This window comes from Pseudomonas boreofloridensis, from assembly GCF_030580795.1.
GTDB classification, from domain to species: Bacteria; Pseudomonadota; Gammaproteobacteria; order Pseudomonadales; family Pseudomonadaceae; genus Aquipseudomonas; species Aquipseudomonas boreofloridensis.
The window spans coordinates 1-57671 of the sequence record NZ_JAUQOQ010000014.1 but is presented as its reverse complement, the minus strand read 5'-3'; the positions used below and the strand labels follow the sequence as shown (position 1 = coordinate 57671).

The 57671-nt window shown below is 64.4% G+C and carries 40 protein-coding genes and 1 pseudogene; 23 read left to right on the top strand and 18 right to left on the bottom strand.

What is annotated here, in order from left to right:
* Window positions 1-108: 108 nt before the first annotated feature.
* Entirely contained in the window at window positions 109-2328 is a 2220-nt protein-coding gene (locus Q6A47_RS16775; protein WP_116887361.1) for a primosomal protein N', read from the bottom strand.
* Window positions 2329-2495: 167 nt separating this feature from the next.
* Here Q6A47_RS16775 and rpmE point away from each other — a divergent pair, with 167 nt between their 5' ends.
* The gene (gene rpmE, locus Q6A47_RS16770) at window positions 2496-2711 is read left to right on the top strand and encodes a 50S ribosomal protein L31 (protein ID WP_029614303.1); all 216 of its coding nucleotides are present in this window, start codon (window positions 2496-2498) and stop codon (window positions 2709-2711) included.
* A gap of 324 nt (window positions 2712-3035) precedes the next feature.
* Window positions 3036-4304 (top strand): malic enzyme-like NAD(P)-binding protein, encoded by a 1269-nt coding sequence (locus Q6A47_RS16765; protein WP_029614302.1) that lies wholly within the window; start codon window positions 3036-3038, stop codon window positions 4302-4304.
* Between the two features lie 106 nt (window positions 4305-4410).
* Here Q6A47_RS16765 and Q6A47_RS16760 read toward each other — a convergent pair whose 3' ends face one another.
* Window positions 4411-6861, bottom strand: a complete 2451-nt coding sequence (locus Q6A47_RS16760) for a penicillin-binding protein 1A (RefSeq protein ID WP_369811539.1) — start codon at window positions 6859-6861, stop codon at window positions 4411-4413.
* A gap of 122 nt (window positions 6862-6983) precedes the next feature.
* Here Q6A47_RS16760 and pilM point away from each other — a divergent pair, with 122 nt between their 5' ends.
* From pilM to Q6A47_RS16705, 11 genes are all read left to right on the top strand, one after another.
* Window positions 6984-7913 (top strand): type IV pilus biogenesis protein PilM, encoded by a 930-nt coding sequence (gene pilM / locus Q6A47_RS16755; RefSeq protein ID WP_304484848.1) that lies wholly within the window; start codon window positions 6984-6986, stop codon window positions 7911-7913.
* Window positions 7910-8443, top strand: a complete 534-nt coding sequence (locus Q6A47_RS16750; protein ID WP_304484847.1) for a PilN domain-containing protein — start codon at window positions 7910-7912, stop codon at window positions 8441-8443. The genes pilM and Q6A47_RS16750 overlap by 4 nt, the downstream gene beginning before the upstream one ends.
* A gap of 14 nt (window positions 8444-8457) precedes the next feature.
* Complete coding sequence (locus Q6A47_RS16745; protein ID WP_304484846.1) at window positions 8458-9465, top strand: pilus assembly protein PilP; 1008 nt, start codon at window positions 8458-8460, stop codon at window positions 9463-9465.
* Entirely contained in the window at window positions 9431-10657 is a 1227-nt protein-coding gene (locus tag Q6A47_RS16740) for a type IV pilus secretin PilQ (RefSeq protein WP_304484887.1), read from the top strand. The genes Q6A47_RS16745 and Q6A47_RS16740 overlap by 35 nt, the downstream gene beginning before the upstream one ends.
* 4 nt (window positions 10658-10661) lie before the next feature.
* Window positions 10662-11180, top strand: a complete 519-nt coding sequence (gene aroK / locus Q6A47_RS16735; protein ID WP_039582580.1) for a shikimate kinase AroK — start codon at window positions 10662-10664, stop codon at window positions 11178-11180.
* 95 nt (window positions 11181-11275) lie between these two features.
* Complete coding sequence (gene aroB, locus Q6A47_RS16730; RefSeq protein ID WP_116887365.1) at window positions 11276-12391, top strand: 3-dehydroquinate synthase; 1116 nt, start codon at window positions 11276-11278, stop codon at window positions 12389-12391.
* Window positions 12388-14013, top strand: coding sequence for an AAA family ATPase (locus Q6A47_RS16725; RefSeq protein ID WP_029614299.1), 1626 nt, complete (start codon window positions 12388-12390; stop codon window positions 14011-14013). Before aroB ends, Q6A47_RS16725 begins: the two co-directional genes overlap by 4 nt.
* A gap of 371 nt (window positions 14014-14384) precedes the next feature.
* The gene (gene gltB / locus Q6A47_RS16720) at window positions 14385-18830 is read left to right on the top strand and encodes a glutamate synthase large subunit (RefSeq protein WP_039582583.1); all 4446 of its coding nucleotides are present in this window, start codon (window positions 14385-14387) and stop codon (window positions 18828-18830) included.
* Between the two features lie 122 nt (window positions 18831-18952).
* Window positions 18953-20371: an FAD-dependent oxidoreductase gene (locus tag Q6A47_RS16715; protein ID WP_029614298.1), complete on the top strand. Its 1419-nt coding sequence runs from the start codon at window positions 18953-18955 to the stop codon at window positions 20369-20371.
* 149 nt (window positions 20372-20520) lie between these two features.
* On the top strand, window positions 20521-21585 hold the full coding sequence (gene hemE / locus Q6A47_RS16710; RefSeq protein ID WP_116887366.1) for a uroporphyrinogen decarboxylase: 1065 nt from the start codon (window positions 20521-20523) through the stop codon (window positions 21583-21585).
* A gap of 117 nt (window positions 21586-21702) precedes the next feature.
* Window positions 21703-22050 (top strand): NirD/YgiW/YdeI family stress tolerance protein, encoded by a 348-nt coding sequence (locus Q6A47_RS16705; protein ID WP_039582589.1) that lies wholly within the window; start codon window positions 21703-21705, stop codon window positions 22048-22050.
* Window positions 22051-22119: 69 nt separating this feature from the next.
* Here the strand turns inward: Q6A47_RS16705 and Q6A47_RS16700 are convergent, their stop codons facing one another.
* Entirely contained in the window at window positions 22120-23364 is a 1245-nt protein-coding gene (locus tag Q6A47_RS16700; RefSeq protein WP_029614294.1) for an MFS transporter, read from the bottom strand.
* A 123-nt stretch (window positions 23365-23487) separates the two neighbouring features.
* Here Q6A47_RS16700 and Q6A47_RS16695 point away from each other — a divergent pair, with 123 nt between their 5' ends.
* Together Q6A47_RS16695 and Q6A47_RS16690 are read left to right on the top strand one after the other, a co-directional pair.
* A complete protein-coding gene (locus Q6A47_RS16695) occupies window positions 23488-24393 on the top strand; it encodes a LysR family transcriptional regulator (protein ID WP_039582592.1) in 906 nt (301 codons plus the stop codon).
* Window positions 24394-24446: 53 nt separating this feature from the next.
* Window positions 24447-25220 carry a ParA family protein gene (locus Q6A47_RS16690; RefSeq protein ID WP_029613852.1) on the top strand — a complete coding sequence of 258 codons (774 nt, stop codon included), beginning with the start codon at window positions 24447-24449 and terminating at the stop codon, window positions 25218-25220.
* On the opposite strand, the gene trxC is transcribed toward Q6A47_RS16690, so the two are convergent.
* From trxC to betI, 7 genes are all read right to left on the bottom strand, one after another.
* Window positions 25217-25651 (bottom strand): thioredoxin TrxC, encoded by a 435-nt coding sequence (gene trxC, locus Q6A47_RS16685; RefSeq protein WP_039582593.1) that lies wholly within the window; start codon window positions 25649-25651, stop codon window positions 25217-25219. The two genes, Q6A47_RS16690 and trxC, sit on opposite strands and share 4 nt — an antisense overlap.
* Window positions 25652-25697: 46 nt before the next feature.
* Window positions 25698-27158: a protein adenylyltransferase SelO gene (selO, locus tag Q6A47_RS16680; protein ID WP_304484845.1), complete on the bottom strand. Its 1461-nt coding sequence runs from the start codon at window positions 27156-27158 to the stop codon at window positions 25698-25700.
* 81 nt (window positions 27159-27239) lie between these two features.
* Window positions 27240-30548 carry a mechanosensitive channel MscK gene (gene mscK / locus Q6A47_RS16675; protein WP_029613850.1) on the bottom strand — a complete coding sequence of 1103 codons (3309 nt, stop codon included), beginning with the start codon at window positions 30546-30548 and terminating at the stop codon, window positions 27240-27242.
* A 35-nt stretch (window positions 30549-30583) separates the two neighbouring features.
* Complete coding sequence (locus Q6A47_RS16670) at window positions 30584-32326, bottom strand: potassium/proton antiporter (RefSeq protein ID WP_304484844.1); 1743 nt, start codon at window positions 32324-32326, stop codon at window positions 30584-30586.
* Window positions 32327-32595: 269 nt separating this feature from the next.
* Window positions 32596-34287 carry a choline dehydrogenase gene (gene betA / locus Q6A47_RS16665; protein WP_029613849.1) on the bottom strand — a complete coding sequence of 564 codons (1692 nt, stop codon included), beginning with the start codon at window positions 34285-34287 and terminating at the stop codon, window positions 32596-32598.
* A 247-nt stretch (window positions 34288-34534) separates the two neighbouring features.
* Window positions 34535-36007, bottom strand: coding sequence for a betaine-aldehyde dehydrogenase (betB, locus tag Q6A47_RS16660; protein WP_116887369.1), 1473 nt, complete (start codon window positions 36005-36007; stop codon window positions 34535-34537).
* Between the two features lie 30 nt (window positions 36008-36037).
* Window positions 36038-36697, bottom strand: a complete 660-nt coding sequence (gene betI, locus Q6A47_RS16655) for a transcriptional regulator BetI (RefSeq protein WP_029613847.1) — start codon at window positions 36695-36697, stop codon at window positions 36038-36040.
* A 536-nt stretch (window positions 36698-37233) separates the two neighbouring features.
* Here betI and Q6A47_RS16650 point away from each other — a divergent pair.
* Both Q6A47_RS16650 and Q6A47_RS16645 read left to right on the top strand, forming a co-directional pair.
* Window positions 37234-38768 (top strand): annotated as a pseudogene (locus tag Q6A47_RS16650) (BCCT family transporter); the annotation flags it as partial.
* Between the two features lie 55 nt (window positions 38769-38823).
* A complete protein-coding gene (locus tag Q6A47_RS16645; RefSeq protein ID WP_304484843.1) occupies window positions 38824-39180 on the top strand; it encodes a hypothetical protein in 357 nt (118 codons plus the stop codon).
* Window positions 39181-39184: 4 nt separating this feature from the next.
* Here Q6A47_RS16645 and Q6A47_RS16640 read toward each other — a convergent pair whose 3' ends face one another.
* The gene (locus Q6A47_RS16640; RefSeq protein WP_304484842.1) at window positions 39185-40654 is read right to left on the bottom strand and encodes a trypsin-like serine peptidase; all 1470 of its coding nucleotides are present in this window, start codon (window positions 40652-40654) and stop codon (window positions 39185-39187) included.
* A gap of 153 nt (window positions 40655-40807) precedes the next feature.
* On the opposite strand from Q6A47_RS16640, the gene Q6A47_RS16635 reads away from it, so the two are divergent.
* Entirely contained in the window at window positions 40808-45463 is a 4656-nt protein-coding gene (locus tag Q6A47_RS16635; protein ID WP_304484841.1) for a dermonecrotic toxin domain-containing protein, read from the top strand.
* 6 nt (window positions 45464-45469) lie between these two features.
* Here Q6A47_RS16635 and Q6A47_RS16630 read toward each other — a convergent pair whose 3' ends face one another.
* The 3 genes from Q6A47_RS16630 to Q6A47_RS16620 all read right to left on the bottom strand — a co-directional run bounded on the left by Q6A47_RS16630 (window position 45470) and on the right by Q6A47_RS16620 (window position 48955).
* Window positions 45470-46243, bottom strand: a complete 774-nt coding sequence (locus tag Q6A47_RS16630) for a divergent polysaccharide deacetylase family protein (protein WP_369811532.1) — start codon at window positions 46241-46243, stop codon at window positions 45470-45472.
* Entirely contained in the window at window positions 46243-47568 is a 1326-nt protein-coding gene (locus Q6A47_RS16625; protein ID WP_039582604.1) for a S41 family peptidase, read from the bottom strand. Before Q6A47_RS16625 ends, Q6A47_RS16630 begins: the two co-directional genes overlap by 1 nt.
* 85 nt (window positions 47569-47653) lie before the next feature.
* Window positions 47654-48955, bottom strand: a complete 1302-nt coding sequence (locus Q6A47_RS16620; protein ID WP_039582605.1) for a murein hydrolase activator EnvC family protein — start codon at window positions 48953-48955, stop codon at window positions 47654-47656.
* A gap of 308 nt (window positions 48956-49263) precedes the next feature.
* Between Q6A47_RS16620 and Q6A47_RS16615 the strand changes: the two genes are divergently transcribed.
* Entirely contained in the window at window positions 49264-49698 is a 435-nt protein-coding gene (locus Q6A47_RS16615; protein WP_155290554.1) for a sn-glycerol-3-phosphate transporter, read from the top strand.
* 65 nt (window positions 49699-49763) lie between these two features.
* On the opposite strand, the gene gpmI is transcribed toward Q6A47_RS16615, so the two are convergent.
* Window positions 49764-51299 (bottom strand): 2,3-bisphosphoglycerate-independent phosphoglycerate mutase, encoded by a 1536-nt coding sequence (gpmI, locus tag Q6A47_RS16610; RefSeq protein WP_039582607.1) that lies wholly within the window; start codon window positions 51297-51299, stop codon window positions 49764-49766.
* A gap of 206 nt (window positions 51300-51505) precedes the next feature.
* Here gpmI and Q6A47_RS16605 point away from each other — a divergent pair, with 206 nt between their 5' ends.
* The 3 genes from Q6A47_RS16605 to secB are packed head-to-tail and all read left to right on the top strand — an operon-like array spanning window position 51506 to window position 52699.
* Window positions 51506-51919 (top strand): rhodanese-like domain-containing protein, encoded by a 414-nt coding sequence (locus tag Q6A47_RS16605; protein WP_304484840.1) that lies wholly within the window; start codon window positions 51506-51508, stop codon window positions 51917-51919.
* 1 nt (window position 51920) lies between these two features.
* Window positions 51921-52175 (top strand): glutaredoxin 3, encoded by a 255-nt coding sequence (grxC, locus tag Q6A47_RS16600; protein ID WP_029613837.1) that lies wholly within the window; start codon window positions 51921-51923, stop codon window positions 52173-52175.
* Window positions 52176-52216: 41 nt separating this feature from the next.
* Window positions 52217-52699 carry a protein-export chaperone SecB gene (gene secB, locus Q6A47_RS16595; protein WP_039582608.1) on the top strand — a complete coding sequence of 161 codons (483 nt, stop codon included), beginning with the start codon at window positions 52217-52219 and terminating at the stop codon, window positions 52697-52699.
* 71 nt (window positions 52700-52770) lie between these two features.
* Here the strand turns inward: secB and Q6A47_RS16590 are convergent, their stop codons facing one another.
* Window positions 52771-53214 (bottom strand): hypothetical protein, encoded by a 444-nt coding sequence (locus Q6A47_RS16590; protein ID WP_029613836.1) that lies wholly within the window; start codon window positions 53212-53214, stop codon window positions 52771-52773.
* 78 nt (window positions 53215-53292) lie between these two features.
* A complete protein-coding gene (locus Q6A47_RS16585; RefSeq protein WP_304484839.1) occupies window positions 53293-55392 on the bottom strand; it encodes a TonB-dependent receptor in 2100 nt (699 codons plus the stop codon).
* A 470-nt stretch (window positions 55393-55862) separates the two neighbouring features.
* Here Q6A47_RS16585 and Q6A47_RS16580 point away from each other — a divergent pair, with 470 nt between their 5' ends.
* Window positions 55863-57182, top strand: coding sequence for an OprD family porin (locus Q6A47_RS16580; RefSeq protein ID WP_029613835.1), 1320 nt, complete (start codon window positions 55863-55865; stop codon window positions 57180-57182).
* Between the two features lie 85 nt (window positions 57183-57267).
* Here the strand turns inward: Q6A47_RS16580 and Q6A47_RS16575 are convergent.
* Window positions 57268-57671: suppressor of fused domain protein (locus tag Q6A47_RS16575; protein WP_304484838.1), on the bottom strand; the 404-nt coding region annotated here is incomplete at its 5' end.

Sequence of the window (57671 nt, the reverse complement as noted above, 5' to 3'; positions counted from 1 at the left end):
CAAGCACAGCGGCAAGTGATGAGCGGCAAGTGGCAAGCTGCAAGCGGCAAGAGGTGTGCGGTGACTGCGCGGGCCCGAACCTGTCGCTTGCAGCTTGCAGCTTGCAGCTCAATAAAGGTCGACGGGGTCGACGTCGAGCGACCAGCGTACTTGGCGGCCCGAGGGCAGTTGCTCGACTACCAGCAGCCAGGCGGCGATCAGCCGGTGCAGTGGGGCGCGGGCGCTGGCCTGGATCAGCAACTGGGCGCGGAAGCGGCCAGCGCGGCGCTCCATGGGGGCGGGCACCGGGCCCAGCAGCTCGATGCCTGGCAGCGCCATCTCGGTCTGCAGGCGTTCGGCGGCGGCGCAGGCTTCGTCGAGGAAGGCTTCGGCCTGGCCCGGCTTGTGCGCTTCGGCGCGCAGCAGCGCCAAGTGTGAGAACGGCGGCAGGCCGGCGGCGCGGCGTTCGCTCAAGGCCTGTTCGGCGAAGGCGAAATAGCCTTGCTCGGTGAGCTGTACCAATAGCGGGTGCTCGGCCAGATGGGTCTGCACGATCACCTTGCCCGGTTCCTCGGCGCGACCGGCGCGGCCAGCCACCTGCACGATCAACTGCGCCATGCGTTCGCTGGCGCGGAAGTCGCCGGAGAACAGGCCACCGTCGGCATCGAGAATCGCCACCAGCGTCACCCGGGGGAAATGGTGGCCTTTGGCGAGCATCTGGGTGCCGACCAGGATGCTCGGCTGGCCGCGCTGGATGGTGCTGAACAACTGCTGCATGGCGTCCTTGCGCGAGGTGCTGTCGCGGTCCACGCGCAGCACCGGGTAGTCGGGGAACAGCGTTTTCAGGCGCTCTTCGGCACGCTCGGTGCCGGCGCCGACTGGCCGCAGGTCGACATGCGCGCACTGGGGGCATTGCAGCGGCAGACGCTCGTCGTAGCCGCAGTGATGGCAGCGCAGCACGCCGGAGCGCTGGTGCACGGTCATGCGCGCATCGCAGCGCGGGCACTCCGACAGCCAGCCGCAGTCGTGGCACAGCAAGGTCGGGGCGAAGCCGCGGCGGTTGAGGAACACCAGCACCTGCTGGCCGGCCGCCAGGGTCTGGCCGATGGCCTGTTGCAAGGGCCCGCTGATGCCGCTGTCCAACGGCAGGCTGCGCACATCCAGACGCATGAAGCGCGGCGGCTTGGCACCGCCGGCGCGCTGGTTCATACGCAACAGGCCGTAGCGGCCGGTGTGGGCGTTGTGCAAGCTTTCCAGCGAGGGCGTGGCCGAGCCCAGCAGAATGGGAATGTTGTCCTGGTGCGCGCGCACCACTGCCAGGTCGCGGGCGTGATAGCGCAGGCCTTCCTGCTGTTTGTAGGAGCCGTCGTGCTCTTCGTCGATGATGATCAGGCCGGGTCGCTTCATGGGCGTGAACAGCGCCGAGCGGGTGCCGATGATGATGTCCGCCTCGCCGTCGCGGGCCGCCAGCCAGGCGTCCAGGCGCTCGCGATCGTTGACCGCCGAGTGCAGCAGCGCGATGCGCGCGTTGAAGCGCTGCTCGAAGCGCGCCAGGGTCTGCGGGCCGAGATTGATCTCGGGAATCAGGATCAAGGCCTGTTTCCCGGCCTCCAGGGTTTCGCGGATCAGTTGCAGGTAGACCTCGGTCTTGCCACTGCCGGTGACCCCGGCGAGCAGGAAGGCATGGTAGCTGCCAAAGCCCGAACGCACGGCTTCGAACGCCGCCCGCTGTTCATCGTTGAGTGGCAGCTCCGGCTGCGCCAGCCAATGCTCGTGGCGCGGCGGTGGCAGGTGGCGGCGCACCTCGACCTGCACCAGCTCCTTGGCCAGCAGCAGGTCGAGGCTGTCCTTGTTCAGCGCCAGCTTGCTCAGCAGGCTGTGGGCCACGCCATGGGGATGCTGGGCGAGGGTCTGCAGGGCCTCTTTCTGGCGCGGGGCGCGGGCGATGCGCGGGTCGTCGAGTCGCGCGCCCGGCGCGACGTGCCAAAAGCGCTCCTGCCGGGCTTCGGCCGCCTCGCCCTGGCGCAGCAGCACCGGCAGTGCCCAACTGAGGGTGTCGCCCAGACTGTGCTGATAATAGTGGGCGGTCCACAGGCACAGCTTGAACAGCTCAGGCGGCAGCGGCGACACCGGATCGAGCAGCTCGCTGGCCGGCTTGAGCTTGTCGGCGGGCACTTCGCTCTGCGCGCAGACTTCCACCAGCACGCCAATCATCTCGCGGCGTCCGAACGGCACGCGGATGCGCATGCCCGGGGTCAGTGTCTGGCGGGCCATGGCGGCCGGCGCCCGATAGTCGAACAGGCGACGCAAGGGCGAGGGCAGGGCAAGGCGCAGGATGACGTCGGGCACGCGGGAGGTCTTCGTGGGAAGGGGATGAGTCGGCGAGCCTAGCAGACGACAGCCGGTGCAAGCGACCACTTGCGCTGCCTCCGGGCTCTGGTATTATTTGCCGCCTAATTACGTGCGGTATTCAACAATAGGTGTTGGGTGGCGGCACGCAGCTCGAGGAAGTGACCATGAAAGCCGATATTCATCCGAACTACGAAGTAGTTGCAGTCACCTGCAGCTGCGGCAGCAAATTCGAAACCCGTTCGACCCTGGCCAAGCCGCTGGCGATCGACGTCTGCTCCCAGTGCCACCCGTTCTACACTGGCAAGCAGAAAGTCCTGGACACCGGTGGTCGCGTACAGAAGTTCGCCGACCGCTTCGGTATGTTCGGTACCAAGAAGTAATCATGCACCTGGCGAGGCCTCTGGCTTCGCGATGCTGCAAAAGAAGGCGCCCCTTGTGGGCGCCTTTTTTGTATCTGCCGTTTGGCAGGTAAGGCGGGGGTGAGGTGCAGGGTGTGGGAGCATGGGGAGAAGGTAGTCAGAGAAAATAGTTGTAGACACTATGTGCGTGGATTGTACACACTCGATTTCGCCAGCCCCGTCAGGTGTAGCGTAAAGTCGTAGGCCACCGGCCTTGACAGGTGTGACCGGGCAGTCTTGTCGCTCCCGGACTCTTTGCGTATCCTCGGCGGTCCGTCAGAACAGTAAACAAGCGGAATGCCCACCATGTCAGATTTGAAAACCGCCGCTCTCGAATACCACGCTCAACCTCGCCCGGGGAAACTGAGCGTGGAACTTTCCAAGCCAACCGCCACCGCCCGCGACCTCGCCCTGGCCTACAGCCCAGGCGTTGCCGAGCCGGTCCGCGAAATTGGCCGTGATCCAGAGCTGGCCTACAAATACACCGGCAAGGGCAACCTGGTCGCGGTGATTTCCGACGGCACCGCCATCCTGGGCCTGGGCGACCTTGGCCCGCTGGCCTCCAAGCCGGTCATGGAAGGCAAGGGCGTTCTGTTCAAGCGTTTCGCGGGCATCGACGTGTTCGACATCGAAGTTGAATCGGAAAGCCCACAGGCCTTCATCGACACCGTTCGCCGCATCTCCATCACCTTCGGCGGCATCAACCTCGAAGACATCAAGGCGCCTGAGTGCTTCGAGATCGAGCGCACGCTGATCGAGCAGTGCGACATTCCGGTCTTCCACGACGACCAGCATGGCACCGCCATCGTGACCGCTGCGGGCATGATCAACGCCCTGGAAATCGCAGGTAAAACCCTGGAAGACGCGAAGATCGTCTGCCTGGGCGCCGGCGCTGCGGCCATCTCCTGCATGAAGCTGCTGGTCAGCATGGGTGCCAAGGTCGAGAACATCTTCATGATCGACCGCAACGGCGTGATCCATGCCGGTCGCGACGACCTGAACCAGTACAAGGCCCAGTTCGCCCACGCCACCGACAAGCGCACCCTGGCCGATGCCCTGGACGGTGCTGACGTGTTCGTGGGTCTGTCCGGCCCGAACCTGCTGAGCGCCGAAGGCTTGAAGTCGATGGCGGCCAACCCGATCGTGTTCGCCTGCTCGAACCCGGATCCGGAAATCGCCCCTGAGCTGGCGCACGCCACCCGCAATGACGTGATCATGGCCACCGGTCGTTCTGACTACCCGAACCAGGTCAACAACGTGCTGGGCTTCCCGTTCATCTTCCGTGGCGCCCTGGACGTGCGCGCCAAGCGCATCAACGAAGAGATGAAGATCGCTGCCGCCGTCGCCCTGAAGGATCTGGCCAAGCTGCCTGTGCCGAAGGAAGTGTGCGAAGCCTACGGCGTCGAGGGTCTGGAGTTCGGCCGTGAGTACATCATTCCGAAGCCGCTGGACGCGCGCCTGATCACCGTCGTTTCTGACGCGGTGGCCAAGGCAGCCATCGAGTCGGGTGTGGCCACCCTGCCGTATCCGAAGCACTACCCGCTCAAGAGCGTGGATGACGTGTTCAACGGCTGATCGGCCGCCGCGTCATTGAAAAGCCCCGGCGCGTGAGCGTCGGGGCTTTTTTGTGGGCGTCCTGCAGAAGCGGCGCTGCGCCGCCTCGACAGAGGATGGGCGGCGCTTAGAACAGGTCCATCGGCGCCGATTCATCGGCCGGGAGCGGGCTGCCCGGTGCTACGCCATTGCCCAGTTCGTCACCGGAAGGTGGCGAGTCTTCAGCCTTGAACAGCTCGAAGTAGGCATTCGGCGTGCTTGGCGTCGCCGCACGGCCGCTCACCGGATCGACCCGCAGGCTGAGAATGCCCTCAGGCTCGGCTGGCGGATGCTCGGGCTTGCCCTTGAGCGCCGGGCCCATGAAGTCCATCCAGATCGGCAGCGCGACGGTGCCCCCATACTCGCGACGACCCAAGGTCTCCGGCTGATCGAAGCCGACCCAGACGGTGGTCATGTAGTCGGCGTTGTAACCGGAGAACCAAGCATCCTTGGATTCGTTGGTGGTACCGGTCTTGCCCGCCAGGTCGCTGCGGCCCAGGGCCAAGGCGCGTCGGCCAGTGCCGCGCTTGATCACGTCCTGCAGCATGCTGGTGAGGATATAGGTGGTACGACCGTCGATGATCCGCTCGGCCACCACCGGCGTCAGTGGCGGCGGGGCGATCTGGCCCAGCGCCGACGGCGCGGTACCCGGCTGCGCGAGAGTAGTGATCGGCGCTTCCGGTGCAGCGATGCCGGCCTGATCCTGCTGGCCTTGCGGTACCCGCGCCGGATTGGCGGTGAACAGGGTCTCGCCGCTACGGCTCTCGATACGCTCGATCAGGTACGGGTTGATCTTGTAGCCGCCGTTGGCGAAGGTGCTCCAGCCGGTGGCGATCTCCATCGGCGTGAGCGTTGCGGTGCCCAAGGCCAGCGACAGGTTGCGCGGCAGGTCCTGCTTGTTGAAACCGAACTTGGCGATGTAGTCGATGGTGCGATCGACGCCCATGGCTTGCAGCAGGCGGATCGACACCAGGTTGCGCGACTTGTACAGCGCCTCACGCATGCGGATCGGGCCGAGGAAGGTGTTGGTGTCGTTTTTCGGACGCCAGACCTTGTCGATGGACTCGTCGACGAACACGATCGGTGCGTCGTTCACCAGGCTGGCGGCGGTGTAGCCGTTGTCCAGCGCGGCGCTGTAGACGAACGGTTTGAAGCTCGAACCCGGCTGGCGTTTGGCCTGCATGGCGCGGTTGTAGTTGCTCTGCTCGAACGAGAAGCCGCCGACCAGCGCTTGAATCGCGCCGTCGGTCGGGTTCAGTGTCACCAGCGCGCTCTGCGCCCCCGGCACCTGGCTGAACTTGAGCGTGCCGTTATCCAGGCGCTGCACACGGATCAGGTCGCCGACCTGCGCCACGTCTGCCGGCGACTGCGGCGAGCGGCCCTGGGCGTTGCTGTTGATGAACGGCCGGGCCCACTTCATGGTGTCCCAGGCCACGTCTTCTTCCTGTCCGGCACGGGTCAGTACCTTCAGGCCAGTCTTGTCGACCTGGGTGACGATGGCCGGTTCCAGCCCGCCGAGGGTGCGCTGTTTGGTCAGGTCCTGCTGCCAGGCGTTGCGCGTCTTGCCCGGATAGCGCGCTTCGGGGCCACGGTAGCCGTGGCGCTCGTCGTAGGCGGTCAGGCCATTGAGCACCGCCTTGTTGGCGATCTCCTGGGTATCGCTGGGGACCGTGGTGGTGACGCGATAGCCTTCGGTGTAGGCCTCGCTGCCGTAGCGGCCAACCATTTCGGCCCGCGCCATTTCGGCGACGAACGGCGCATTCACCTCCGGCGCCGGCACGTGATAGCTGGCGTTCAGCGGCTCGGCGAGCGCGGCCTGATAGCTCGCCTGGTCGATCTTGCCGAGCTTGTACATGCGCCCCAGGATCCAGTCGCGGCGCTCTTTGGCGCGCACCGGGTTGGCCAGCGGGTTGAAACGTGACGGCGCCTTGGGCAGGCCGGCGATCATCGCCATTTGCGCCAGGCTGACGTCACGGATCGACTTGCCGTAATACACCTGCGCTGCCGCATCGATGCCATAGGCACGATTGCCCAGGTAGATCTTGTTCACGTACAGCTCGAGGATTTCATCCTTGGTCAGCTCGCGTTCGATCTGCAGGGCCAGGAGGATTTCGTTGGTCTTGCGCGAGAAGCTGCGTTCACTGGTGAGGAAGAAATTCTTGGCCACCTGCATGGTGATGGTGCTGCCGCCAGTCTGGATATGACCGGATTTCACCAGTTGGGTCGCAGCGCGCATCAGGCTGCTTGGATCGACGCCGTAATGGTTGAGGAAATTGTCGTCTTCAGCTGACAGAAGTGCCTGGATGAACTGCGGGGGAATTTCCGCGAATCGAATGGGAGAGCGCCGCATCTCGCCAAACTCGGCAATCAACTTGCCGTCGCTGCTGTACACCCTCAACGGTATCTGCAACTGGATGCTTCTGAGCGAGTCGACCGACGGCAGGCTGGGACTAAGATACAGAAACGCCCCGCTCAGACCGAGTACGAGCGCGCAGATGACGGCGACGAAAGACCACCAGAAGAACTTCAGCAGGCGAATCAAGGCTTTGGGGTGTCCAGGTTGATAAATGGAGTGCACGCAGGCCCGGCGGACGGGCAAAAACGCTGGGCATTATAAGCATTTCGCCCTTCCGGGTCATCGACCGGGCGGGGCAGGCGACGATGGGTTCGACCGGCAATGGGATGCCGGTCATCAAAAAGGGAATAGCGATGCTTGGACGCTTTGGCAGGGATGGCGGTTCAGTGTTGGGTGTGCAAATTACGTCCGATTCGGTGCGAATGCTGCAGTTGAGCGGCGCCCGAGGGCGACGCAGGGTGAGTTCCTGGGTTCATCAGGTGGTGGCACCTGCAACCCGGCTGAACGCTGATGGCGATTCGATAGCGCAGGCGCTGCGCGAGGCTGCTCGCCGTTGCGGCCGGGCCAGGAGAGTCGCCCTGGCCATGCCGGGGTCTCAGGTGATCTGCAAGGTGGTGCAGTTGCCGTCGGCCGTCCCTGAGGCTGAACGCGAGGCGCGGCTGCTGGCCGATGCCGAGCATCTGTTCCCTTTTCCTTTGGATGATCTGGCCATGGACTTCCAGGTGCTTGGCCCGACGGCCCAGGCTTCCCAGTCGCTCGACGTGCTCATAGGCGCGGCGCGCCAGAGCCTTGTCGAAACGCTGCTGCAGCCGTTCGAGGACGCGGGGCTTGAGGTCGTCGCCGTTGAAGTGGATAGCGTCGCGCTGGCTCGGTTGCAGCCGGGCGCGGATCGCCAGCCTTTGCTGCTGCTGGAGGCGGACGGGCTGGCATTGCATACCTGGGGTGATGCCCCGCTGGGCGTGCGTGTAGAGCAGCGCTTCGACAATGGCTGCACGCAGGCAGCTTACCTGCAGCGCATCGAGGACCTGCTCGCGAGCGCCGCGCTTGGAAAAAGCGCCGCGGGATTGATGGTCGGCGGTGCGGCGGCCACGTCGAACTGGCTACAGGTGCTGGAGCAGCATCTAGGCCGCGTTTGCCAACCAATTTGCTCCGCCTACGTGCGCAAGGATATGCCTGCTGCGGACCACGGCGCGATGGCCCTGCCCCTGGCATTGGCGTTGGGAGTGGACGCATGAGCCTGCGCCTGAATCTGTTGCCCTGGCGCGAACGCCAGCGCTTGGCCGTGCTGCGCAGGTTCCGGTGTGTGTTCCTGGGCAGTCTGTTCACGGCCTTCGTGGCGGTGATGCTGGTAGACCGCCTGGCTCATCAGCGCCTCGAACGGCAGGCGCAAGCCGGTGTGCTGCGCCAAGCCGAACTCCAGGTGCTGGACGAGCGGGTGCAACAGGTGCAGCGCCTGCATGCCGCGCGCGAGGATATGCGCGGACAGGTCCAGGCGCTCGCTGGGCTGCGCGCGGGGCAGGCCCAGATGCCGCAGTTGCTCGCTGAGGTGGAAGCGGCGATGTCCCAAGGCATGCAATTGACCCGTCTCGATCTTCAAGACGGGCGCCTGCAGGTCAACGGCCTGGCGCTGTCTTCAGCCGTGCTGGCTCAGTTCATGCGCGACTTGCAGCGATCACCGGTCGTTCACGACCTTGAGCTCAAGCAAGTCGTTGGGCGTGCTGCAGGGGACGCATTCCTGTTGATCGCTCGCGTTTCGCCATCTTGATCATGCGCTGGTCAGTGCTCTCACGCTGGCAGGACGATGCTGCGCGTTCGCCAGTGTCCCGCGCGGCCACTGTGGGGCTTGGGGTGCTGTTGGTGTTGGCCGGCGGCTACTGGCTGCGTGTTCACGACACGCGCGCTGCTTATCGCCAGGGCTCGTTGCTCGAAGCGCAGCAGATGCAGGCACTGCAAGCGCGACAGTCGCTGGCAGAGGGGCTGGTCCCGGCCGAAGCGGCGTTGATCCAGGAGCAGCACACACTGCAGGAGGCGCGCTGGCGCTTGTCGGGTGGGGCGAGCATGAGCGACTTGCTCGATCAACTGGCGCTGACGGGGCGCTCCCACGGCCTGCTGTTCGAGCAACTCGATATCGGGCAAGAGGTCCAGGCTGTCGGGTACCGCCAGATTCCGCTGCAGATGCAGGTCAGCGGCAGCTATGCCGGGTTGCGCGCCTGGCTTGACGAATGGCTGCAGCAGGTGCGGTTGCTGCAAGTGGTGCGTGCGCAACTGGAGCCTGCAACAAAACGGCCCGGGCTGCTGCATCTGCACCTGCAAGTGCACGCGTTGGAGGCCGGCGAGGAGTTGCCGGCGCCGGCCTCGCTTGCCGATGAGCCGGCACGGCAGCGCGTCACAGCGCCGCTGCTTGACCCGTTCGCCCCATGGTCTACACGGCGCAGGGCGCAAGAAGGCTTGATCGGGGTGCCGCTGGAGCAGTTGGAGATGGTCGGCAGCCTGTCGCGCGCGGGTAGCACGCACGCCTTGGTGCGCTGGGCCGGGCGGGTGTATCGGGTGGCTGAGGGGGATCACCTGGGGCGTGAAGAGGGCGAGGTGGTCAAGGTCGATCCGGATCAAGTCGAAATCAGGGAACGGTTGTTCAACGATGCAGCATGGCAGGAGCGCTCCAGCTATCTGACGTTGAGCCGTGGCAGCAGTGCAGGGAGCACGGATGATTGGACAAAACGCGGTGATCGGTCTGTGGGCGCTCTTGGCGTCGATGCAGGCACTGGCGACGACGGCCTACAAAGGTGAGCCGCTGTCGCTGAACTTCCAGGATGTGGAGGTGCGAGCGGTGCTGCAGGTGCTGGCCGACTATGCAGGGGTCAATCTGGTGGCCAGCGACACGGTCCAGGGCAACGTTACGCTGCGCTTGCAGGACGTACCCTGGGACCAGGCGCTGGACCTGGTGCTGCGCAGTCGCGGATTGGCCAGGCGCGAGCAGGGTAATGTACTGCTGATCGCCCCTGCCGCCGAGCTTGCCGAGCAAACGCGCGAGACGCAGGCTGACCGCCTGCTGGAGGCGCGGTCGCAGCCGCTGCAGCGCGCACTGCTGCCCGTTCACCATGCCGATGCGTCCGCGCTGGCACCGCTGTTGCTGGCCAGCCTGGCCCTCGATGACCCGGCGGATGCGCGCGCCACGCTGAGCGTGGATCCACGCACCAACACCCTCGTCGCCGTCCAGTCCGCCGCGCGGCTGGCCGAACTTCGGCAGTTGATCGCGCAGTTGGACGTGCCGGTGCGTCAGGTGATGATCGAGGCGCGCATCGTCGAGGCCAACGTCGACTATGAGAAGGTGCTCGGCGTGCGCTGGGGCGCCAAGCATGGCGGCTCGCCGGGACGCTCGGGCAGCGAACTGTTCGTCGACCTTGGCGCCTCGCCCGCCACGTCCGGCATCGGTCTAGGCTTGGTGGGCAGCGATGCGCTGCTCGACTTGCAGCTCAGCGCCATGGAAAAGAGCGGGAATGGCGAGATCATCTCGCAGCCCAAGGTGGTCACGGCCGACAAGGAAACCGCACGCATCCTCAAGGGCACCGAGGTGCCGTACCAGCAGTCGAGCAAGAGTGGCGCCACCTCGGTGTCGTTCCGCGAGGCCTCGCTTTCATTGGAGGTCACCCCGCAAATCACCCCTGACGGCAAAGTCATCATGGCGGTGCGCGTGACCAAGGACGAGCCCGACTACGCCAATGCCCTCAACGACGTGCCGCCGATTCGCAAGAACGAGGTCAACGCCAAGGTGCGCGTGGCCGACGGTCAGACCATTGTGATTGGTGGCGTGTATTCGACGTCGAACAGCAATGTGGTCGACAAGGTGCCATTTCTTGGCGATCTGCCGTATGTTGGACGGCTGTTTCGACGCGATGCATTACAAGAGAAAAAATCCGAGCTGCTGGTCTTCCTGACTCCGCGTATCATGAATGACCAGGCGATTGCTGTGAGTCGTTGATTCTGTGCGAAATTTGATACTTGTAGGGCCCATGGGTGCCGGAAAGAGCACCATCGGGCGCCTGTTGGCCAAAGAGCTGCGTCTGCTGTTCAAGGATTCCGACAAGGAAATCGAACTGCGCACCGGCGCCAACATCCCGTGGATCTTCGACAGGGAAGGCGAGCCGGGCTTTCGCGATCGCGAGCAGGCGATGATCGCCGAGTTGTGCGAACTCGACGGCGTGGTGGTCGCCACAGGCGGTGGCGCGGTGATGCGCGAGGCCAACCGTCGTGCCCTGCACCAAGGCGGCCGGGTCATCTACCTGCACGCCTCGGTCGAGCAGCAGGTGGGCCGTACCGCCCGTGATCGCAATCGCCCGTTGCTGCGCACGGCCAATCCTGAAGCCACGCTGCGCTCGCTGCTGGAGATGCGCGACCCGCTCTATCGCGAGATCGCCGACCTGGTGGTGGAAACCGACGAACGGCCACCGCGCATGGTGGTGATCGACATTCTCGAGCGCCTGCAGCAGTTGCCGCCCCGCTGAGCCGGGACTATTCTCGGCGACCAACGCCGGGTCGAGGTTGAACGTACGCGCAGGCCGCTCAGCCAAGGCCGCGCCCAAGCACATTGTGGGGATACATGCAGACACTGAAGGTCGATCTGGGCGAGCGCAGCTACCCGATCTACATTGGCGAGGGCCTGTTGGACCAGCCCGAGCTGCTGGCACCGCATATTGCCGGACGGCAGGTCGCCATCGTCTCCAACGAAACCGTCGCGCCGCTGTATCTCGAGCGCCTGAGCAAGACCCTTGGGGCTTGGTCGGTGCTGCCGGTGATACTGCCCGACGGCGAGGCCCACAAGAACTGGGAAACCCTGCAGTTGATCTTCGACGCCCTGCTCACCGCCCGGCATGATCGGCGCACCACGGTGGTGGCGCTCGGCGGCGGAGTGATCGGTGACATGGCCGGCTTCGCTGCAGCCTGTTATCAGCGCGGCGTCGATTTCATCCAGGTGCCGACTACGCTGCTGTCCCAGGTGGACTCTTCGGTGGGTGGCAAGACCGGCATCAACCATCCGCTGGGCAAAAATATGGTCGGTGCGTTCTACCAGCCCAATGCAGTGCTCATCGACACCACCAGCCTGCGCACCTTGCCGGCCCGCGAGCTGTCGGCCGGGCTTGCCGAGGTCATCAAGTACGGTCTGATCTGCGACGAGCCGTTCCTCGGCTGGCTGGAAGACAACATGGTCGCGCTGCGCCAACTCGACTCGACTGCCCTCACCGAAGCCATTCGCCGCTCCTGCGCGGCCAAAGCGGCGGTCGTCGGTGCCGACGAACGCGAATCGGGCGTGCGTGCCACCCTGAATCTCGGCCACACCTTCGGCCACGCCATCGAAACCCACATGGGTTACGGGGTATGGTTGCATGGCGAGGCCGTCGCTGCCGGGACCGTGATGGCCCTGGAGATGTCCATGCGCCTGGGCTGGATCGACCAGACGGCGCGTGATCGCGGAATTCGCCTGATGCAGGATGCAGGCCTGCCGGTGGTGCCTCCAGAGGAAATGACCCCGGCGCATTTCATGGAACATATGGCGGTCGACAAGAAGGTGCTCGACGGACGCCTGCGCCTGGTGCTGTTGCGCCAGTTGGGCGAAGCCGTGATCACCGACGACTATCCGAAAGAGATCCTTCAGGCCACGTTGGCGGCGGACTACCGCGCAATCGTGGCCCAGCGTGAGGTTGTGACAGCGCAATGACCAGTTTGCATGCCGATGAGGCGTTTCTCGACCACTACCAGTTGAGCCACGATCCGTTCGCGCCGCGTGTGCCCGGCTTCAAGTTCTTTCCTGCCCAGCGCAAGCCGGTGCTGGGTCAGTTGCATCATCTGGCACGCTACAGCCACCTGATGCTGGTGGTGACCGGTCCCCATGGCAGCGGCAAGACCTTGCTGCGCCAGGCACTGGTCGCCAGCACCAACAAGCAGTCGGTGCAGAGCGTGGTGGTATCGGCGCGCGGCGCCAGCGATGCCGCCGGTGTGCTCGGCCAAGTGGCCCAGGCGCTGGGAGTCGCGCAGCCGCAGGTACAGGCCATTCTTTCCCAGGTCGTGCAGTTGGCGCTGACCGGGCAAGAGGTGTATCTGCTGGTAGACGATGCGGAACAACTCGAAGAGTCAGCACTCCAAGCGTTGCTGGAACTGGCGGCCGGCGTTGCGGAAGGACGCCCGCATGTATTCCTGTTCGGCGAGCCTTCGCTGATTGCCGGGTTGGACGAGCTCAGTGCCGAGGAAGAACGCTTCCACATCATCGAGCTCGCCCCCTACAGCGAAGAGGAAACCCGCGAGTACCTGGAGCAACGCCTTGAAGGTGCTGGCCGGGGGCTGGACCTGTTCAGCGCCGAGCAGATCGCCGATATCCACGAAAACTCCGACGGTTGGCCGGGCAACATCAATCAGGTGGCCCGCGATACCTTGATCGAAGCCATGATCGCCACTCGCAGTACCGAGAAGCGACCATCCATGGGGTTCAAAATGCCTAAGAAACACGTGCTCGCACTGTCTGCTGTGGTTGTGGTCGCCGTTGCGGCGGCGGTCCTGATGCCCAAGAAAAGCGACAAGGCGCCAGCCGAGGCGCCTGCCGCCCAAGCTCAGTTGCCACTGGGTCAGGGCCAGTCGGGCAATGGCGGTCCGACGGTGGAGTTCTCCGGTTCGTCGCAACCGATGCCGCTGCCGCTGGTCGGTCAGTCGCAGCCGGTGATGCGTGAGCCGCTGGCCCAGGCGGCCGGTATGGGGGATGGTGAGGAGGGTGGTCCGGCGGGCAACACCGCACTGCAGCCGTCCGCGCCTTCGGCCGCGGTGCCGCCGACCGTCACCACCACTGCACCGCCACAAGGTGTCGCTGCAGGTCCGGCGCCGACGCCGGCCCAGCCGGTTGTCAGCGCACCGAGCCAGCCGGCTGCCGCCGCGCAGAAACCGGCTGCCACGCAGCCGGCGAAAACCGCCACCCCTGCCAGCAAGCCGGCTGCGGCGCCGACCCAGGTCGCCACGGCGAAGCCGGCGGCCAAAGCGGTCGAGAAGTCGACCGGCGGTGCGGGTAACAGCAGTTGGTACAGCGGCCAGAAGGCCGGCAACTACGTGGTCCAGGTATTCGGCACCAGCAATGAGTCGGCGGCCCAGTCGTTCGTCCGCGAGCAGGGCGGCGAGTACCGCTACTTCAAGAAAAACCTGCAGGGCAAACCCCTCTACGTGGTCACCTACGGCAATTTCGCCAGCCGCGACGCGGCAGCGGCTGCAATCAAGAACTTGCCAGCGAAGGTCCAGGCTGGTAAACCTTGGCCTCGTACCGTCGGCAGCGTTCAACAAGAGCTGGCCACGGCCCGCTGATCCTTCCGGGCGGCACCACCCCGCCGCCCAGTTGCTGAGCGAATCCCGGAATCTCGATAGCCTGCTGTGCACGAGCGCGGCAGGCTTTCGTGTCCCAGACTGCCGGCCACAAGCCTGATTGCAGTCACCGCTGAAACGCTTCAGACTCAAGTCCACCCGATTACACGGTGAGTGACGCAAAAACATTCAAAATTGCGACATAAACTTTCAACGATTCGTCGTTATTGTTTGTGGGCGGCTTCGTCGCTGTGCAACAATGGTTTCCCATTGCCCCCGCAAAAAAGCTGGCATTCGATCGGCGTGGATGGTAAGTGGTTGTACTAAAAAGAGATTTGCCTTGGTTGAGAGGCGAACCTGGTGAGAATGTGTCTATGAAAACAGGTCTGTACCATCCCGAAGAATTCAAGGACAACTGTGGTTTTGGCCTGATCGCCCATATGACGGGCGAGCCGAGCCACCACCTCCTGCAAACTGCCGTCGAGGCCCTGACCTGCATGACCCACCGCGGTGGGATCAACGCAGACGGCAAGACCGGTGACGGTTGTGGCCTGCTGATGCAGAAGCCCGATCAGTTCCTGCGCGCCGTGGCCCGGGAACACTTCGCCGTCGAGCTGCCCAAGCAGTACGCGGTCGGCATGGTGTTCTTCAATCAAGACCCGGTGAAAGCCGAGGCCGCGCGGGCCAACATGAACCGCGAGATCACCCAGGCTGGCCTGCAACTGATCGGTTGGCGCAAGGTGCCGATCGATACCCGCGTGCTCGGCCGCCTGGCCCTGGAGCGCCTGCCGCAGATCGAGCAGGTGTTCATCGGCGGCGAAGGCCTGACCGATCAGGAAATGGCCATCAAGCTGTTCAGTGCCCGTCGCCGCTCGTCCGTGGCCAATGCCCACGACGCCGACCACTACATCTGCAGCTTCTCGCACAAGACCATCATCTACAAAGGTCTGATGATGCCGGCGGACCTCACCGCCTTCTATCCAGACCTCGGCGACGAGCGCCTGAAGACCGCGATCTGCGTCTTCCACCAGCGTTTCTCCACCAACACCTTGCCCAAGTGGCCGCTGGCGCAGCCGTTCCGCTTCCTCGCCCACAACGGCGAAATCAACACCATCACCGGTAACCGCAACTGGGCCATGGCCCGGCGCACCAAGTTCGCCAACGACCTGATCCCGGATCTGGAAGAGCTCGGCCCGCTGGTCAACCGGGTCGGCTCCGACTCCTCGAGCATGGACAACATGCTCGAGCTGATGGTCACCGGTGGTATCGACCTGTTCCGCGGTGTGCGCATGCTGGTGCCGCCGGCCTGGCAGAACGTCGAGACCATGGACGCCGACCTGCGCGCCTTCTACGAATACAACTCCATGCACATGGAGCCGTGGGACGGTCCGGCCGGCATCGTCATGACCGAAGGCCGCCACGCGGTGTGCCTGCTCGACCGCAATGGCCTGCGCCCGGCGCGCTGGGTGACCACACGCAACGGCTACATCACCCTGGCCTCGGAAATCGGCGTGTGGAACTACCAGCCGGAGGACGTCATCGCCAAAGGTCGTGTCGGCCCGGGGCAGATCTTCGCCGTGGACACCGAGACCGGTCAGATCCTCGATACCGACGCCATCGACAACCGCCTCAAGTCGCGCCATCCCTACAAGCGCTGGCTGCGTCAGCACGCTACCCGTATCCAGGCGACCCTGAGCGACGACCAGGGCGTGGCCAGCTACGACGCCGACCAGCTCAAGCAGTACATGAAGATGTTCCAGGTCACCTTCGAGGAGCGTGACCAGGTGCTGCGTCCGCTCGGCGAGCAGGGCCAGGAAGCAGTCGGTTCGATGGGCGACGACACGCCGATGGCCGTGCTCTCCCAGCGCGTCCGCTCGCCGTACGACTTCTTCCGCCAGCAGTTCGCCCAGGTGACCAACCCGCCGATCGATCCGCTGCGCGAAGCGATCGTGATGTCCCTGGAAATCTGCCTGGGCGCCGAGCGCAACATCTTCCAGGAATCCCCCGAGCACGCCTCGCGGGTGATCCTCAGCTCGCCGGTGATCTCGCCAGCCAAGTGGCGCTCGCTGATGAACCTGGAGCGCGAGGGCTTCGACCGTCAGTTGATCGACCTCAACTACGAGCAGGGCCTGGGCTTGGAAGCGGCCATTCGCAACATCGCCGACCAGGCCGAGGAAGCGGTGCGCAGCGGCAAGACGCAACTGGTGCTGAGCGACCGTTTCATCGCCCCAGGCAAGTTGCCCGTGCATGCTTCGCTGGCTGTCGGGGCGGTTCACCACCGCCTGACCGAACAAGGCCTGCGCTGCGACAGCAACATCCTGGTGGAGACCGCCACCGCCCGTGACCCGCACCACTTCGCCGTACTGCTGGGCTTCGGTGCCTCGGCCGTCTACCCGTACCTGGCGTACGAAGTGCTGGCCGACCTGATTCGTACCGGCGAAGTGCTGGGCGATCTGGACGAAGTGTTCAAGTACTACCGCAAGGGCATTTCCAAAGGCCTGCTGAAGATCCTCTCGAAGATGGGCATCTCCACCGTCGCCTCGTACCGTGGCGCCCAGCTGTTCGAAGCCGTGGGGCTGTCGGACGAGGTGGTCGGCCTGAGCTTCAAGGGCGTGTCCAGCCGCATCAAAGGTGCGCGCTTCGAGGATTTGGAGAGCGACCAGAAGCTGCTGGCGGCCGAAGCCTGGAGCGCGCGCAAGCCGATCCAGCAAGGTGGCCTGCTCAAGTTCGTGCATGGCGGCGAGTACCACGCCTACAACCCGGACGTGGTCAACACCCTGCAGGCCGCCGTGCAGCAAGGCGATTACAGCAAGTTCAAGGAGTACACCGCGCTGGTCGACCAGCGTCCGGTGTCGATGCTGCGTGACTTGCTCAAGGTCAAGGTGGCCGATCAGGCCCTGGCGCTGGAGCAGGTGGAGCCGGTCGAGGCCATCCTCAAGCGCTTCGACTCCGCCGGCATCTCCCTCGGTGCGCTGTCGCCGGAGGCCCATGAGGCCCTGGCCGAGGCCATGAACCGCCTGGGCGCTCGCTCCAACTCCGGCGAGGGCGGCGAAGATCCGGCCCGCTATGGCACGCTCAAGAGCTCGAAGATCAAGCAGGTGGCCACCGGCCGCTTTGGCGTGACCCCGGAGTACCTGGTCAACGCCGAAGTGCTGCAGATCAAAGTGGCCCAAGGCGCCAAGCCGGGCGAGGGCGGCCAGTTGCCTGGCGGCAAGGTCAACGGCCTGATCGCCAAGCTGCGCTATGCCGTGCCCGGCGTCACCTTGATCTCGCCACCGCCGCACCACGACATCTACTCCATCGAAGACCTCGCGCAGTTGATCTACGACCTCAAGCAGGTCAATCCACAAGCGCTGGTGTCGGTGAAGCTGGTGGCCGAGGCGGGTGTCGGTACCATCGCGGCAGGCGTGGCCAAGGCCTATGCCGACCTGATCACCATCTCCGGTTACGACGGTGGCACCGGCGCCTCGCCGCTGACCTCGATCAAGTACGCGGGCGCACCGTGGGAACTGGGCCTGGCCGAGACCCACCAGACCCTGCGCGGCAACGACCTGCGCGGCAAGGTGCGGGTGCAGACCGACGGTGGCCTGAAAACCGGCCTGGACGTGATCAAGGCCGCCATTCTCGGCGCCGAGAGCTTCGGCTTCGGCACCGCGCCGATGATCGCCCTGGGCTGCAAGTACCTGCGCATCTGTCACCTGAACAACTGCGCCACCGGCGTGGCCACCCAGAACGACAAGCTGCGCAAGGACCACTACATCGGCACCGTCGACATGGTGATCAACTTCTTCACCTTCGTCGCCGAAGAGACCCGCGAGTGGCTGGCCAAGCTGGGCGTGAGCAGCCTCGGCGAGCTGATCGGGCGTACCGACCTGCTCGACGTGCTGCCAGGTGACACCGAGCGCCAACAGCACCTGGACCTCACGCCACTGCTGGGCAGCTCGCACATTCCGGCCGACAAGCCACAGTTCTGCGAAGTGGACCGCAACCCGCCGTTCGACAAAGGCGAGTTGGCCGAGCGCATGGTCGACATGGCCCTGCCGTCGATCCGTGACCAGGCCGGCGGCGAGTTCGCCCTCGACATCTGCAACTGCGACCGCTCCATCGGCGCGCGCATCTCCGGTGAGATCGCCAAGCTCTACGGCAACCAGGGCATGGCGGCCACGCCGGTCACCTTCCGCTTCAAGGGCACCGCAGGGCAGAGTTTCGGCGTGTGGAACGCCGGTGGCCTGAACATGCACCTGGAAGGCGATGCCAACGACTACGTCGGCAAAGGCATGACCGGTGGCAAGCTGACCATCGTACCGCCGGCGGGCAGTCCGTTCGAAACCCAGCACAGCGCCATCGTCGGCAACACCTGCCTGTACGGCGCCACTGGCGGCAAGCTGTTCGCCGCTGGCACCGCAGGCGAGCGCTTCGCGGTGCGTAACTCCGGCGCCCACGCTGTGGTCGAGGGCACGGGCGATCATTGCTGCGAATACATGACCGGTGGCTTTGTCTGCGTCCTGGGCAAGACCGGTTACAACTTCGGCTCCGGCATGACGGGCGGCTTCGCCTACGTGCTCGACCTGGACAACACCTTCGTCGACAAACTCAACCACGAGCTGGTGGAAATCCAGCGCATCAGTGGTGAGGCGATGGAGGCCTATCGCAGCCATCTGGCGCGTGTCCTGGGCGAATACGTGGACGAGACCGGCAGCGAGTGGGGGCGTGAGCTCTCCGAGAACCTGGACGACTATGTACGGCGCTTCTGGTTGGTCAAGCCCAAGGCGGCCAACCTCAAGCAACTGCTGTCCAGCACCCGCGCCAACCCGCAGTAAAGCAGCTGCAAGTGGCGAGCTCCCAGCTGCAAGCAGAAGCAGCACGGGGTTCGCCCGGCTTACGTGATCGTTTTGCGGCTTGCAGCTTCTGGCTCGCAGCTGCTGTTGAGAGGTTTTGAAAAATGGCTGAACGTCTGAGCAACGACTTCCAGTTCATCGAAGTGGGCCGCAAGGACCCGAAAAAGAAGCTGCTGCGCCAGCGCAAGAAGGAGTTCGTGGAAATCTACGAGCCCTTCAAGCCGCAGCAGTCCGTGGAGCAGGCACATCGCTGCCTGGGCTGCGGCAACCCGTATTGCGAGTGGAAGTGCCCGGTGCACAACTTCATCCCCAACTGGTTGAAGCTGGTGTCCGAGGGCAACATCCTGGCGGCGGCGGAGCTGTCGCACCAGACCAATACACTGCCGGAAGTCTGCGGCCGGGTCTGCCCGCAGGACCGTCTGTGCGAGGGCGCTTGCACCCTGAACGACGGTTTCGGTGCGGTGACCATCGGCTCGGTGGAGAAGTACATCACCGACACCGCTTTCGCCATGGGCTGGCGTCCGGACATGTCCAAGGTCAAGCCGACCGGCAAGCGCGTCGCCATCATCGGTGCCGGCCCGGCTGGGCTGGGCTGCGCCGATGTGCTGGTGCGTGCTGGCGTCACCCCGGTGGTGTTCGACAAGAACCCGGAAATCGGCGGTTTGCTGACCTTCGGCATTCCCGAGTTCAAGCTGGAAAAGAGCGTACTGAGCAACCGCCGCGAAGTGTTCACCGGCATGGGCATCGAGTTCCGCCTGAACACCGAAGTGGGCAAGGACATCACCCTGGAGCAGTTGCTCGCCGATTACGACGCCGTGTTCATGGGCATGGGTACCTACACCTACATGAAGGGCGGTTTCCCCGGCGAGGACCTGCCGGGCGTGCATGACGCGCTGGACTTCCTGATCGCCAACGTCAACCGTAACCTGGGCTTCGAGAAGTCGCCGGAAGACTTCGTCGACATGCAGGGCAAGCAGGTGGTGGTGCTCGGCGGTGGCGACACGGCGATGGACTGCAACCGCACCTCGATCCGCCAGGGCGCCAAGTCGGTGACCTGTGCCTACCGCCGCGACGAGGCCAACATGCCAGGCTCGCGCAAAGAGGTGAAGAACGCCAAGGAAGAAGGCGTGAAGTTCCTCTACAACCGCCAGCCCATCGCCATCGTCGGCGACGGCAAGGTCGAGGGCGTCAAGGTGGTCGAAACCCGCCTGGGCGAGCCGGATGCTCGCGGTCGCCGCAGTCCGGAGCCTATTCCCGGCTCCGAGCAGATCCTGCCGGCCGATGCCGTGGTGATCGCCTTCGGCTTCCGTCCGAGCCCGGCGCCGTGGTTCGAGCAGCATGGCATCCAGATGGACAGCCAGGGCCGCGTGGTGGCCCCGGAGAAGGCCGCCTTCAAGCACCAGACCAGCAACCCGAAGATCTTCGCCGGTGGCGACATGGTGCGCGGTTCGGACTTGGTGGTGACGGCCATCTTCGAAGGCCGCACGGCGGCCGAAGGCATCCTCGACTACCTGCAGGTGTGATCGAGCGCCGGGGTCGCCACTCGACCCCGGCGTTATCCCGCCCGACAATCCTTGACCCACGGCACCCAATAGACAAAAGCCATGGCCGCAGCCGTGCCTTTTGCGCTGGCGTCTGAGAAAATGCCCGCACTTTTTTGCTGGATGCCGACATGACTGCCCTGAAGAACGATCGTTTCCTGCGTGCATTGCTCAAGCAGCCTGTAGACGTCACCCCGGTGTGGATGATGCGCCAGGCCGGCCGCTACCTGCCGGAGTACCGCGCCAGCCGTGCCAACGCCGGCGACTTCATGAGCCTGTGCAAGAACCCGCAGTTCGCCTGCGAGGTGACGCTCCAGCCGCTGGACCGCTACCCGCTCGACGCCGCGATCCTGTTCTCCGACATCCTCACCATCCCCGACGCCATGGGCCAGGGCCTGTATTTCGAGACCGGCGAAGGTCCGCGCTTCAAGAAGGTCGTCAGCACGGCGGCCGATATCGAAGCCCTGCCCATTCCCGATGCGCACAAGGACTTGGGCTACGTGATGGATGCGGTCAGCACCATCCGCCGCGAACTGAACGGCCGCGTGCCGCTGATCGGTTTCTCCGGCAGCCCCTGGACCCTGGCCACCTACATGATCGAAGGCGGCTCGTCGAAAGACTTCCGCAAGACCAAGGCCATGCTCTACGACCAGCCCGAGGCCATGCACCTGCTGCTGGACAAGCTGGCCCAGTCGGTCACCGCCTACCTCAACGGCCAGATCCAGGCCGGCGCCCAGGCGGTGCAGATCTTCGACACCTGGGGCGGCGCGCTGTCGGCGGCGGCCTACCAGACCTTCTCCTTGGCCTACATGCGCAAGATCGTCAGCGGCCTGATCCGCGAACACGAAGGCCGCAAGGTGCCGGTGATCCTGTTCACCAAGAATGGCGGGCTATGGCTGGAAAGCATCGCCGAAGCCGGCGCCGACGCGCTGGGCCTGGACTGGACCTGCGATATCGGCGACGCCCGTCGCCGTGTGGGCGACCGCGTGGCGCTGCAAGGCAACATGGACCCGACGGTGCTGTACGCCAAGCCGGAGGCGATCCGCCAGGAAGTCGCGCGCATCCTGGCCAGCTACGGCCATGGCAGCGGCCACGTGTTCAACCTCGGCCACGGCATCACCCCGGAAGTCGATCCAGAGCACGCAGGTGTGTTCATCAATGCCGTGCACGAGTTTTCGGCGCAGTACCACGGCTGAGTCCGCTTCACGCCTCACCCAGCCCGGCCATGTGCCGGGCTTTTTGTGACATTAAGGTTAAATTCAGCGATCGTCGCTAATCTGGTCCCATCGAAACCCAAACAGGACCCGATCATCATGAAAATTCGTTATCTGCCGCTGATTCTTGCCCCGCTGTTCAGCACCGCCGCCCTGGCGGCTGGCTACACCGGCCCGGGTGCTCAATCGATCACCACCGTCGCCGCTGCCAAAGAAGCTGCCGACGACACGCCAGTGGTGCTACAGGGCTACATCACCAAGAAGGTCAACAACGACGACAAGTACGAGTTCAAGGACAACACCGGCACCATCACCGTCGAGATCGACAACGAAGACCTGCCGGTCACTCCTTTCAATGAAAAGACCAAGGTCAAGCTGACCGGTGAGGTGGAGAAGCACCTGATGAGCCGTGAAGTGGATGTGGATATCGTCGAAATCATCAACTGATCCAGCCGCTGTCTCGCTGGCGAGCGCGCCTGCCGAAAGTAATGGCGGCGCGCTCGCTCCGCGCAGGTCTCACGCCGATTTGGGCGCCAATTTGCTCAAGTGCAGCGCCACCAGCAACGCCACCGCCAGCAGGCTGCCAATGAACAGCCCGATGCCGTTCCAGCCCCAGTGGTGCCAGAACACCCCGCCCGCCGTCCCGGCGACACTCGACCCCGCGTAATAACAGAACAGATACAGCGACGACGCCTGCCCCTTGGCCTTGAGCGCGCGTCGGCCGATCCAGCTGCTGGCCACCGAATGCGCGCCGAAGAAACCGAAGGTGAACACCAGCATGCCGACCACCACCACTGGCAGCGGTGTGAACAGCGTCATCAGCATGCCCGCCGCCATCACGCCGATACTGGCCCAGAACACCCGGCGCCGCCCCAGTCTGTCCGCCAGTGCGCCGACCTGCGCCGAGCTGTAGATCCCCGACAGGTAAACCACTGACAGCAACCCGACCAATGCCTGGTTCATGTGGTACGGCTCGGCCAGCAGGCGATAGCCGATGTAGTTGAACAGGGTGACGAACGCGCCCATCAGCAGGAAGGCTTCAAGGAACAGCCAAGGCAGGCCGGCGTCCTTGAAGTGCATGAGGAAGCCGTCGAGCAGACGACGCGGTTGCAGCGATTGTGCACGGAAGTTGCGCGATTCGGGCAGCACCTTCCAGAACACCACCGCCGCCAGCAGCGCCAGACCACCGATTACCAGCATCGCCGTGTGCCAGCTGACGAAGTCGATCAGCACCCCGGCGATCAGTCGACCGCTCATGCCACCGATGGCATTGCCACCGATGTACAAGCCCATGGCCAGGCCGATGTGCTGGGGGTGGATCTCTTCGCTCAGATAGGTCATGGCCACGGCGGCCAGCCCGCTCAGGGACAGCCCGACCAGCGCCCGCGTGGCCAATACGCCTTCCCAGGTCGGCATGACGGCGCTGGCCAGGGTCGCCAGTGCCGCGCAGAGCAGGGCCATGACCATCACCGGCTTGCGCCCGATGCGGTCGGAGATCGGCCCGGTGACCAGCAGTCCCACGGCGAGCAACGCCGTGGAGACCGACAGCACCAGGCTGCTCTGCGCGGCATTGATGGCGAACTCCTGCGACAGCAGCGGCATCATCGGCTGCACGCAATAGAGCAGGGCGAAGGTGGCGAAGCCGCCGCTGAACAATGCCAGCACGGTCTTCATGAAGGCCGGGCTGCCTTTTTCGATCCAGATATCGGTCAGCGCAGCGGGGTCAGGTTCCAGGGCAAGGGGGGCTACAGCGGATTTCACGACGGACTACCTCAAGGCGCGGGGCCGGTGATGCGATGGAAAAATCATATAGCTGGCTAATGATTAGATCCAATATATTGTTCGACCTATTTGAGACGTTTTACGACTTGTTTGGAGCGCGCTATGGAGCTGCGTCACCTGCGTTATTTCATCGCGGTCGCCGAGGAGCTGCACTTCGGTCGCGCCGCGCAGCAACTGGGCATTTCCCAGCCACCGTTGAGCCAGCAGATCCAGGCCCTCGAACAGGAGCTCGGTGCCCGACTGTTCGAGCGCACCAACCGCCGGGTGGCACTCAGCGAGGCCGGCCGGCTGTTTCTCGATGAGGCGCGTCAAGTGCTGGCCCAGGTCGACAAGGCCGCCGACGTGGCGCGGCGCGCGCAACTGGGCGAGCTGGGCGAGATGAAGATCGGGTTCACCTCGTCGGCGCCGTTCACGTCGCGTATTCCCCAGGCGATTCACGCCTTTCGCCAGCGTTTTCCGGCTGTTCACTTGCATTTGACGGAAATGAGCAGCCGCGAGGTGGTCGATGCGGTGTTCGACGAGTCCATCGAGGTTGGTCTGATGCGCCCGTTGCCCGTACCCGAGGGGCTGGCGGTCACCGAGCTGTTCCGCGAGCCGCTGGTCGCCGTGCTCAACGCCTCCCACCCGCTGGCGGCGTGTGGTGACGGTGGCGTTCAGATGGCTGATCTGGCCCAGGAGCCGTTCGTGTTCTTCCCGCGCAGCTACGGCAGCGGCCTATACGCGCAGTTGATGGAACTGGCGCGCCAGGCCGGCTTCAGCCCCCATTTCGCCCAGGAGGCAGGCGAGGCGCTGACCATCATCGGCCTGGTGTCGGCCGGGTTGGGCGTGTCGGTGCTGCCGGCCTCGTTCCAGCGCATTCGCATCGACGGTGTGGTCTATCGCACGTTGCTCGACCCGCAGGCAACCAGCGCAGTGTGGCTGGTGCGCCGCGAGGGAGCAGGCTCGGCGATGGCCAATGCGTTTTGCGAGCTGTTGGCTGGTGTGCAAGCGCCCCAAGGCGCTGGATAAAGCGTTGCTGTGCACACATACTCGGGCATTCCTTGATACCCGGAGATCCTGTCATGCGGCGCGTGGTGTTCAATCAGAAAGGTGGCGTGGGCAAGTCGAGCATCGCCTGCAACCTGGCGGCGGTGAGCGCCAGCGAAGGCTATCGCACCCTGTTGATCGACCTGGATGCCCAGGCCAACTCCACCCAGTACCTCACCGGCCTGACCGGCGACGACATTCCCATGGGCATCGCCGACTTTTTCAAGCAGAGCCTGGCCGGCGGGCCGGTCGCGAAGAAGAACAAGGTCGATATCTACGAGACCCCGTTCGACAACCTGCACGTGATCACCGCCACGGCGGAACTCGCCGACCTTCAGCCCAAGCTCGAGGCCAAACACAAGATCAACAAGCTGCGCAAGTTGCTCGACGAGTTGAGCGAAGACTACGAACGGATCTACATCGATACGCCGCCCGCGCTGAACTTCTACGCGGTTTCAGCGCTGATCGCCGCTGATCGTGTGCTGATTCCCTTCGATTGCGACAGCTTCTCGCGCCAGGCCCTGTATGGTCTGCTCGCAGAGATCGAGGAACTCAAGGACGACCACAACGAAGCCCTGGAGGTCGAGGGCATCGTCGTCAACCAGTTCCAGTCTCGCGCCAGCCTGCCGCAGCAGATGCTCGACGAACTGCTGGCCGAGGGGCTGCCGGTGTTGCCGGTGTACCTGGGCAGCTCGGTGAAGATGCGCGAGTCGCACCACGCCAGCCTGCCGCTGATTCATCTGGAGCCACGGCACAAGCTGACGCAGCAGTTCGTCGAGCTGCACTCGCTGCTCGAAGAGAACGCCTAGACGCCCTGCCCGCGCAGCCACTCCAGCAACGATTGCAGTGGCAGTGCGCCGGCCTGGCGGCTGACTTCGCGGCCCTGCTTGAACAGGATCAGGCTGGGGATCGAGCGAATCCCCAGTTGACCGGCCAGGCTGCGGTTGGCTTCGCTGTCCAGCTTGGCCAGGCGGCAGCGGCCGGCGAGCTGGCGGGCGGCCTGGGCGAACGTTGGGGCGAAGCTCTTGCACGGCCCGCACCAATCGGCCCACACGTCCACCAGCAGCGGCAGGTCGCCCTTGATCTGGCTGGCGTAGCTGCGCTCGGTCAGCTCGAAGGGCTGGCCAAGCAGCACCTCCTGCTTGCAGCGCCCGCACTTGGGGCTGTCGCCCAGGCGCTCGGCCGGCAGGCGGTTGAGGCCGTTGCAGTGAGGGCAGGGGATGACCAGGGGTTCAGGCATATCTTCTCCTTGGGGTGCGATAGGGCTATCAGGCCGCGCCTGGCAATCAGGACGAGCAACTGATTTCCAGGTGCTTGCCCCAGGTTGGCGGGCGCTCGGCGTAGGCCTGCATGCCGGGCTGTTCCTCGAACGGCCTGCTCAGCACCTGATGCAAGCGCCGGACTTCACTGTAGTCGCCCGCTTCGGCCGCCTCGATGGCCTGCTGCGCCAGGTAGTTGCGCAGGATGTACAGCGGATTGACCGCGTGCATGCGCGCACGCCGGCCCTGGGCATTGTCGGGTTCGCGCTGGCAGCGTGCCAGGTAGTCGGCGGCCCAGGCGTCGAAGCCGGCGAGGTCGACGAAGTCGTCACGCACCCCGTGTAGCGCCTGTTCGACCGGTTGCTCGCCGAGCCGGCGGAAGAACAGCGTGTAATCCACTGCGCCACGCTGCATGCACTGCAGCAGGCGCTCGACCAGCGCCAGGTCGTCATCTTCAGCACAGGTCAGGCCGAGGCGGCGACGCATCAGGTCCAGGTAGTGGGCCTGGTACAGCGGCAGGAACAGCCCCAGCGTGTCCTTGAGCGCCTCGACCTCCACCACCGTGGTCAAGGCCTGGGCCAGCGCGCTGAGGTTCCAGTGGGCGATCGGCACCTGGTTGGCGTAGCTGTAGCGGCCACGGTCGTCGGAGTGGTTGCAGATGAAGTTGGCGTCGAAGTCGTCGAGGAAGGCGAACGGGCCGAAGTCGAAGGTGATGCCCAGGATCGACATGTTGTCGGTGTTCATCACCCCGTGGCAGAAACCGTAGGCTTGCCAGCGCGCGATCAGCTCGGCGTTGCGCTCGACGATGCTGCGGAACATGGCCAGGTACGGCTGCTCGGCCGCAAGGCACTCGGGGTAGTGCTGTTCGAGCACATGGTCCAGCAGCACCTGCTGCTGCTCGGGTTTCTGCGTGTAGTAGAAATATTCGAAATGGCCGAAGCGGACATGGCTGGGCGCCAGGCGCAGCAGCATGGCCGCGCTTTCCTGGGTTTCGCGCCACACCGGCGTGCTCGAACCGATCACGCACACGGCGCGACTGCTGGGAATGCCCAGCGCGTGCAAGGCTTCGGAGGCGAGGAATTCGCGGATCGACGAGCGCAGCACGGCGCGGCCATCGCCCATGCGCGAATACGGGGTCTGGCCGGCGCCCTTGAGGTGCAGGTCCCAGTGCTCGCCCGCGTCGTTGACCACCTCACCCAGCAGCAGGCCACGACCGTCGCCCAGGCGCGGGTTGTAGCCGCCGAACTGATGGCCGGAATACACCATCGCCCGAGGGTCGGCGTCTTCCCAGAGCGTGTGGCCGCCGAACAGCTCGGCGAACACCGGCAACTCGGCCTGCGCCGGATCCAGATCGAGCAACGCCAGGGCCGCTTCGCTGACCACCACCAGGCGCGGGTCGGCGATCGGCTCTGGCAGCACCTGGGTGGAGAAGGCGTCGCCCAGGCGGGCGAAGCGGTTGTCGAACTGCAGGTGGTCGAGCGTTTTCACGGGCGGCTCCGGGTTGTTGAGGGGCGGTCCAGGTGCAGCGTTGACTGGCATTCTGGGCGCTTGCACCGGTCAGCGTCCAATTCAGCTCGGTGGCGTGCTGCTGTCGGGTGTGTTCTCCAGCGGGATCATCTGCTGTTTGCCGTTCTTGGTGTCCATCAGGAACACCTCCACCTGGCGCACCGAGATCTTGATGTCGTGGGCCTTGAACTCACGGTTGATGTAGCGGTTGATCTCGTCCAGCGTCGGATTGCGGTCGCCCAGGTCGCGCACGTGCATGCGCAGTTCGTGGTCCAGCGAGCTCTCGCCGAATTGCAGGAAGTACACCAGCGGCTCAGGGTCCTTGAGCACCCGGGGATTTTCGTGGGCGCCCTTGAGCAGCAGGTCACGCACCAGGTCCAGGTCCGAGCCGTAGTCGATGCCCAGCTTCAGCGTCACCCGGGTCACCGTGTCGGTCAGCGACCAGTTGATCAACTGCCCGGTGATGAAGGTCTTGTTGGGGACGATGATGTCCTTGCGGTCGAAGTCAGTGATGGTGGTGGCACGGATGCGGATCTTGCTCACCGTGCCGGACAGGTTGCCGATGGTGATGGTGTCGCCGATGCGCACCGGGCGCTCGAACAGGATCATGATGCCGGAGATGAAGTTGGCGAAGATCTCCTGCATGCCGAAGCCCAGGCCCAGCGACAGGGCGGCGACCAGCCATTGCAGCTTGTCCCAGCTCACCCCGAGGGTGGCCAGGGTGCTGACGATGCCCACGCCGACGATCACGTACGACAGCAGCGTGGTGATGGCGTAGGCGCTGCCCTGGGCCAGGCTCAGGCGTGACAGCACCAGCACCTCCAGCAGGCCCGGCAGGTTGCTGGCCAGGGCGATGGTGATGCCGGCGATGACCAACGCGCCGAGCAGGTCGCCGAGGCTGATCGGCACCATGCTGGCGGTGGCGCCGGTGCCGCTGGTGTATTCGTACAGGGTGAAGTTGTTGAGGTAGGAGAACACCGAGATCAGGTCCGACCACACCCAGTACAGGCCGGCGATGAAGCCGCCGAGCAAGGCCAGGCGGATCAGGCGCAGCGACTGCTGGTTGACCTGCTCGATGTCCAGGGTCGGTTCTTCGACGATCACCTCGCCGTCCAGGCCTTCCTTGGCCGCCGCACGCTTGCTCAGCGCGCGTTGGTAGGCCAGGCGCCGCGCCGCGACCGACAGACCGCGCACGAACGCCGCCTCGATCACCAGCCAGAACAGCAGCAGGTACAGCGTATAGATCAGGCGGTCGGTGAGTTTCAGCGCGGTGTAGTAGTAGCCGAAGCACACCGCGACGAACAGCGCGATGGGCAGGGCGGTGAAGGCCACGCCGACGGCCTTGCGAAACAACGAGGTGTTCTGGTGCGCCGGGCTGCTCAACAGCAGGCGGCTGAGCAACCAGGCCATCAGCCCATAGCAAGTCAGGACCACGCCGATGCCGAGCACGTCCTCGGCCAGCGCCGAGGGCTGGTGCTCGGCCACGGCCACCACGCCGACCAAGGCCAGCACCACGGTGCCGAGCCGGCGCACCCAGCCACGCAGGAACTCGACCTGCGGCTTGTGCCAGCGGAAATGCACTTCCGCCACGCCGCCGGGGGCGAGGATGCGGTAGGCGGTGTAGAACACCAGCCAGGCCTGGGCCAGTTGCCAGAGTGCGGCGCCGAGGTTGGCGTTCTGCCCGCGCGCGTCGATCTGCAAGGCGTAGCTGCACAACGCCAGGCCCAGGCTCAGCGGCATCGCCAGGAGGATGTTGATCAAAATCGCCTGGGGCGTGTGCCACTGGCTGTCGCGGCGGAAGTGGCCGATGTCCTGGTGCACCTTGCTCAGGCGCTGGTACAGGTACTTGCGTCGCCACAGCAGCGCGCCGATCACCAGCAGCAGCGGCAGGAACAACAGTGGCCTTTGCAGCAGGCCGTCGGCCAGTTCGTTGATACCCGAGCTCCACGGCAGGCTGGCAACCTGTTCAGCGAGACGCTCCGGCACGTAGCGCAGCCAGTCCCAGTCCAGCGGCTTGTTGCTGGGGATCCAGAACATCTGTTCATCGAGGGTGGTGCGCAGGTTTTGCGCGGTACTGAGCAACTGTTTCTGGTTGAGTTGCAGGGTGATCGATTCGTTGAGCAGCGCCGACAGCTCGCGGTTCAGCCGTTCGAGCAGGTCGCTGCGGGTGATGGCCACTTCCAACAGGGCTTTGCGCAGTTGCGGCGTGACGTCCTGCTCGGGCTGTTTGGACAGCAGGTCGTCGACGTAGCTGATCGGGCTGCTCATCTGCTCGCGCTGCTGGTTGACCTCGAACTGGTAGAGGCGAATATCAGCGATCTGGTCGGCCAGGTCGCGGTCCAGCTTCAGGTGCGGCAGGGCCTGCTTCTGCTTGTAGAGGATCTTGGACAGCAGCAGGCTGCCCTTGAGCACGTTGATCTGCTCGTCCAGGGCCTGGTCGGCCTGGGTCAGGGTATCGAGTTGCTGCTTGGCCTGCAGGTTCTGCTGGGTCAGTTCGTTGAGACGGTCGGTGCTGCGCAGCAGGTAGTCGGAGAGCTTGAGGTTGGCTGCGCTCTCGTTGGCCAGCAGGGTGCTGCCGCCGGCCTTCTGCGCTTCGATGGACTGCTGTGTGACGGTCTGCTGGGACTGCGCCAGGCGCTTTTCGTTGATCAGCGTCTGCAGGTCCTGAATCTCCTGCTCCAGGCGCGCGGTGCGCTCGATCAGCAGGTCATGGCGGGCGCTGCCCAGGTCTTGCAGCAGGCTGTTGCCGGCCAGCTCCTGGCGGCGCAGCAGGGTCAGGGCATTGAGCGAGGCCTGTTCGGCGATGAGCTGGTTGCGCTGGTCGGGGGACAGCGCCTTGCCGTTGTCCTTGCCCGACTTGAGCGCGTTGTTGATCTGCTGGACGCGAGTCTGGTTATTGCTGATCTCGGCCTGGGCACGCTCGGGGCGGGTCTGCGAGTTGATGATCAGGCTGTTGGCTTCGGACAGCGCTTTTTGCAGGTCGCCCTGCTGGGTGCTGCGTTCGCTGAGCATCAATTCGAGCTGCGGCACGCTGAGGTTGGCGTAGCGCTGCGCCACCGGGGTGGGCTTGCTGGTCTTGAGCTTGGCCAGCTCGTGCTGGCTGTCACGGGTTTCCTGGGGCGCGCTGGCGAGCTGCTGCTTGAGTTCGGCGAGCTTGCGGTCGCTGTCGTCCTTGCTGGCGATCAGCGTCAGGGTTTGCTCCAGCACTTGCTGCAGCGCCTTCTGTTCGGCCTCCGGCAGCTTGCGCTCGGCGATCTTGTCGAGGCTGTTCTGAACGCCCGGAGCGGTGGGCATCTCGGCCGCCACGGCGGCAAACGACAGGGAGAGGCACAGCCCGAGCAGGGCTGTGCGGGCATATACGCGCAGGGACATAGGCAGACTACTAGCGAAAGGGCATGAATCGGAGTTTAGAGGAACAGACCGGGTCCGGGTCGGGTTCCTTCGGGGAATCTGACGCCCACTTTCTGGATCTTGTTCCCGTCCATGGTCGCCACCGTCCAGATCGTACCCTGCCATTCCACCTGGTCGCCCACGATGGGCGCGCCGCCGACCTTCTGTCGGATGAACTGCGCCAGCGGGGTGGACGCCTCCAGGCCGTCGAGCGTGAGGCCGTACAGTGCGGCCACCGCGCCCAGTTCGGCATCGCCTTCGAGTACGAAGTCGCCGAAGAAGCGCAGGTCCAGGCCGCGCTGGGGCGCCTGGCTGAACAGCTTGCCCAGGGCCGGCAGGTTGTGTTCATGGCCGATCACGCAGAGCATGTCGTCGACCTCCAGCACGGTGCTGCCGGACGGGTGCAGCAACTGTTGGCCGCGGAACAACGCGGCGATGCGCGTGCCCTCGGGCATCCTCAGCTCGCGCAGGGGCGAGCCGATGCACCATTTTTCCGCGCCGAGGCGATAGACGAACAGCTCCCATTCGCTGGTGATGTGCACCTCCAGCGCCGAGCGGGAAATCGGCGCCGGGTCCGGCGGCACCGTGACCTTCAGCAGCTTGGCCATCCACGGCAGGCTGGTGCCCTGCACCAGCAGCGACACCAGCACGATGAAGAACGCCAGGTTGAAGAACAACTGCGCCTGCGGCAGGCCCGCCATCAGCGGGAACACCGCCAGGATGATCGGGACCGCGCCACGCAGGCCGACCCAGGAAATGAAGCCTTTCTCGCGACCATGGAAGGCCTTGAACGGCAGCAGCGCAGCGACCACCGACAGCGGCCGGGCGATGAGAATCATCCACAGCGCCAGGCCCAGGGCGGGCAAGGCGATGGGCAGCAGGTCGTGCGGGGTGACCAGCAGGCCGAGCACCAGGAACATGCCGATCTGCGCCAGCCAGGCCATGCCGTCGAGCATGTGCAGGATGCCGTGGCGGCTGCGGATCGGCTTGTTGCCCAGCACCAGGCCGCACAGGTAGACGGCGAGGAAGCCGCTGCCATGCAGGGCGTTGGTCAGCGAGAACACCACCAGGCCGCCCGCCACCACCAGGATCGGGTACAGGCCACCGGCCAGGTTGATACGGTTGACCAGTTGCAGCATCAGCCAGCCGCCGCCCAGGCCCAGCAGGCCGCCGATGCCGAACTCGCGCAGCAGGTGGGTCAGCAGGCTCCAGTGCAGGCCGGTCTGGCCGCTGGCGATCATGTCGATGAGCGTCACGGTGAGGAACACCGCCATCGGGTCGTTGCTGCCGGACTCGATCTCCAGGGTGGCGGTCACCCGCTCGTTGAGGCCTTTGCCGCCGAGCAGCGAAAACACCGCAGCAGCGTCGGTGGAGCCAACGATGGCGCCGATCAGCAGGCCTTGGATCAAGCTCAGGTCGAACAGCCAGGCGGCGACCATGCCGGTCAGCGCGGTGGTGATGAGCACTCCGACCGTGGCCAGCGACAGCGCCGGCCACAAGGCCACGCGGAAGCTCGCCACCCGTGTGCGCAGGCCGCCGTCGAGCAGGATCACCGCCAGGGCCAGGTTGCCCACCAGGTAGGCGGTCGGGTAGTTGTTGAAGATGATGCCGCCGCCATCCACGCCGGCAACCATGCCGACCGCGAGGATGATGACCAGGATGGGAATGCCCAGGCGCGAAGACAGCGAGCTGACCAGGATGCTTGCGCCCACCAGCAGTGCGCCGATCAGGAACAGGCTGTTGATGGTACTGGCATCCAAAGGCAGGTACTCCGGGACTTCGCGGGGATGAAGACGTGGTAGTGCTGAAGAGAACTAGCAGGTCGCGTGCCAATCGATTCTAACCTGATGAATTGGCGGCATGTAAAGCGTTTCTGCAGATGTACGAAAGGCACCGTCGAGGTGCCTTTCGTGGGTGCTGCGGTGTGGCGGCGGGTCTCATCGCGGGGCGAGCCCGCTCCCACAGGTTCGCTGTAGGGATCAGCAGCAGCGCCGTTTCAGAGCACTGCGCAGAACCTGTGTAGGCGCGCTTAGCCCTGCTTCACCTCGCGCATCGCCTTGCCCTTCACCGGAGCATCGCCGGCCACATAGTACTTGGCGGTGCTGCGCGGCAGCGGCTGGCGCTGGCGGATCTTGTCGGCGATTTTCTCGGCGATCATGATCGTGGTGGCATTGAGGTTACCGGTGATGATGATCGGCATGATCGAGGCGTCTACCACGCGCAGGCCTTGCATGCCGTGCACGCGGCCTTCGCCATCGACCACCGCCATGTCGTCGGTACCCATCTTGCACGAGCACGACGGGTGGAAAGCGGTCTCGGCGTGCTCGCGGATGAATTTGTCCAGTTCCTCGTCGGTCTGCACGTGCTCGCCCGGGCTGATCTCACGACCCCGATACGGATCCAGCGCCGGCTGGGCCATGATCTCGCGGGTCAGGCGGATGCCGTCGCGGAATTCCTGCCAGTCCTGCTCGGTGGCCATGTAGTTGAACAGGATGCTCGGGTGCTGGCGCGGATCTTTCGACTTGGCCTGCACGCGGCCACGGCTCGGCGAACGCATCGAGCCCATGTGCGCTTGGAAGCCGTGCTCCTTCACGCCGTTGGAGCCGTTGTAATTGATGGCCACCGGCAGGAAGTGATACTGGATGTTCGGCCATTCGAACTCAGGACGGGTGCGGATGAAACCGCCGGCCTCGAACTGGTTGCTGGCGCCGATGCCAGTGCCGTTGAACAGCCACTCGGCACCGATGGCCGGCTGGTTCCACCACAGCAGCGACGGGTACAGCGACACTGGTTGGGTGCAGGCGTATTGCAGGTACAGTTCCAGGTGGTCCTGCAGGTTCTCGCCGACGCCCGGCAGTTCGTGGACCACGGGAATGTCGAGGCTGTCGAGCAGGGCGCGGGGGCCGACGCCGGAGCGCTGCAGCAATTGCGGCGAGGCGATGGCCCCGGAGCTGACGATCACTTCCTTGCGTGCACGCGCTTGCACGCGCTCTTCGCTGTCGCCGACCAGGTAGGTCACGCCGACGGCGCGTTTGCCTTCGAACAGGATACGGTCGCTCAGGGCGTGGGTGACGATGGTCAGGTTGGGACGCTTCTTGGCCTGGTCCAGGTAGCCACGGGCAGTGCTGGAGCGGCGGCCGTTCTTGGTCACCGAGCGGTCCATCGGGCCAAAGCCTTCCTGCTGGTAGCCGTTGAGGTCTTCGGTGCGCGGGTAACCGGCTTGCACGCCGGCTTCGACCATGGCGTGGAACAGCGGGTTGTTGCCGGCCTTGGGCGTGGCCACGCTGACCGGGCCTTCGCCGCCGTGGTAGTCGTTGGGGCCGATGTCACGGGTTTCGGCCTTGCGGAAGTAGGGCAGGCAGTCGAGGTAGGTCCAGTCCTCCAGGCCTGGCAGTTTCGCCCAGCCGTCGAAGTCCATGGCGTTGCCGCGGATGTAGCACATGCCGTTGATCAGCGACGAGCCACCGAGGCCCTTGCCGCGACCACATTCCATGCGGCGGCCATCCATGTGCGGCTCTGGATCGGTCTCGTAGGCCCAGTTGTAGCGCTTGCCCTGCAACGGGAAGGCCAGGGCGGCGGGCATCTGGGTACGGAAGTCGAAGCGATAGTCAGGGCCGCCCGCTTCGAGCAGCAGCACCGACACGCTGGCGTCTTCGGTCAGGCGGGTGGCCAGGGTGTTACCGGCCGAACCGGCACCGACGATAATGTAATCGTATTCCATGGGGAGGCTTCCTCCGGGAGCAGTTGCAAGCTTCAAGCCTCGAGCTTCAAGAAGAAGCGTTCGCGCCAAGCTTGCGATTGATTGGGTCCTGCAAGATCGGTGAGGTGATACGCGCCTCACGTTCCCTGCAGCTTGCCGCTAAGGACTTACGGCTGCGCGTTGCCTGCAAGGGCCGGCGGCTATCGCCGACCGGCTCTTTCTTGCAGCTTGTGCTGATGACTTGCAGCTAGCCGCTCGCGGCTGTCTGTCAGAAGACCGACGTGTAGCCGCCCAGTTCGACCTGGACCGACTTGATACGGGTGTACTGGGCCAGCGAGCTGACGCCGTTTTCGCGGCCAACGCCCGATTGCTTGTAGCCACCGACCGGCATTTCGGCCGGCGATTCGCCCCAGGCGTTGATCCAGCAGATGCCGGCTTCGAGCTGGTGGATGATGCGGTGGGCGCGGCTCAGGTCGTTGGTGCACACGCCGGCGGCCAGGCCGTACTCGGTGTCGTTGGCGCGGCGTACGGCTTCTTCCTCGGTCTCGTAGCTGAGGATGCTCATCACGGGGCCGAAGATCTCTTCCTTGACGATAGTCATGTCGTCGCGGCAGTCGGTGAATACGGTCGGTGCAACGAAGGCGCCCTTGGCGAAGGCGCCGTCGGTCAGGCGCTCACCGCCGCACAGCACGCGGGCACCTTCTTCCTTGCCCTTGGCGATGTAGCCCAGCACGCTTTCCATGTGGGCGAAGCTCACCAGTGGACCGAAGTTGGTGTTGTCATCTTCCGGGTTGCCGACGCGGATGCGCGCGACGCGCTCGAGGATCTTGGCCTCGAAGGCGGCTTTGAGCGAAGCAGGAATGAACACGCGGGTGCCGTTGGTGCACACCTGACCCGAGCTGTAGAAGTTGGCCATCATGGCGATGTCGGCGGCCTTGTCCAGGTCGGCGTCGGCGCAGATGATCAGCGGCGACTTGCCGCCCAGCTCCATGGTCACTTCCTTGAGCGAGGAGCTCGAAGCGCTGGCCATGACCTTCTTGCCGGTGGTGGTGCCGCCGGTGAAGGAGACTTTCTCGATGCGTGGGTGCTCGGTGAGCCAGGTGCCCACTTCGCGGCCGCTGCCGGTCAGCACGTTGAATACGCCGTCCGGCAGGCCGGCTTCGGTGTAGATCTCGGCCAGTTTCAAGGTGGTCAGCGAGGTGACTTCCGACGGTTTGAAGATCATCGCGTTGCCGGCGGCCAGGGCTGGTGCGGATTTCCACAGGGCAATCTGGATCGGGTAGTTCCACGCGCCGATGCCAGCGGTCACGCCCAGCGGTTCGCGACGGGTGTAGACGAAGGACGATTCGCGCAGCGGGATCTGCTCGCCTTCGATGGCGGGCACCAGGCCAGCGTAGTATTCCAGCACGTCGGCGCCGGTGACGATGTCGACGTAGCGGGTTTCGGAGTACGACTTGCCGGTGTCCAGGGTTTCCAGCATGGCCAGCTCGTCGTTGCGCTCGCGCAGGATGTCGACGGCGCGGCGCAGGATGCGCGAACGCTGCATGGCGGTCATCGCGGCCCAGACTTTCTGGCCCCGCTCGGCGCTCTCGACGGCGCGCTCGACGTCAGCCTCGGTCGCACGCTGGACGTGGGCCAGCACTTCGCCAGTGGCCGGGTTGATGGCTTCGAAGGTGGCGTCGCTGCCAGCGTCGACATAACCGCCATCGATGTAGAGTTTTTGCGTTCCGAAACGGGCCATAGAATCCTCGCAAGTGCAGTGTGTGATTGGCTAGCCGCCTCGTGCGCCTGCCTTCAGGGCAGCGGTCGCGGGCGGTTGTGCAGCGGCCTGGGGAGCCAGGTTGTGCTGTTTAGCCAGTTGTAGATCCATGTATTCGTAGGCGATGCGTATCGCCTGTTCCGTGTCGAACGCATCGCCCGACAGCGCGCCGCGCAGCCACAGACCATCGATCAGGGCCGCCAGGCCGCGAGCTGCCTTGCGCGCATGGTAGAGCGGCAGGACGCGGCGAAACTGACAACACAGGTTGGAGTACAGGCGGTGGTCGTTGATCCGCTGCAACCTGTGCAAGGACGGTTGGTGCATGCTCGAGGCCCAGAACGCCAGCCAGGTCTTCATGGCCGGACCGTTCACCTGGCTGGCATCGAAGTTGCCCTCGATGATCGCCTGCAGGTGGGCTCGCGGAGTGTCTTCATGCAGCGCCTCGCGGCGTGCGCTGACCCCTTCGCTGAGCATCTTCATGACGTAACTCATGGTCGCTGCGATCAGGCCGTTCTTGTCCTGAAAGTAGTGACTGATGATGCCGTTGGACACGCCGGCCAAACGGGCAATCAGCGCAATGCTGGCATCTCCCAGTCCGACCTGATCGACCGCCTGTAACGTGGCTTCGATCAACTGCTGGCGGCGGATGGGTTGCATACCGACCTTGGGCATCGTGCTATCTCCTCAGGCCTGCGAGCGGACGAGACGCCTCCGACTCGGCGAGGGCCAGTCTATTTTGTTTTGATTGAACGTTCAATCAATAAAGAATAAGCTCTGCGACAATTTGTGCCATTGACAGCTTTTGAGGCTGCTCCAGCGACACGGATTGACACCCCAGGAAATCGTGAAACCCCCGTGATACAGGGCGTTTGCGGGTAGGAATGGTGCAGCGACAGATCCCGCCGGGCGGTCATCGACCGTGCGGCAGACCTTTGGAGCGGGTCCGGCGAACTGCGACAGATGCGCGCATCCCACGCGGATGATCGTGCTGAAATCCGGCCAGCCACTCTGTTTTTTTGCAGCGATTCGGTTCGGGTTCACGGTTTCCAAGGTGCTTTTATAACACCTGACGCAGTGGGGGGATTCCACCAATTGCTCGGGACAAGACTGAAATTAGCCTCCACCGCCGCACTGCCCGGAGCATTCGTGCAATGAGTTCTGCCTCCCTGACAAAGCCCCCCGCCGAGAGGGTTCGGGTCAACCGCGTGGTGTTCTACACCTCTGCGCTGCTGATCCTCGCGTTGACTGCCTTGCTTATCGCTGTACCCGAAACCGCCGGTCAGGTGCTGAGCGTCGCTCAGCAATGGCTGACACGCAGCTTCGGCTGGTACTACATGCTGGTGATCTGCGGTTACCTGCTGTTCGTCATCTACCTGGCCTTCTCCGACTACGGCAAGCTCAAGCTGGGCGGCAAGGACGACCAGCCCGACTTCAGCTATGGCGCCTGGGCCGGCATGCTGTTTTCCTCCGGCATCGGCATCTCGCTGCTGTACTTCGGCGCGTCCGAGCCGCTGGACCACTACTTCAACCCGCCCGAAGGCACGCCCGCCAGCCTGGAAGCGGCGCGTCAGGGCCTGCAACTGACCTTCCTGCACTGGGGCCTGCATGGCTGGGCGATCTACGCCCTGGTCGGCCTGGCCGTGGGTTACTTCGCCTATCGCCACAACCAGCCGCTGGCGCTGCGCTCGGCGCTGTACCCGCTGGTGGGTGAACGTTGGGTCAAGGGTGCGGCGGGCAACGCCGTGGACATCTTCGGCATGTTCGTCACCCTGCTGGGCCTGGTGACCAACCTGGGCATCGGCTCGATGCAGGTGGCCTCGGGCCTCGAATACCTGTTCGGCATGGACCACAGCAAGACCAACCTGCTGGTGGTGATCCTGGTGATGGCCGGTGTTGCCACCGTGGCCGCGGTGTCGGGTGTGGAAAACGGCATTCGCCGCCTGTCCAACCTCAACATCGTGCTGTTCAGCGGTCTGCTGATCTTCGTACTGCTCGGCGGTGAGACCCTGCACCTGCTCAACGGCTTCGTGCAGAACATCGGCGACTACCTCAATGGCCTGGTGCTCAAGACCTTCGACCTCTATGTCTACGAAGGCGAGGCCGGCAAGTCCGAGCGCTGGCTGGGCCTGTGGACCGTGTTCTACTGGGCCTGGTGGATCTCCTGGGGTCCGTTCGTCGGCATGTTCATCGCGCGGATTTCCAAGGGGCGCACCGTGCGCCAGTTGGTCAGCGGCGTGCTGCTGATCCCACTGGGCTTCACCCTGGCGTGGCTGTCGATCTTCGGCAATACCGCGCTGGACCTGGTGATGAACCACGGCGCCGTGGAACTGGGCAAGACCGCCCTGGAGCAGCCGTCGATGTCGATCTACCAACTGCTGGAATACTTCCCGGCAGCCAAGATCGTCATCGGTGTCGCCGTGTTCGTCGGCTTCGTGCTGTTCCTCACCCCCGCCGACTCGGGCGCGGTGATGATGGCCAACCTTTCCTGCACCGGCGGCCAGGTGGACGAGGACGCGCCGCACTGGATGGTGGTGTTCTGGTCGGTGATCATCACGCTGGTGACCATCGGTCTGTTGTTCGCTGGCAACTTCGAGGCCATGCAGACCATGGTGGTGCTGGCCGGTCTGCCGTTCTCGGTGGTGCTGGTGCTGTTCATGTTCGGCTTGTACAAGGCCATGAAGCAGGACGTGGCAGTCGAGCAGGAGCGCGCCGAGCTGGCAGCCCGTGGCCGTCGCGGCTTCAGCGAGCGTCTGACCCAGCTCGAACTGCAGCCGACCCAGGCTGTGGTGCAGCGCTTCATGGACCGCCAGGTCAGCCCGGCGCTCAAGGAGGCGGCTGAGCAGCTCCGCGCCCTGGGCTTCCAGGTCGAGACCCGCGTCGGTCAGTCGCGCAACATGATGGGCGTGCGGGTGATGATGGAAGAGGGCAACCCGTTCGTCTACGAAGTGAGCCTGGACGGCTATCTGGCTGCACCGAACGAGGCGTCGCCCGAGGGCGAGGCAGAAGTGCGCCAGCGCTTCTACCGTGCCGAGGTCTATCTGCATGACGGCAGCCAGGAATACGACCTGATGGGCTTCACGTCCGAGCAGATCGTGCGCGACGTGCTGGATCAGTTCGAAAGCCACCGCCAGGTGCTGGGCCGCGTCTACAGCTGAGCCGTCATGGCGCAGGCAGTAGATGGTCGGTGCGTACCACCGAATGACTGCCGTTGATGTCCTCGCCTCGGGTGCAGAGTTTCAACGGCAGTTGCTGGGGCTTGAAGGCATACACCTCGTGGCGCGCCCGTCGGTAGCCCGACGGGTTCTCGCAATCGGTCGACTGCGGCGGGCCGCGCTTGACGAAGTAGCGCACCAGATCCGGCGGGTGGCGGGTCCAGGTCACCTCCAGGCTGGCGTCCTCCAGGCGTCGGATCGACACGTCCGGGTCAGGTACTGGCGCAGCGGGAAGCAGATTGACCGGCAGGCTCAGACTGTTGGCCATCAAGCCTGGCGAGGGTCGCTGATCGGCGCCCTCGACGCCGATCAAGCACAGGAAGTACCAGCCCGGCGTCGTGCCAATCGGTGTGTCGATGCGGTTCTGCGCGGCCTCGATCGTGCCGCTGTAGTGCAGCGGATCCTCGCAGGCCTTCGGATCCTGCACGGTCTTGTAGCGATAGCGCGGCGTGTCCAGGGCGAAGGTCATGCCCCACGTCGGCGCCTCGATCTGCCCGTTGGCATCCAGCGCCAGCTTGCGCATGAATGCGATGCGCTCCTGGATCTCGATGTGCACAGCGGGCAGCAAGGTGCAGTCGGGGTTTTCCAGGTCTGCACGCCCCTGTCGCCAGCAGCCTGACAAGCGTTGCACCGGCATGGCGTAATTGAGCGCCTGTCCGGTCACCGCTTCGGCATGATCGAACGCGCACGGGCTGTTGCGCTCGCAGCGCGTCGAATCGGCGACCCCGACACTGTTGATGACGGCGATCAAGCGTTGCCCGTCCTCGCTGATCACCGGGCTGCCCGAGGCGCCCTCGGCGATGCCCGCGCAGTCGTTGCGCTCGATGTCGCGCCAGACCCAGGGGTATTCGATGGCATGGCTGGCACGCTGTTGCGTGCAGCGCATCAGGCGCAGGCCCTCATCAGGCACACTGGGCTCGCCAATCACCATCACCGGCGTGGCCGTGTCCGGTCGCTCGCCCAGCCGTAGGGGCTCGATACCCTGGGCCATGACGTCCTGCAAGCTGGCATCGAGCTCGAGCAACGCCAGGTCGGTGCTCTGCATGCTGCTCCACACCCGCTGCTTGAGCGCGAAGGTGACGCGCTGCTCGGACGTGTCGATGAAATAGTTGAAGGCCACCGAGCCCTCGGCCGGCACGTCATGGGCGACCACGCCGTTGCGTGGATCCAGGCAATGGGCGGCGGTGACCACGTAGGCAGGCCCGGACGACTGGCCTGAGGGCTCGCGGGTGTCGAGCAAGGTGGCGATGCATTGATGCGTGCCGTGCTGGGTGCTCAGGCGGCCGATACCGTTCCACTGCACGCTCTGCAACTGGGCATTGAGCAGCGGCACAGGATCGGCGGCGACCACGACGTCGGCGCGAAACGCCAGCAGAAGCCAGGTAGCAGATACGGATAGGGCGGAGCGTGACGGCATGGCGAATTCCTCTGGACGGTTGCCATGAGGTTGCCGCCGTGGCGCAGACCATCCGCGTTACATAGTGCTGACGATCGAGTGCCAGCGATAAGTACGGCCAGTCGGTGTGGGCACCGAGCTAGGGTCGGGGTCCGTTCCCAGCGAGACGTCGTCATGACCGATACCGTCGTTTCATCGCCCGACTTTTGCCTGCTCGTGCGCGCCCAGTTCGCCAGCCGTCCCACGTTGCGACAGGTGCTCAGCCGCCAACTCCTGCTAGCGCTGGTCGAGCAGTACCCGCTGATCGCCCGCCAGCGTCCCGAGCTGGTCGACGCCGACAGGCTCAGCGTGGCCACTCCCAGCCCGGACGGCGAGCAGGTCGCTTTGCGCCCGCTGGTCGATGAGGTGCTGCAGGCCTGCCTCAACGGCGTCCTGCTGGATTTCCCCGCCGTGGCCAACACCAAGCCCTACCTGACGCTCGATCGCAAACGCTTGTTCGCCATCGAGGATCCGTTCGAAACGGCTGACGGCGATCAGATCGACTTGCAGCGCCTGATCGAGCCGTTCAACGATGTGCTGTTGCTGACCGCGGCCCACTTCCGTCAAGCGCAGGTCGATTACTGGCGCGCGCCAGGCAGCATGGGCGCTAGCCGAGACCGCTGCCTGCAGCAAACGATCCGCGCGGCGCTGCTGTACAACCTCCCGCTCAACGGCCTCGATGCGCGCCAGCAGGCGTGCATTCATGGCCTGCTCAAGGGCGGACGTGAGCAGCCGGCGGTGTTCATGGTGCAGATCGATCTGCTGCACGACGCCCGCACGAGCAGCACGTTTCTCACCGATCTGTTCGTGCAGGGGCAGTTGGATGAGGCTGAGGTGGTCCTGTGGTGTCGCCCGTCCGGCGTGATCTGGGCGTTCGACGGCCTCGATGCGCTGACCGATGCTTTGGCCGACGAGTACGCGCCGTCTGCCCAGGGTGTCGGCCTGACCTGGCATCGCCACGTGCTCGAGGGCGACCCCTTCGCACAACTGACGGCGTTGTTGCAGGAGCGCATGCTCGAACAGGTGCAGGCCCTCGACCGTCTGTCACTGCGCAGCGTGGCTGAACTGGAGCACGCGTATCTGGCGCTCACCGACCCGTCACGCTGGTTTCTCGAAGGCTACATCACCCAGGCACAGATCAAAGGCGTGCCACCGTCGGGCGTGTTCCGGCTCAGTCCAACGGACAGCTTCGCCTGCCAATCGGCGCTGTACGAACTGGCGCTGGCCCAGGCCGAGTCCGGTGGCGCCGCGGCCTTGGGCGAGGTGCTGGACCTGCACAGTTACGCCAGCCAGCAACTGCGCCAGCAACTGCTGGCCGATCACCCGATCGATGCCAATTACTGGCCAGACGACCTGATGCTCGAGCTCACCACCGCCTGGGGCGTGCCAGGCGGGGCGGGTGCTGGCACGGGCGACGGGGCACTGGAGCGGCGCAGTGTCAGCCTGACCCAGTTCGCCATCGCCAATCTTGCGTCGCTGCAAGGCGCATCCATCACTGCCATCCGACACCGCGATGGCCAGTTGATCATGGCGTGGATGAACGCCGACTACGTCAAGGCGTTGGTGGAGCGGGTGGACATCGGCGGCAGCTTTCCACTGTACGTCGCAGCGCAACTGGACGAGCCGAGCGGCTACTCGATGCGTGTACAGCAGTTCGCTCGACAGTGGCGCAGCGCACTGCTGTTCAGCGCCCTTCGCGCGCGGTTGCACGGACGGATCTGCGAACCCAGTCTGCAAGCGGTCAGCGACTACTGCGCAGGACGCATCGATGCCAGCCTGCCGGCGAGCATGCTGATGCCATTGGCCCTGCGCCGTGCGCCCGACAGCCCGGCATGCGATGTGGTGCAGGGCATGTATGTGCTGTTCAACGCGGCGCTGAACAACGTCATCCTCTATCGGCCGTTGTACGGCAAGGCCGCCGTGCTCGAGTTCGCGAGTATCGACGCCATGATGCAGGCCGTGCGCGAAGACAAGGACTTGCAAGCCAGCCTGCTCGACTGGTTGCCGCCGCAGGCGCGCCCGGTCTACGACCACGGCGGATTCACCGAACCGCACCTGGGAACGCCGATCGTCGACACCTCGATTCTGCCCGCGCCCGTGGCACCGGTGCAGTTCTGGCCGCGCTACTGGCGCAGCGAGGTGGACCTGCAGCTCTACCAGGCCAACCGCGATCTGCTGGTGACCCTGGCGGACCGCGATTCGGTGTCCAACGCCGAGAGTCGCTGGGCGCTGCTGGTCCAGGGCGCATGGCTGCTGTTCGACGTTGCCAGCCTGTTGCTACGCGGCCCGGTGGCGACGGTGCTGTGGCTGGTGCAGATGTTCGATGCCGCGAGTGCCGACGTGCAGGCGTTGCGCGAGGGCAGCGCGTTCGAGCGCTCGGCGGCCTTGGTCGACATGCTGTTGAACTTGGTCATGGTGATAGGGCACGCCTATGCGCCTGCGGTGTCGCGAGTGCCGGCCAGGCTACCGGATGCAGCCCAGATGCGCGGTCTTGCAGCCGGTGCGGCGCTGCCGATCACCGAGCGCCCCCCCGCGCCTGCGCAGGGCAAGGTGTTCATGGCCGGCGCGCTCGCCAAGCCGCAGGCACTGCTGGACTTCTCCTTCAGTGGCGGTAGCGGATTCAACCTGCTGCCACCGGAACGACTTCGCCAGTTGGAGGCCATGCGCAGCGAGCGTGCGCTGGACGGACTGACCCCACTCGCACAGGGCGCTGCCGCCGGCCTGTACCTCATCGAGGATCAACATTACGTCGGGCTGCGTGGCGATGCCTATCGCGTCACGCTGGGCGAAGAAGGTGTGCGCATCGTCGACGCGCAAGGCAATCCTGGGCCCTGGGTAGAGCGCTATGGTGCCGGCTGGCGAATCGACGTCGGGCAACGACTGCGTGGAGGTATGCCGAAAAGCCGCATTGCCCGCAAGCGCGAGGAGAACATCGCCGCAGAAGCACGGATAAGGGAGCAGGACGTGCAGCTGACCGGTCAGCGCAACAGCCTGGGACAGGCTTTCGGTAAGCATCTGGACGAGGTGGACAAGACCACGGCGAAGATCGACGAGTTGCAGGCGCTGGAGTCTTTGGACGAGCGCCAGCGCGAGTTGCTCGACCTGCACATCCAGGTGCGCCGGGCACAACGCAACGTGCTGGCGAAGGATCTCAAGAACCTCATCGAGCATGACCTCAAACATGAGGCGCTGTTGATGAGCACCGGCTCTGTGAAGCTGTCCAGTCAGGTGGTGGCCGACGCGCTACTGCATCAGCGCAGCCTGTTGCGCCAGGGCCTGATCGCCGCCTGCGAGCATCGCTACAACCTGCTGGCGACGCTTATCAACGATGAGGCGATCGACGCTCAACGTCGGGCGATCGCGATCCTGCCCGAGACCGACGAGGAAAAGCAGCAGTATCTGCGCCTGGTTGCGTCGCTGGAGCGCGTCGAGCAGTTGGGCATCGAACTGGTCGCGCACGCGGGGCGTTTCGATGCGCTGCTGGAAAGCACGCTCAAGGACGACGGTATCGTCTTTCGCGACGATGACGACCAGCCGGTCAACAAGCACCATGAACTGGACAAGGTGATCGAGCAGCGGCGGCACAACGCCGTCGATGTGGAGTTTCGTTTGCTCGAAGACCTTGGCGAGCTGTGCCTGGACCGCCTCAAGGGCTCTACCGAGGAGGAGGTCGCGGACCATGACGAATTGTTGGTCAGCGACGCCTTGCGCAGCGCCGGTAGCGCACATGGCGAACTGGCGGCCAGCGATCTGTCCGAGGAGGAGCGCGTGGCGGTGCTCAACGATGTGATCGAGGCCTACGAGGAAACCATCGGCAGCGCCGAGTATCTGACCAGCACCCAGCCGGCGCTGATTCGCCAGGACAAGCTGCAGTCTTTTCTCAACGTTGCGCGGCGGCTCAAAGCGCTGGCCACTGAACAGATGAGCGCCAGTGTCCGCGAAATCGAACTGAGCGAGCCGGTGCCCCAGCGCACCCCGGTGTATGCGCCGCGCGGCGGTATTCGTCGGGTGGTCAGAACCCAGCGCGGGCGCAATGTGGTGGGTGTGGAGGCCACGGGGGAGGACGGCGAAGCCGTCGTGCAGCAGAGGGACAGTCATGACAATGTGCTCAGAACGTTCCGTCGCCAAGCCAGTCAGTGGCGCGAAGTGGCGGATGAGCTCAAAGAACGGCCTGCCGTCGGGCCTGCACCGCAGCCGGAGGTTCTGCGCACCCAGGTGCAGGCGCTGATTGCCGGCGTGAACCCAACCATCAACATGGCCAAGCGGTTCTTCGGTCACGATGAACCCCTGGGGCTGTCGACGGTGATCGACCTGCATGTGAAGGATCTTCAGCACAGGCTGGCGCAGTTGCCACGCAGTGGCCAGGACGGTGAGTTGATCGAGAGGGCCCAGGCAGCCATCCAAGAGCTGGAGGACAGCAAGCGCGATCTGCTGGTCACCCTTTACCTGACGACACGCACACCAACGCTCAATGCCTTGAAGTACCTGCATTCCATTGGTGAGCTCATCATCGAGCGGCGTGATCGACGTTTATCGCTGTCCGATGGTGATTACTTGGACACTTATGAAATCCGGCGGGTGACCGGCAGAAAGCTGTGGGAGGCCCATTTCCATTACCCCGCCGAGGAGACCGCCGACCGCGAGTTCCTCCGGGGTCATCTCAAGCTCTGGGAGCAGCGCAAGCTGGGCGCACAAGCGCAGTTGCGTGCGGCAAAGCGCAACCAGGTGCTCAAGGTGTATCGCGGGCAACTGCGCAAGGGCGACGTCGAGGGCATCATTCCCTTCGAGTGAGCACTCTCAGCGGTTGCTGTATCGGCCGTGCCGACCATGTGCCGGCATGGCCTGATTGCTGCGCTCGGCGATCATCTGACGCAGCTCGATCAACTCGATGCCCTGGTTGGCCAACCGGGGCATTTCCCGCTCCAGCACCTGCAAGGTTTGCGGGTACGGATGGCCGATCAGTACCGCCGAGCCTTGCTTGCGCGCCAGCTCGACGCCTTGGCGCAGTTGGGCCGCGATGGCTTCCGGAGTGCGCACATCGTCGAGAAACACATCTCGCGAAACGTGGGCCAGCCCCGTTTCCTGAGCCTTGGCCGCCGCCACCGTGGCGGCGCTGGTGCGGCTGTCGACGAAGAACAGCTCACGACGCTGCAGCTCACCCATCAGCCAAGCCATGGCCTCGGGTTGCGCAGTCATGCGACTGCCCATGTGGTTGTTGACGCCTGCGGCGAACGGCACTTTGATCAGCGCCGCATCCAGACGCCGCGCCAGTTCCTCGATGGGTAGGCCGGGGTGCCAGGCATAAGGCCCGGTGGCCGGGTCCATGGGCATGTGCAGGATCACCGTGCGCCCGGCCTTGTGGGCCTGGCGGGCGAAATCGCTGGCGTGCGGGGTATCGGGCATGACCGCCAGGGTGACCGGTCCGGGCAGGGCGAGGGTGCGGCTGTCGCGTTCGCTGTTCTGTCCCAGGTCGTCGATGATGATGCTCATGAACGCCTTGACCGGCGCCGCGTGGGCGGTGCCGGCCAGTGCGCAGGCCAGTGTCAGCAGCAGGGCGCGGATGACGGGCATCAGTCGCCCTTGGTGATGTTCAGGCCCTTGAGCAGGCTCAGGGCCTGGCTGAGCTGGAAGTCATTGTCCTGCGGGCGCTCGGTGCGCTTGCTGCTGCCGGTCGGGCGGTCGGCGCCGCCGTTGCCGTTGCCCAGGTGGCCCTGCAGGTCGGCTTCCTTGAAGTTGTCGGTGTCGGCTTCGGCGGTGAGCTTGGCCTGGCGCACCTCGATGTCCGGAACGATGCCCTGGGCCTGGATGGAGCGGCCGTTGGGGGTGAAGTACAACGCCGTGGTGAGCTTCAGTGCGCGGTCGTTGGTCAATGGCAGCACGGTTTGCACCGAGCCTTTGCCGAAGCTGTCGGTGCCCATCAGCACGCCGCGCTTCTGGTCCTGCAGGGCGCCGGCGACGATCTCCGACGCCGAGGCGCTGCCGCCGTTGATCAGCACCACCAGCGGCACGCCCTCGCTGGCGTCGGCCGGGTCGGCGCTGAAACGCAGCTCGGAGTTGGCGATACGGCCCTTGGTGTAGACGATCAGCCCTTTGGTGAGGAAGTGGTCGGCCACTTCCACGGCCGACTGCAGCACGCCACCTGGGTTGTTACGCAGGTCCAGGACCAGGCCGCGCAGCTTCTTGCCGTTGTCCTTGCGCAGCTTGGCCAGTGCCTTGCCGACTTCCTCGCCGGTCTTGACCTGGAACTGGGTGATGCGGATGTAGCCATATCCGCTTTCCAGCAACTGACTCTTCACGCTCTTGACCTGGATGACCGCACGGGCCAGCGTCACGTCGAACGGTGTGCCACCGTCGCGCACCAGGGTCAGGGTGATCTTCTGGCCGATCTTGCCGCGCATCTTGTCGACTGCTTCGGTCATGGTCTGGCCACGGGTGGGCGCGCCGTTGATCTTGACGATCAGGTCGCCCGCCTCGATGCCGGCGCGCGATGCCGGGGTGTCGTCGATGGGCGAGACCACCTTGATGAAGCCGTCTTCCTGGCCCACTTCGATGCCCAGGCCGCCGAATTCGCCACTGGTGCTTTCCTGCAGTTCCTGGAAGTCCTCCGGGCCGAGGTAGGCCGAGTGTGGGTCGAGGTTGCTGAGCATGCCCTTGATGGCGTTCTCCAGCAGGGTCTTGTCGTCCACCGGCTCGACGTAGGCGGCCTTGATCCGGTCCATGACCTCGGCGAAGGTGCGCAGCTCGTCCAGCGGCAGCGGCGCCTTGGCCGTCACCTCGGTGGCCGGCATGGCCGCAGGCTTGGCAGCCTTGGCCGGCTCGGCGGCGGTGGCCAGGGGCGCGCCGACGACCAGAGCGATGCTCAGGGCCAGCTGGGTGAGGCGAGACGAGTGCAGCATGTCGAACGAACTCCTGATCCTGTAGGTGCCCCTGACGGAGCATCGACGCCGCCCATAGAGGCGATGCCGTCATGTATGCAAATGCCTAGCCTCGGCACCATTGCGCCGGGTCGGTTGGCCGACCCTGCTGGCGAATCGCGAAGTACAAGCCCGCGCTGTCCTGACCGCCGCTGTCGCCGACGGTGGAAATGGCTTCACCGGCCTTGACGATGTCTCCGGCACTCTTGAGCAGGCTCTGGTTGTGGCCATACAGGCTCAGGTAACCATTGCCGTGGTCGAGAATGACCAGAAGTCCGGCACCGCGCAACCAGTCGGCGAACACCACGCGGCCACCGTGCACCGCGTGCACCTGGGTGCCTGCGGAGGCGGCGATCATCACCCCATCCCACTTGGCGCGGGCGTCACCGCCACGGGTATCGCCGAAGCGTGCCAGCAGTCGACCATTGACCGGCCATGGAAGTTTTCCACGGGCCGCGGAAAAGGCGCCGCCGTAGTTGGCGCCGTCGCTGGATACCAGCGGGCCAAGTACGGTACGGGCCTTCTTCGGCGGCGCTTCGGGCGCTTCGGGCGCCTCGCGCCGAGCATCGGCCAGGGCCTGTTCGCGGCGACGCTTTTCTTCTTCCTGGCGCGCCAGCAGGGCCTTCTGCCGCGCCTCTTCGGCTTCGCGGGCCTGGCGCGCGAGGGTTTCCTCGATGGTCTTGAGCACCTTGGCGAGGTCGGCCTGGTCCTGCTCGCGGGCCTGAAGCTTCTGGTCGCGGGCTTTCATGTCGCTGTTGAGCTTGGCCAGCACCTGCTGGCGCTTGCTGCGCTCGGCTTCCAGTGACTGGCGGCGGGTGTCGAGGTCGGCGCGCTGGGCCAGCAGTTGCTCTTGCTGCCCGGAAATCTCCAGCTCGACGTTGGCCAGTTGGCGCAAGGTCTCGTTGAAGGTACGCAATTGTTCCAGGCGCGCCTTGCTCAGGTAATCGTAATAGGTGAGGGTGCGCGCGAACTTCTCGGGATTCTGCTGGTTGAGCAGCAGCTTGAGGTATTCCTCGCGGCCACTCTGGTAGGCCGAACGGGCCTGGATAGCGATCAGCCGTTGCTGTTCAGTACGGGCGGACTGGAGTTTTTTTTTCTCGTGGTCAAGGCGCTCCAGTTCGCCCTCGGTCTTTTTTAGCGCTTGCTGCAGCGCCTCCACCTGTTTCTCGAGATTGCCGATATCGGTCTCGGTGGATTTGAGGTCTTTCTGCACGCCGGCTTTCTCTTCCTGGAGCTTGCCCAGCGTCTTCTTGAGCTCGGCGATGTCCTGGCGAGTGGCGTCCAGCTGTTGCTGGGTCTGGGCGCGCTCGTCGGCGATAGCCGGGGCGAGCAGGCATGACAGGGCGAGGAATATGAGGGCGCGGCGCATGGAATCGGGCGTACCAGGGATGGAGACTGGCCTAGTATGCCCGCCCGGGCTTGCAAAAAAAACGCCTGCCAGCGGCAGGAGGGCCGCGTTTGTCAGGAAAGCCGCATGAAATATCGGACTTATCCGTTTTGATGATCGGAAAGCTCGGCATGAAGCGCAGCAACGACCGCGCTTACCATCGGCGGCCCTTGCGGGGCGAACGCCGATCCGGCTGCCCGTGCTCTTCCTGCTGTGCGAGAACGTCCATGTCGATATCTTTCCGTTTGTTCCGGTTGAGGCACTTTCTGTTGTGCGCAGGGTGTGTACTGATGGTCCTCATTCCGTCCGTTGCGGCTGCCACCGAGCAGGACAGTTGGACCTTGCAGACCAGTGTCTACACCCGACACTTCAATCCCGACCCGGACCACAACGAGCGTCAGGAACTCATCGGCCTGGAGCGCAATCGCGCCGATGGCCTGCTGTACGGTGCTGCAACCTTCCGCAATTCGTTCCGCCAGCGCTCGGTCTACGCCTACGGCGGCAAGGCCTGGCAGCATGACCGATGGCCGGTGTACGCCAAGGTCAGTGCCGGTTTGCTGCAGGGTTATCGCGGCAAGTACCGCGACAAGCTGCCGCTCAATCGCTTTGGCGTGGCACCCGTGATCATTCCCGCGCTGGGCACCCACCTGGGGCCGGTGGGCATCGAGGCGGTGCTGCTGGGGGGCAACGCCATGATGGTCAACGTTGGCTATCGCTTTCGCTGAACCCTTGAAACGCAAAAAGCCCGATGCAATCGCATCGGGCTTTCATTGTGCAGCGCTGAGCCGGCTCAGGCGTCGAGCAGAATCGAGGTGCCGGTCATTTCGACGGGTTTCTCCAGCCCCAGCAGCTTGAGCATGGTCGGCGCCACGTCCGCCAGCACGCCGCCTTCGCGGACCTTGACCTTGCGCTTGCCGACATAGATGAACGGCACCGGCTCGGTGGTGTGCGCGGTGTGCGCCTGGCCGGTGGATTCGTCTTCCATCTGTTCGACGTTGCCATGGTCGGCGGTGATCAGCGCTTCGCCGCCGACTTTTTCCAGTGCCGTGACGATACGCCCCATGCAGCCGTCCAGCGCTTCGACCGCCTTCACGGCGGCGTCGAATACGCCGGTGTGGCCGACCATGTCGCCGTTGGCGTAGTTGACCACGATCACGTCGAAGCGCTGCTGCTCGATGGCTTCGACGATGCGGTCGGTGACCTCCGGTGCGCTCATTTCCGGTTGCAGGTCGTAGGTGGCGACCTTCGGCGACGGAATGAGAATACGTTCTTCACCTTCGAACGGCTCTTCGCGGCCGCCGGAGAAGAAGAAGGTAACGTGGGCGTACTTCTCGGTCTCGGCGATGCGCAGTTGAGTCTTGCCGTTGTTGGCCAGGTACTCGCCGAGCACGTTGTGCAAGCTGGCCGGGGCGAATGCGGCGGGAGCCGGGATCTTCGCCGAGTACTGGGTCAGGCCGATGTAGGCCGCCAGTTTCGGCAGGCGCGCGCGGGGGAACTCGTTGAAATCCGCTTCGACGAAGACGCGCGACAGCTCACGGGCGCGGTCGGCGCGGAAGTTCATGAAGATCACCGCGTCGCCGTCCTCGACCTTCACGGCCTCGCCGATCCGCGTGGCCTTGACGAATTCATCGCTCTCGTCACGGGCATAGGCCGCTTCCAGGCCGGCCACTGCGCTGTCGGCACTGTAGTCGGCGGCGCTGTCGACGATCAGGTTGTAGGCCGCGCTGACGCGGTCCCAGCGGTTGTCGCGGTCCATGGCGAAGTAGCGGCCGATCAGGCTGGCGATGCGGCCCTTGCCCAGTCGGGCGAAGGTGGCGTCGAGCAGTTCGAGGGATGACTGCGCGCTGCGCGGCGGGGTGTCGCGGCCATCGAGGAAGGCATGCAGGTAGATCTTCTCGGCGCCGCGCTGCGCGGCCAGTTCGGCCATGGCGACGATGTGATCCTGGTGGCTGTGCACACCGCCATCGGACAGCAGACCCAGCAGGTGGACCGCCTTGCCAGCGGCCACGGCCTTGTCCACGGCGCCGGTAAGCACGGGGTTTTCGAAGAATTCACCGTCACGGATGGCTTTGGTCACCCGCGTGAAGTCCTGATACACCACGCGCCCGGCACCCAGGTTCATATGACCGACTTCGGAGTTGCCCATCTGCCCGTCCGGCAGGCCGACATCCATGCCGGAGCCGGAGATCAGGCCATGCGGCTGGGTGGCGCGCAAGCGGTCGTAGACCGGCGTGTTGGCGGCGAGGATGGCGTTGTATTCGCGGCTTTCGCTGTGACCGAAACCATCCAGGATGATCAGGACCAGGGGCTTGGGGAGGTTCGTCATCGATCAAACTCACGGTTGTTCAAAGATGATAAAGACACGCATTTTAGGGGAAATCGGCCAGAGGCGGCGAATATTCGTCGGACCGCGCGACCAGCGCACCGCCCTATCCTGTGCAAGGCGGGTTTTCGCACCGGCCCGGCGGGCTTTGGCCGGCCTGGGTGGCTGTGTATACTGGCCGGCATTTTCAATCGCCTGGAACACCCCTGATGGTTGCTCACCTGATTCAATTTGCGACAGATCACTTCATCCTGGTTGCGATCTTCTTCATTCTGCTGATCCTGCTGCTTCTCAACGAGATCCGCCGTGGCGGTCAGAGCCTGAGCAACGGTCAAATGACCGCGCTGGTCAACGCCGACAAAGGCGTGGTGATCGATATCCGTCCAGGCAAGGAGTACGCTGCCGGGCACATTGTCGGCGCGCTGAACATTCCCCAGGACAAGATCGCCAGCCGCATGGCAGAGCTGGAGAAGCACAAGGACAAGACCCTGATCATCGTCGACGCGATGGGTCAGCAGTCCGGCACCGTCTGCCGCGACCTGCTCAAAGCCGGCTACACCGCCGCCAAGCTCAGCGGCGGCGTGTCCAGCTGGAAAGCCGACAACCTGCCCCTGGTGAAGTGATATGCAACCGGTCATCGTCTATTCCAGCGACTACTGCCCCTACTGCATGCGCGCCAAGCAACTGCTTGCGAGCAAGAACGTGGCCTTCGAGGAAATCCGTGTCGACGGCAAGCCGCAACTGCGTGCCGAGATGGCGCAGAAGGCCGGGCGTACCTCGGTGCCGCAAATCTGGATTGGCAGCACCCATGTCGGCGGTTGCGATGACTTGTTTGCGCTGGAGCGCTCGGGCAAGCTCGACGCCCTGCTCGAGGCCTGATTCACGCCCCCTTTCAACCCTTTTTCAGACAAGGATCTGCCATGACTGACCAACAGACCAACGGCGCTGCCGAAGAGAACAGCCCGCAATTCTCGCTGCAGCGCATCTACGTGCGCGACCTGTCGTTCGAAGCGCCCAAGAGCCCGCAGATCTTCCGCCAGCAGTGGGAGCCGAGCGTCTCGCTGGATCTGAACACCCGTCAGAAGGCCCTGGAAGGCGACTTCCACGAGGTGGTGCTGACTTTGTCGGTCACCGTCAAGAATGGTGACGAAGTGGCGTTCATCGCCGAAGTCCAGCAGGCCGGCATCTTCCTGATCTCGGGCCTGGACGGGCAGTCGATGAGCCACACCTTGGGCGCGTTCTGCCCGAACATCCTGTTCCCGTACGCGCGTGAAACCCTCGACAGCCTGGTGACCCGTGGCTCGTTCCCGGCGCTGATGCTGTCGCCGGTGAACTTCGATGCCCTGTACGCCCAGGAACTGCAGCGCATGCAGGAAGCGGGCGAGGCACCGTCGCTGCAGTAATTGCCTGCGCGACTTACGAAAAAGCCCCTCGGGATCGACCCGAGGGGCTTTTTCATGGCTGCGAAATGGCGTCAGCCGAACTGTTTCTGCTGTTGCTGCTGCTTGGCCACTGCTTCCGACGCCGCCACATAGGCCGCCTGGAATTCATCGCTTTCCAGCCAGACCATGGTGGCCGCGTCATCGGCCCCATCGAGCCAGGCGCGGTAGGCGGTGAACACCAAGACGATATAGTCGGTGGCGTGTTCTTCCTTGTGACCCTTGAGCACCAGCGCCAGCAGCGGGTCGACCAGGAACACCGAAATCATCGCCTCCAGGCCGTTCTCCTGGGCCTGCTTCATCTTCTCGAACAACGCGTCGTAGCTGCCCGAATCCATGGCCTTGTTGAACACCTGCTCGACGCTGGTGCTTTCACCCGAACTGGCCTTGACCGCCTGGCCACTGCGCACCATCCGGTTCTGCTTGGCCTTGGAGGCGGCGCGCTTGGCGCGTTTCTGTTGCTTGGTGTTGGAAGCCATGCCGTGAATCCTCGGGTGTATCCGCAAAAAACGCGTATTGAAGCCTAGAGTCGGCGTTCTGGATAGAGCCTGGCTGCATCAGAAGCTGTAGGTGCCGGTCACCACCAGGCTGCGCGGGTCGCCGAACTGGATCTGCGCGGCGCTGGTCGCGGCGCTGTAGTAGGTCTTGTCGGTGAGGTTGGACAGGGCCGCGCGCACGTCCCAGTCATGGGTGCGCAACCCGACCAGCGCATCCCAGCGGCCATAGCCGGGCAGTACGGTGGTGTTCTGGTTGTCGGCGTAGCGTTGACCCACCAGGGTCAGGCCGGTTTCGGCGTACCAGCCCAACTCCGGCTTCCAGGTCAGGAACAGGCTGGCATTGCGCCGCGCCACGTTGTTGACTCGGTTGCCCGCCAGGCCGTTGTTGTCCTTGACGATGGTGGCATCCTGCAGACCGACGCCGCCGCGCAGGTACCAGTCGCCCACCAGCTTGCCCTGGGCGGTCAGTTCGACCCCACGTGAGCGCTGCAGGCCGGTGAGCACGGTGATACCCGGGTTGTCCGGATCGCTGGTGCGGCGGTTGTAGAGTTCCAGTTCGTAGACGGCGAGGGTAGTGCTCAGGCGGTCGTCGAGCCAGTCGCTCTTGACCCCGATTTCCTTCTGCCGTGTGTTCTCCGGCGCGGTCTCGTTGGTGTTGCCTGCTGCACCGGGGGTGATGCCGATCAAGCCACCGCCGACCGGGGAAAAGGTCTTGCTCCAGGAGGCGTAAAAGGAATGCGCCTGCCAGGGCGAGTACACCACACCAAGGCGCGGACTGGTGCTGTTGTCGTTCTGTTTTTCGGAAATGCCCCGCAGCCTGTTCTGGGTCTGCACCTCGAACTGATCGAAGCGCATGCCGGCGAGCAGTTGCCATTGATCGTTGAGGCGGATCTGGTCCTGCAGGTAGACACCACGGCTGTCGACCACCGTGTGGTTGTAGCTCGACGCCACCATCGGTCCGGTGTGTTGCAGCCGTCGGTTCGGGGCGTTGAGGTCCAGCGTTGGCACCGCCTGGCCTCCCGCGTTGACCGCGCGCGCGGTGTACAACTGTGGGTCACGGCGCTGGTTGCCGAACTCCACCCCTAGCAACAGCGTGTGGTCCAGCCCCCAGGTGCTGACCTGGCCCTCGGCTTCGAGGTTGTTGAACAGGTTGCGGGTGTTCAGGTCCTGCTGCCAGCGCTGACGAACCACCCGCTGGGTGCTGGGGATGTAGCCGGTGAGGTAGGTGTTGTCGAACTCGCTGTCGAGCTTGAACAGACTCAGGGTGTGGCGCAGTTGCCAGTTGTCGCCCAGCTGATAGTTCAGCCGCGAGCGCAGCGACTGCGCCCGGTCGTCGATGAAGTCGCGCTGCGTATCGCCGTAGGTGGTGCTGCGACCCACATCGGCCGGACGGCCGCCGACGCCGGGAATGCCGCGATCGGGCGTGCGGTTGTAGCGACTGTATTCGTACTGCACCAACCAGTTGAGCTCGGGGCTCAGTTGCCAGCTCATCGACGGGGCGAACAACTGGCGGTTGCCGTCGATGCCGTCGCGGAAACTGTTGTTGTCCTGATTGCCCATGTTCAGGCGCACGCTGATGTCATCGTTCAGGTCGGCGCTGAGGTCGGCGTACAGGCTGCGCAGGTCCTCGCTGCCGCCCTGGACTTCGAGGGTCGAGCGACGACCATGCTCCGGCGCCTTGCTCACCCGGTTGACGATGCCGCCTTGGCTGCCGCGACCGTAAAGCACTGCCGCCGGGCCTTTGAGTACTTCGACGCGTTCGATGTTGTGCAGGTCGCGCACGTACTGGCTGTCATCGCGTACGCCGTCCAGATAGAAATCGTTGCTGGCATCGAAGCCGCGAATGCGCAGGCTGTCGAAGCGAGTGTCGGCGCCGCTGCTGACGTTGGGAATGCCCTCCAGCGCCTTACCCAGACTATTGCTGCCGTAGTCCAGTACATTGGCCGCCTTGACCGTGTCGATGGCCTGCGGCACGTAGCGCACCGGGGTCGAGGTACGGGTGGCGGTGCTGACGTCCTTGACCCTGGGGTTGTCGCGTTCACGGTCGGTGTCGGCCGAAATCGAGATTTCCGGGAGTAGGGTGGCGGCGCTGACGAGACTGGTGCTGAACATCAGCGAAAAGCCCAAGGGTAGGGATCTGAAGCGGCGGGGAGCAGGCATGGCGTGGCATCCGACAAAGGGTCGAGAGAAAGGATGCGAATGGTAATGCTTGCTATTTGCTACTGCTTGGCTATTTGTCAGCTTGATTTATGACGTATGTATCAATTTGTAACTCGCCTCCCGCCAGTAGCTTGGGACCGCAGCGAGATGGCGCTGGCCTTGGCACACACGTCCGAAAAAGAGAAGGAATAACTCCCTGTGAGCCAATCTCCACGGATTTACACCAGCCCAAAGCTTCAATTTGGTTATATCAACCTTCATTTCACGTTTTTTTGACATTCGTTCGCGCGCGCGGATAGGATGCGGCCTCTACGCCTGCCGGCCATCCCATGGCCGAGCGCCGGACGAGGCGCGCGCTCTGCACAGCAGCGCCGCCCACCGTTTGGATACACGCGTCGAACCTACGAAGGGGCGTTGGTTCCTGGCGTTTACGTAGCAGAGCGTTCTGATTCGGTAATAAGGAAAACAACATGTTGAATACAAGGATCAGCCTGGTTGCGCTGGCACTCATCGCCGCCACTCAGGCCCAGGCCAACGACCAGGCCCAGAGCAAGGGGTTCATCGAGGACAGCCACGCCAACGTCCTTCTGCGTAACGCGTTCATCAATCGTGACAAGAAGCACGGCGTCAACGACCAGTCCCAGTGGGGCCAGGGCGTGATCGCCAACTTCTCCTCCGGCTTCACCCAGGGCACCGTCGGTGTCGGCGTCGATGCCTTCGGCCTGTATGCACTGCGCCTGGATGGCGGCAAGGGCCGCAACGGCGGCGGCGGTATCGATTTCTTCAAGCGCGAAAACACCACTGACGCTCAAGGTCGCAGCGACGCGGCCAACGACCTCGCCCGCGCTGGCGGTGCCGTCAAGTTCCGCATCTCCAACACCGTGCTCAAGTACGGCGACCAGATGCCCGCGCTGCCGGTCCTGCAATACGACGATTCGCGCCTGCTGCCTGAAAGCTTCACCGGCACCCTGATCACCTCCAAGGAAATCGAAGGGCTGGAACTGAACGCCGGTCGTTTCACCCAGGAAGCGCGCAAGAGCGCTCAGCGTCGAGACGGCGGTGGTTTGAAGTCGATCAACGTACTCGGCGGCAGCTACAAGTTCACCGACAACTTCACTGCCTCGCTGTACACCGCGGACAACGAAGATGTCATGAAGCGCCACTACCTGGGCCTGAACTACGTCTTCCCGATCGCCGCCGACCAGTCCCTGACCCTGGACTTCAACGGCTACAAGTCGGACATCGACAGCCAGTACGTGCGTGAAGCCGGCCTCAACGGCGACCGCAACACCATCTGGAGCCTGGCGGCGACCTACGCCTATGGTCCGCACTCCTTCACCCTGGCCCACCAGCGCAGCACCGGCAGCACCGGCTACAACTACGGCTGGTACCAGAACGAAGGCGGCGTGGGCGACGGCGGTTCGACCATCTACCTGGCCAACTCCTACTGGTCCGACTTCAACGCCGAGGACGAGCGTTCCTGGCAACTGGGCTACGGCCTGGACTTCGGCGCCTTCGGCGTTCCGGGGCTGACCTACAAGATCGCCTATGTGGTGGGTGACAACATCAACACCCGCACCGTCGGCAACCCGCAGGGCTGGGGCGAGGGCAAGGAGCGCGAGATCTTCAGTCAGGTCCGTTACGTGGTCCAGGAAGGCCCGGCCAAAGACCTGTCGGTCAAGCTGCGCGGCTCATTCCTGCGCACCAACGATGCCGTGCGTCAGAATGGCTACAACGACGACGGCAACGAAGTACGCGTGTTCGTCGAGTACCCGATCAGCATCTTCTGATCCGGTTTTGGCGTAACCAACAGCCCCGGCATTTGCCGGGGCTGTTTCGTTTTTGCGTGCAAGGTCGCGAGGTGCGAATCCACCGTTATGGGTTTGGCAACGCCAGGGCGAGTGTCTTCCAGCTTCCCTTGCGCTTGCGCTCCACCAGCGAAGCCAGGGCTTTACCGGTCGGACACTTGGCGAAGGCCACCGGAGCCAGCGTCAGCAGGTAAACGCTGTCCGGCGTGTGCGTTCGGCTGTCCGCCGCTTTGTTCCAAGGCTTGTCGACCGTCAGCAAGGCATCGGTCTTCTCGGGCCAGGCCAGGTCGGCGAAGCGTGGGTCGCTGCGCAGGATCAATGTGCCCTCACTCAGCGGTGCTTCTTCGAAGGTGAGCGCGGCCAGGCGCTCGAGCAGGCTGACCGGAAAGCGTCGTGCCGCATCGTCGGGGATTCCGGCCTGCGGTAGGGGCCACTCGCCTGGTAGGCACAGGCACAATTCGGTCATCGGCG

Excerpts from the sequence above, each read along its gene's own strand:
- rpmE (WP_029614303.1), top strand. The coding sequence starts at position 2,496 with ATGAAAGCCGATATTCATCCGAACTACGAAGTAGTTGCAGTCACCTGC.
- Q6A47_RS16765 (WP_029614302.1), top strand. The coding sequence starts at position 3,036 with ATGTCAGATTTGAAAACCGCCGCTCTCGAATACCACGCTCAACCTCGC.
- pilM (WP_304484848.1), top strand. The coding sequence starts at position 6,984 with ATGGGTTCGACCGGCAATGGGATGCCGGTCATCAAAAAGGGAATAGCG.
- Q6A47_RS16750 (WP_304484847.1), top strand. The coding sequence starts at position 7,910 with ATGAGCCTGCGCCTGAATCTGTTGCCCTGGCGCGAACGCCAGCGCTTG.
- Q6A47_RS16740 (WP_304484887.1), top strand. The coding sequence starts at position 9,431 with ATGCAGGCACTGGCGACGACGGCCTACAAAGGTGAGCCGCTGTCGCTG.
- aroB (WP_116887365.1), top strand. The coding sequence starts at position 11,276 with ATGCAGACACTGAAGGTCGATCTGGGCGAGCGCAGCTACCCGATCTAC.
- Q6A47_RS16725 (WP_029614299.1), top strand. The coding sequence starts at position 12,388 with ATGACCAGTTTGCATGCCGATGAGGCGTTTCTCGACCACTACCAGTTG.
- gltB (WP_039582583.1), top strand. The coding sequence starts at position 14,385 with ATGAAAACAGGTCTGTACCATCCCGAAGAATTCAAGGACAACTGTGGT.
- Q6A47_RS16715 (WP_029614298.1), top strand. The coding sequence starts at position 18,953 with ATGGCTGAACGTCTGAGCAACGACTTCCAGTTCATCGAAGTGGGCCGC.
- hemE (WP_116887366.1), top strand. The coding sequence starts at position 20,521 with ATGACTGCCCTGAAGAACGATCGTTTCCTGCGTGCATTGCTCAAGCAG.
- Q6A47_RS16705 (WP_039582589.1), top strand. The coding sequence starts at position 21,703 with ATGAAAATTCGTTATCTGCCGCTGATTCTTGCCCCGCTGTTCAGCACC.
- Q6A47_RS16695 (WP_039582592.1), top strand. The coding sequence starts at position 23,488 with ATGGAGCTGCGTCACCTGCGTTATTTCATCGCGGTCGCCGAGGAGCTG.
- Q6A47_RS16690 (WP_029613852.1), top strand. The coding sequence starts at position 24,447 with ATGCGGCGCGTGGTGTTCAATCAGAAAGGTGGCGTGGGCAAGTCGAGC.
- trxC (WP_039582593.1), bottom strand. The coding sequence starts at position 25,651 with ATGCCTGAACCCCTGGTCATCCCCTGCCCTCACTGCAACGGCCTCAAC.
- mscK (WP_029613850.1), bottom strand. The coding sequence starts at position 30,548 with ATGTCCCTGCGCGTATATGCCCGCACAGCCCTGCTCGGGCTGTGCCTC.
- betA (WP_029613849.1), bottom strand. The coding sequence starts at position 34,287 with ATGGAATACGATTACATTATCGTCGGTGCCGGTTCGGCCGGTAACACC.
- betB (WP_116887369.1), bottom strand. The coding sequence starts at position 36,007 with ATGGCCCGTTTCGGAACGCAAAAACTCTACATCGATGGCGGTTATGTC.
- betI (WP_029613847.1), bottom strand. The coding sequence starts at position 36,697 with ATGCCCAAGGTCGGTATGCAACCCATCCGCCGCCAGCAGTTGATCGAA.
- Q6A47_RS16645 (WP_304484843.1), top strand. The coding sequence starts at position 38,824 with ATGGACCGCCAGGTCAGCCCGGCGCTCAAGGAGGCGGCTGAGCAGCTC.
- Q6A47_RS16640 (WP_304484842.1), bottom strand. The coding sequence starts at position 40,654 with ATGCCGTCACGCTCCGCCCTATCCGTATCTGCTACCTGGCTTCTGCTG.
- Q6A47_RS16635 (WP_304484841.1), top strand. The coding sequence starts at position 40,808 with ATGACCGATACCGTCGTTTCATCGCCCGACTTTTGCCTGCTCGTGCGC.
- Q6A47_RS16630 (WP_369811532.1), bottom strand. The coding sequence starts at position 46,243 with ATGCCCGTCATCCGCGCCCTGCTGCTGACACTGGCCTGCGCACTGGCC.
- Q6A47_RS16625 (WP_039582604.1), bottom strand. The coding sequence starts at position 47,568 with ATGCTGCACTCGTCTCGCCTCACCCAGCTGGCCCTGAGCATCGCTCTG.
- Q6A47_RS16620 (WP_039582605.1), bottom strand. The coding sequence starts at position 48,955 with ATGCGCCGCGCCCTCATATTCCTCGCCCTGTCATGCCTGCTCGCCCCG.
- Q6A47_RS16615 (WP_155290554.1), top strand. The coding sequence starts at position 49,264 with ATGGTCCTCATTCCGTCCGTTGCGGCTGCCACCGAGCAGGACAGTTGG.
- gpmI (WP_039582607.1), bottom strand. The coding sequence starts at position 51,299 with ATGACGAACCTCCCCAAGCCCCTGGTCCTGATCATCCTGGATGGTTTC.
- Q6A47_RS16605 (WP_304484840.1), top strand. The coding sequence starts at position 51,506 with ATGGTTGCTCACCTGATTCAATTTGCGACAGATCACTTCATCCTGGTT.
- grxC (WP_029613837.1), top strand. The coding sequence starts at position 51,921 with ATGCAACCGGTCATCGTCTATTCCAGCGACTACTGCCCCTACTGCATG.
- secB (WP_039582608.1), top strand. The coding sequence starts at position 52,217 with ATGACTGACCAACAGACCAACGGCGCTGCCGAAGAGAACAGCCCGCAA.
- Q6A47_RS16590 (WP_029613836.1), bottom strand. The coding sequence starts at position 53,214 with ATGGCTTCCAACACCAAGCAACAGAAACGCGCCAAGCGCGCCGCCTCC.
- Q6A47_RS16585 (WP_304484839.1), bottom strand. The coding sequence starts at position 55,392 with ATGCCTGCTCCCCGCCGCTTCAGATCCCTACCCTTGGGCTTTTCGCTG.
- Q6A47_RS16580 (WP_029613835.1), top strand. The coding sequence starts at position 55,863 with ATGTTGAATACAAGGATCAGCCTGGTTGCGCTGGCACTCATCGCCGCC.